45 protein-coding genes, 4 tRNA genes, 1 pseudogene and 1 riboswitch (2 of these 51 running past the window's edge) are annotated in these 53,616 nt (G+C 60.4%); of the genes and pseudogenes, 30 read left to right on the top strand and 20 right to left on the bottom strand.

Annotation, left to right across the window (positions count from 1 at the left end; translation table 11 throughout):
* Window positions 1–363, bottom strand: the beginning of a protein-coding gene (murI, locus tag I6L32_RS07710) for a glutamate racemase (RefSeq protein WP_049636935.1). Its footprint begins 426 nt before the window's first position; 363 of the gene's 789 nt are visible here — the first part of the coding sequence; its start codon is at window positions 361–363; its stop codon lies beyond the left edge, outside the window.
* A gap of 108 nt (window positions 364–471) precedes the next feature.
* Window positions 472–2,337, bottom strand: coding sequence for a TonB-dependent receptor (locus tag I6L32_RS07705; protein ID WP_049636934.1), 1,866 nt, complete (start codon window positions 2,335–2,337; stop codon window positions 472–474).
* Between the two features lie 51 nt (window positions 2,338–2,388).
* A riboswitch (cobalamin riboswitch) is annotated at window positions 2,389–2,567 on the bottom strand.
* A 207-nt stretch (window positions 2,568–2,774) separates the two neighbouring features.
* Here I6L32_RS07705 and purE point away from each other — a divergent pair.
* Both purE and I6L32_RS07695 read left to right on the top strand, forming a co-directional pair.
* Window positions 2,775–3,284, top strand: a complete 510-nt coding sequence (gene purE, locus I6L32_RS07700) for a 5-(carboxyamino)imidazole ribonucleotide mutase (RefSeq protein ID WP_029313402.1) — start codon at window positions 2,775–2,777, stop codon at window positions 3,282–3,284.
* Window positions 3,281–4,405, top strand: coding sequence for a 5-(carboxyamino)imidazole ribonucleotide synthase (locus I6L32_RS07695; protein ID WP_049636933.1), 1,125 nt, complete (start codon window positions 3,281–3,283; stop codon window positions 4,403–4,405). The genes purE and I6L32_RS07695 overlap by 4 nt, the downstream gene beginning before the upstream one ends.
* 72 nt (window positions 4,406–4,477) lie before the next feature.
* On the opposite strand, the gene I6L32_RS07690 is transcribed toward I6L32_RS07695, so the two are convergent.
* The 3 genes from I6L32_RS07690 to I6L32_RS07680 form a co-directional block, all read right to left on the bottom strand.
* Complete coding sequence (locus I6L32_RS07690; RefSeq protein WP_045522696.1) at window positions 4,478–5,671, bottom strand: MFS transporter; 1,194 nt, start codon at window positions 5,669–5,671, stop codon at window positions 4,478–4,480.
* 109 nt (window positions 5,672–5,780) lie between these two features.
* On the bottom strand, window positions 5,781–6,509 hold the full coding sequence (locus I6L32_RS07685; RefSeq protein WP_069651566.1) for a LytTR family DNA-binding domain-containing protein: 729 nt from the start codon (window positions 6,507–6,509) through the stop codon (window positions 5,781–5,783).
* Window positions 6,503–8,176, bottom strand: coding sequence for a sensor histidine kinase (locus I6L32_RS07680; RefSeq protein WP_039040684.1), 1,674 nt, complete (start codon window positions 8,174–8,176; stop codon window positions 6,503–6,505). The genes I6L32_RS07685 and I6L32_RS07680 overlap by 7 nt, the downstream gene beginning before the upstream one ends.
* A gap of 161 nt (window positions 8,177–8,337) precedes the next feature.
* On the opposite strand from I6L32_RS07680, the gene I6L32_RS07675 reads away from it, so the two are divergent.
* Complete coding sequence (locus I6L32_RS07675; RefSeq protein WP_045522692.1) at window positions 8,338–8,778, top strand: hypothetical protein; 441 nt, start codon at window positions 8,338–8,340, stop codon at window positions 8,776–8,778.
* A 31-nt stretch (window positions 8,779–8,809) separates the two neighbouring features.
* Here I6L32_RS07675 and I6L32_RS07670 read toward each other — a convergent pair whose 3' ends face one another.
* Complete coding sequence (locus I6L32_RS07670) at window positions 8,810–12,409, bottom strand: transporter substrate-binding domain-containing protein (protein WP_254203891.1); 3,600 nt, start codon at window positions 12,407–12,409, stop codon at window positions 8,810–8,812.
* Window positions 12,406–13,026 (bottom strand): response regulator transcription factor, encoded by a 621-nt coding sequence (locus I6L32_RS07665; protein ID WP_254203890.1) that lies wholly within the window; start codon window positions 13,024–13,026, stop codon window positions 12,406–12,408. The genes I6L32_RS07670 and I6L32_RS07665 overlap by 4 nt, the downstream gene beginning before the upstream one ends.
* Before the next feature lie 62 nt (window positions 13,027–13,088).
* On the opposite strand from I6L32_RS07665, the gene I6L32_RS07660 reads away from it, so the two are divergent.
* The 7 genes from I6L32_RS07660 (at window position 13,089) to I6L32_RS07630 (ending at window position 22,113) form a co-directional block, all read left to right on the top strand.
* Window positions 13,089–14,006 (top strand): IS5 family transposase, encoded by a 918-nt coding sequence (locus I6L32_RS07660; RefSeq protein ID WP_103261393.1) that lies wholly within the window; start codon window positions 13,089–13,091, stop codon window positions 14,004–14,006.
* Window positions 14,007–14,674: 668 nt separating this feature from the next.
* Window positions 14,675–15,247: a common pilus major fimbrillin subunit EcpA gene (locus tag I6L32_RS07655; RefSeq protein WP_010672341.1), complete on the top strand. Its 573-nt coding sequence runs from the start codon at window positions 14,675–14,677 to the stop codon at window positions 15,245–15,247.
* A 60-nt stretch (window positions 15,248–15,307) separates the two neighbouring features.
* Window positions 15,308–15,967, top strand: coding sequence for a fimbria/pilus periplasmic chaperone (locus tag I6L32_RS07650; RefSeq protein ID WP_045522689.1), 660 nt, complete (start codon window positions 15,308–15,310; stop codon window positions 15,965–15,967).
* A gap of 78 nt (window positions 15,968–16,045) precedes the next feature.
* Window positions 16,046–18,493, top strand: a complete 2,448-nt coding sequence (locus tag I6L32_RS07645) for a fimbrial biogenesis outer membrane usher protein (protein WP_254203889.1) — start codon at window positions 16,046–16,048, stop codon at window positions 18,491–18,493.
* Window positions 18,494–18,495: 2 nt separating this feature from the next.
* On the top strand, window positions 18,496–20,112 hold the full coding sequence (locus tag I6L32_RS07640) for a hypothetical protein (protein WP_216944894.1): 1,617 nt from the start codon (window positions 18,496–18,498) through the stop codon (window positions 20,110–20,112).
* A gap of 14 nt (window positions 20,113–20,126) precedes the next feature.
* Window positions 20,127–20,792, top strand: coding sequence for a fimbria/pilus periplasmic chaperone (locus tag I6L32_RS07635; protein ID WP_216944893.1), 666 nt, complete (start codon window positions 20,127–20,129; stop codon window positions 20,790–20,792).
* A gap of 106 nt (window positions 20,793–20,898) precedes the next feature.
* Window positions 20,899–22,113 carry a hypothetical protein gene (locus I6L32_RS07630; protein WP_216944892.1) on the top strand — a complete coding sequence of 405 codons (1,215 nt, stop codon included), beginning with the start codon at window positions 20,899–20,901 and terminating at the stop codon, window positions 22,111–22,113.
* 76 nt (window positions 22,114–22,189) lie between these two features.
* On the opposite strand, the gene leuE is transcribed toward I6L32_RS07630, so the two are convergent.
* Window positions 22,190–22,828, bottom strand: a complete 639-nt coding sequence (gene leuE, locus I6L32_RS07625; protein WP_216944891.1) for a leucine efflux protein LeuE — start codon at window positions 22,826–22,828, stop codon at window positions 22,190–22,192.
* A gap of 211 nt (window positions 22,829–23,039) precedes the next feature.
* On the opposite strand from leuE, the gene I6L32_RS07620 reads away from it, so the two are divergent.
* Entirely contained in the window at window positions 23,040–24,260 is a 1,221-nt protein-coding gene (locus tag I6L32_RS07620) for an MFS transporter (protein ID WP_216944890.1), read from the top strand.
* A gap of 216 nt (window positions 24,261–24,476) precedes the next feature.
* On the opposite strand, the gene I6L32_RS07615 is transcribed toward I6L32_RS07620, so the two are convergent.
* A complete protein-coding gene (locus I6L32_RS07615; protein WP_045522679.1) occupies window positions 24,477–25,661 on the bottom strand; it encodes an NAD(P)/FAD-dependent oxidoreductase in 1,185 nt (394 codons plus the stop codon).
* Between the two features lie 162 nt (window positions 25,662–25,823).
* Window positions 25,824–26,348, bottom strand: a complete 525-nt coding sequence (gene ftnA / locus I6L32_RS07610) for a non-heme ferritin (protein WP_216944889.1) — start codon at window positions 26,346–26,348, stop codon at window positions 25,824–25,826.
* A gap of 209 nt (window positions 26,349–26,557) precedes the next feature.
* Here ftnA and I6L32_RS07605 point away from each other — a divergent pair, with 209 nt between their 5' ends.
* A complete protein-coding gene (locus I6L32_RS07605) occupies window positions 26,558–28,342 on the top strand; it encodes a GGDEF domain-containing protein (RefSeq protein ID WP_041214204.1) in 1,785 nt (594 codons plus the stop codon).
* Window positions 28,343–28,360: 18 nt separating this feature from the next.
* Here I6L32_RS07605 and fabV read toward each other — a convergent pair whose 3' ends face one another.
* Window positions 28,361–29,548 carry an enoyl-ACP reductase FabV gene (fabV, locus tag I6L32_RS07600; protein WP_045522675.1) on the bottom strand — a complete coding sequence of 396 codons (1,188 nt, stop codon included), beginning with the start codon at window positions 29,546–29,548 and terminating at the stop codon, window positions 28,361–28,363.
* 452 nt (window positions 29,549–30,000) lie between these two features.
* On the opposite strand from fabV, the gene I6L32_RS07595 reads away from it, so the two are divergent.
* Both I6L32_RS07595 and trpS read left to right on the top strand, forming a co-directional pair.
* The gene (locus I6L32_RS07595; protein ID WP_010672329.1) at window positions 30,001–30,435 is read left to right on the top strand and encodes a universal stress protein; all 435 of its coding nucleotides are present in this window, start codon (window positions 30,001–30,003) and stop codon (window positions 30,433–30,435) included.
* Between the two features lie 191 nt (window positions 30,436–30,626).
* Window positions 30,627–31,640: a tryptophan--tRNA ligase gene (gene trpS, locus I6L32_RS07590; protein WP_104455000.1), complete on the top strand. Its 1,014-nt coding sequence runs from the start codon at window positions 30,627–30,629 to the stop codon at window positions 31,638–31,640.
* Here trpS and I6L32_RS07585 read toward each other — a convergent pair.
* The gene (locus tag I6L32_RS07585) at window positions 31,619–32,593 is read right to left on the bottom strand and encodes a LysR family transcriptional regulator (protein WP_045522672.1); all 975 of its coding nucleotides are present in this window, start codon (window positions 32,591–32,593) and stop codon (window positions 31,619–31,621) included. The genes trpS and I6L32_RS07585 overlap by 22 nt on opposite strands.
* A 91-nt stretch (window positions 32,594–32,684) precedes the next feature.
* Between I6L32_RS07585 and I6L32_RS07580 the strand changes: the two genes are divergently transcribed.
* Both I6L32_RS07580 and I6L32_RS07575 read left to right on the top strand, forming a co-directional pair.
* A complete protein-coding gene (locus tag I6L32_RS07580) occupies window positions 32,685–33,584 on the top strand; it encodes a DMT family transporter (protein ID WP_045522666.1) in 900 nt (299 codons plus the stop codon).
* On the top strand, window positions 33,569–33,730 hold the full coding sequence (locus I6L32_RS07575; protein ID WP_010672325.1) for a hypothetical protein: 162 nt from the start codon (window positions 33,569–33,571) through the stop codon (window positions 33,728–33,730). The genes I6L32_RS07580 and I6L32_RS07575 overlap by 16 nt, the downstream gene beginning before the upstream one ends.
* 105 nt (window positions 33,731–33,835) lie before the next feature.
* Here I6L32_RS07575 and I6L32_RS07570 read toward each other — a convergent pair whose 3' ends face one another.
* Entirely contained in the window at window positions 33,836–34,306 is a 471-nt protein-coding gene (locus I6L32_RS07570) for a DUF6314 family protein (protein WP_039040696.1), read from the bottom strand.
* A 42-nt stretch (window positions 34,307–34,348) separates the two neighbouring features.
* Here I6L32_RS07570 and I6L32_RS07565 point away from each other — a divergent pair, with 42 nt between their 5' ends.
* Entirely contained in the window at window positions 34,349–35,203 is an 855-nt protein-coding gene (locus I6L32_RS07565; RefSeq protein WP_041212087.1) for a DMT family transporter, read from the top strand.
* A 63-nt stretch (window positions 35,204–35,266) separates the two neighbouring features.
* Here the strand turns inward: I6L32_RS07565 and I6L32_RS07560 are convergent, their stop codons facing one another.
* The gene (locus tag I6L32_RS07560) at window positions 35,267–36,130 is read right to left on the bottom strand and encodes a sensor domain-containing diguanylate cyclase (protein ID WP_029313392.1); all 864 of its coding nucleotides are present in this window, start codon (window positions 36,128–36,130) and stop codon (window positions 35,267–35,269) included.
* Window positions 36,131–36,299: 169 nt separating this feature from the next.
* Complete coding sequence (locus I6L32_RS07555) at window positions 36,300–37,013, bottom strand: 3-deoxy-D-manno-octulosonic acid kinase (RefSeq protein WP_010672321.1); 714 nt, start codon at window positions 37,011–37,013, stop codon at window positions 36,300–36,302.
* A 138-nt stretch (window positions 37,014–37,151) separates the two neighbouring features.
* Between I6L32_RS07555 and I6L32_RS07550 the strand changes: the two genes are divergently transcribed.
* From I6L32_RS07550 to I6L32_RS07515, 8 genes and pseudogenes are all read left to right on the top strand, one after another.
* Window positions 37,152–38,252 carry a glycosyltransferase family 9 protein gene (locus tag I6L32_RS07550; RefSeq protein ID WP_216944888.1) on the top strand — a complete coding sequence of 367 codons (1,101 nt, stop codon included), beginning with the start codon at window positions 37,152–37,154 and terminating at the stop codon, window positions 38,250–38,252.
* 256 nt (window positions 38,253–38,508) lie between these two features.
* Window positions 38,509–39,135 (top strand): guanylate kinase, encoded by a 627-nt coding sequence (gene gmk / locus I6L32_RS07545; RefSeq protein ID WP_039040668.1) that lies wholly within the window; start codon window positions 38,509–38,511, stop codon window positions 39,133–39,135.
* A 79-nt stretch (window positions 39,136–39,214) separates the two neighbouring features.
* Window positions 39,215–39,490: a DNA-directed RNA polymerase subunit omega gene (gene rpoZ, locus I6L32_RS07540; protein WP_005307060.1), complete on the top strand. Its 276-nt coding sequence runs from the start codon at window positions 39,215–39,217 to the stop codon at window positions 39,488–39,490.
* 135 nt (window positions 39,491–39,625) lie between these two features.
* On the top strand, window positions 39,626–41,743 hold the full coding sequence (gene spoT / locus I6L32_RS07535) for a bifunctional GTP diphosphokinase/guanosine-3',5'-bis pyrophosphate 3'-pyrophosphohydrolase (protein WP_039040667.1): 2,118 nt from the start codon (window positions 39,626–39,628) through the stop codon (window positions 41,741–41,743).
* A 107-nt stretch (window positions 41,744–41,850) separates the two neighbouring features.
* Window positions 41,851–42,582, top strand: coding sequence for a tRNA (guanosine(18)-2'-O)-methyltransferase TrmH (gene trmH / locus I6L32_RS07530; protein ID WP_216944887.1), 732 nt, complete (start codon window positions 41,851–41,853; stop codon window positions 42,580–42,582).
* Window positions 42,582–43,257: pseudogene (locus I6L32_RS07525) on the top strand (CatB-related O-acetyltransferase). The gene trmH and the pseudogene I6L32_RS07525 overlap by 1 nt, the downstream one beginning before the upstream one ends.
* On the top strand, window positions 43,254–44,294 hold the full coding sequence (locus tag I6L32_RS07520; RefSeq protein ID WP_202016907.1) for an alpha/beta fold hydrolase: 1,041 nt from the start codon (window positions 43,254–43,256) through the stop codon (window positions 44,292–44,294). Before I6L32_RS07525 ends, I6L32_RS07520 begins: the two are co-directional and overlap by 4 nt.
* Before the next feature lie 103 nt (window positions 44,295–44,397).
* On the top strand, window positions 44,398–45,201 hold the full coding sequence (locus tag I6L32_RS07515; RefSeq protein ID WP_042016195.1) for a Cof-type HAD-IIB family hydrolase: 804 nt from the start codon (window positions 44,398–44,400) through the stop codon (window positions 45,199–45,201).
* Between the two features lie 70 nt (window positions 45,202–45,271).
* Here the strand turns inward: I6L32_RS07515 and I6L32_RS07510 are convergent, their stop codons facing one another.
* From I6L32_RS07510 to I6L32_RS07490, 5 genes are all read right to left on the bottom strand, one after another.
* Complete coding sequence (locus I6L32_RS07510) at window positions 45,272–45,790, bottom strand: RICIN domain-containing protein (protein WP_042864665.1); 519 nt, start codon at window positions 45,788–45,790, stop codon at window positions 45,272–45,274.
* Between the two features lie 171 nt (window positions 45,791–45,961).
* A tRNA-Pro gene (locus tag I6L32_RS07505) sits at window positions 45,962–46,038 on the bottom strand.
* A 59-nt stretch (window positions 46,039–46,097) separates the two neighbouring features.
* Window positions 46,098–46,183: transfer RNA gene (locus I6L32_RS07500), tRNA-Leu, on the bottom strand.
* 20 nt (window positions 46,184–46,203) lie between these two features.
* Window positions 46,204–46,279, bottom strand: a tRNA-His gene (locus I6L32_RS07495).
* Window positions 46,280–46,329: 50 nt separating this feature from the next.
* Window positions 46,330–46,406, bottom strand: a tRNA-Arg gene (locus I6L32_RS07490).
* Between the two features lie 263 nt (window positions 46,407–46,669).
* Between I6L32_RS07490 and I6L32_RS07485 the strand changes: the two genes are divergently transcribed.
* The 5 genes from I6L32_RS07485 to gorA form a co-directional block, all read left to right on the top strand.
* Window positions 46,670–47,260, top strand: a complete 591-nt coding sequence (locus I6L32_RS07485) for a TetR/AcrR family transcriptional regulator (protein ID WP_042016162.1) — start codon at window positions 46,670–46,672, stop codon at window positions 47,258–47,260.
* The gene (locus tag I6L32_RS07480; RefSeq protein WP_201902165.1) at window positions 47,257–48,363 is read left to right on the top strand and encodes an efflux RND transporter periplasmic adaptor subunit; all 1,107 of its coding nucleotides are present in this window, start codon (window positions 47,257–47,259) and stop codon (window positions 48,361–48,363) included. Before I6L32_RS07485 ends, I6L32_RS07480 begins: the two co-directional genes overlap by 4 nt.
* Before the next feature lie 15 nt (window positions 48,364–48,378).
* Window positions 48,379–51,459 carry a multidrug efflux RND transporter permease subunit gene (locus I6L32_RS07475; RefSeq protein ID WP_039040660.1) on the top strand — a complete coding sequence of 1,027 codons (3,081 nt, stop codon included), beginning with the start codon at window positions 48,379–48,381 and terminating at the stop codon, window positions 51,457–51,459.
* 120 nt (window positions 51,460–51,579) lie between these two features.
* On the top strand, window positions 51,580–53,538 hold the full coding sequence (locus tag I6L32_RS07470) for an ATP-binding protein (protein ID WP_210556329.1): 1,959 nt from the start codon (window positions 51,580–51,582) through the stop codon (window positions 53,536–53,538).
* A gap of 76 nt (window positions 53,539–53,614) precedes the next feature.
* Window positions 53,615–53,616 carry a 2-nt sliver of a glutathione-disulfide reductase gene (gorA, locus tag I6L32_RS07465; protein WP_216944886.1) on the top strand. 1,348 nt of this gene lie beyond the right edge of the window, so a 2-nt sliver of its 1,350-nt coding sequence is all that appears in the window; only part of the start codon is in view: it crosses the right edge, with 2 bases visible at window positions 53,615–53,616; its stop codon lies beyond the right edge, outside the window.

Genomic DNA, 53,616 nt, shown 5'->3' with positions numbered 1-53,616 from the left:
ACGGCTGACGGTGCCGGGCGTTGCCAGCAGACCGATGTAGCCGTTACGGGTCAGGGCGGCGGCAGGCTTGATCGCGGGGACCACGCCGACCACGGGAATGCTGAGTGCGGTACGCAGGGATGGCAGGGCAATGGTGCTGGCGGTATTGCAGGCGATCACCACCAGATCGATGGCGTGCTCGGCCACCATGTGGCTGACCAGTCCGGTACAAGCCTCGATGAGGGCAGCCTCACTCAGCTCGCCATAGGGAAAGTGGGCATTGTCGAAACTGTAGAAATAGTTGTGCTCCGGCAGAGCGCGACGGATCTCCCCATAGACAGTCAGACCGCCCATACCGGAGTCGAACACGAGAATATTGGCCACCTGAGCTCCCCCTTGAATACGAGGCCGCGATCATACTCCCGCCCGGCGCCAATAGAAAAGGCCCTGCCAATGGCAGGGCCCCTGATTTTTCAGATCCAGACAAGGGGATCAGAGTGCGTAGTCCACCGTCACATAGTAGGCACGCTCGTCAGCCGGGTAACCCACCGAGGTCTGGTATTCCTTGTCCAGCAGGTTGCTGATCTTGCCGGAGACCTTCCAGGACGGTGCAACCTGATAGCCCACCGCCAGGTTCCACACGCTGTAGCCGCCCAGCTGGGTGGTATTGGCCGCGTCACCATAACGCTCACCCTGGTAGATCCAGCTCAGGGAGCCATCGAACTGCTGCCACTGCGCCTGGCTCACCCACTTGGCACCCTTGCGGGAGATCAGCTGCAACTGCTTGTCGGTGACCTTGTCCTTGGGATCCTTGTATTCGGCGGAAACGCGATGGCTCAGCCAGCCGGTCTCGAACTCCCCTTCCAGCTCAACCCCTTCAATCCGCGCCTTGCCGACGTTTTGCGGCGTCCACATGCCCTGGCTGTCCGGTGCCCACTGGATCATCTGCTCGAAGTCGTTGCGATAACCGGTCAAGCGCCACTCCACACCAGCGGTCTGTCCGTCCAGCATCAACTCGTGGCTTTTCGACTCTTCCGGCTTCAGATCAGGATTGCCGGACCCTGGGTAGTAGAGATCGTTGAAGGAGGGGGCACGGAAACCGGTGCCGTAGCGGGTACTGAGGCGATAATCCTCAACGAAGCGCCAGCCAGCGCCGGTTTGCCAGGTGTTGTGACGTCCGAACTGCTCGTTGTCATCGCTGCGACCGCTCAGCTCGGCCTGCCAGACCTGGTTGTCAAACTGGGCCAGGGCATAGAGCCCGGTGTTGTCACGCTCATCGGCGTCACTCGGGAAGGCGACGCCAGAGGAGCGGGAACTATCGTCCAGCATGTCGCGCTGCCAGTCGGCGCCGCCCCCCAGGGTCCAGCTCTCGTCCAGTTTGACGCTGTTGACCCAGTTCAGGGTGTATTGACGGGTATAGAGTCGATCAGCGGACTGATCGCGGCCGCTGGTATCCGGGTAGTCGTAGGCATCCTGTTTGGAGAAGGCGCCGCGCAGTTCGCTCAGGTAGCGCTCGTCATGATAGCGGGAGCCGAGCTGGTAGCTCTGGTTCTCGGTCCAGGTCTCGTTGCGTTGATGAAACGCCGGGCCCCAGGCGGAAGCGGCAGAGGATCTGTCGTACTGGGCAATGTTGCGGAACCAACGGGTCGTACCGAACAGATCCCAGTTGCTGGCCAGCGCCTGCTGATAATCCACCATGGCGTTGTAACCCCGGTGGCCATGCTTGTCGCCATCGTTCACCCCGACGATGGGATGCACGTTGTAGCCGGTCTCGTCATCGAAACCACCAGCGACCTTGATCTGACCCGCATCACCCACCTGGCTGGCGCTGCTGAAGGCGGCCTGACGCTGCTTGTGGGAGCCCGCACCCAAGTTGAACTTGTGTTGATTGGTCCCCTGATCCGGGCGAGTGATGATATTGATGACCCCACCGATGGCATCGGATCCATAAATGGTGGCGCGCGCACCGCGGATATATTCGATCCGCTCCACCTGGTTGAGGGGCAGGTTGTTGAGCTCGGTCATCCCGGCGGTCAGAGAGGCGCTGCGCACCCCGTCCACCAGCACCAGGGTCTGGGAAGAGGTGCCACCACGTACCCGCAGCGAGCTGAGCTGGCCGCGGCCGCCGTTGCTGACCACTTCCACGCCGGGCAGGGTCTTGACCACGTCGGTCACGGTCTGGGCTTGCAGGCGATCGATCTCGTCACGGGTCACCACGTTGACGGGCGCCAGCACACTGGAGGCAGGCTGGGCGACACGGGTAGCGGTCACCACCATGGTGGGATTGACGGGGATGGTCAGTTGTTGGGCAAAGGCCGCCGTTGGCAACAGGGCAGCCGCCAATAATGTCTTGGACATGAGAGATCCTTAAGTTCGCGTAAGCATCTACTTCGTGGCCGGTTTCTCTCGGCCCGAAATACGAACTTTGGCAGGTCTTCGGGCTTGGGGGCTGATGGCCTACGGCGACGGCTTCCCACCTGACGGCAGTGCCCTGATGTCGCTTCGTTCCCCCTTACCGCTGCGCGCCAGCTCCGGATTCTCACCGGATTCCCTTTTAAGCATGATGCGCCAAAGCGGGGGGATTATAGGCAGAGCCGTCTTGGATGTATAGCCATCTGGATTTCTAATGTCGTTTTTACCCAAAGTCGGTGCCAAGTGGCGCAGATCCTCGCCCCCTCTCGTACCTTGAGGCTCGTTGACCGTCATTCGAGCGGGTCAAACACAAGAAATGTTGAGCCAGATCCCACGGCTTTTTGGTAACATGCGGCAAACGTTTGACATCCGAGGAAGCCGTAATGACGACCCCCCCTATGATCGGCCTGGTAATGGGCTCCGACTCTGACTGGCCCGTGATGCAGGCCGCCGCCCGCATCCTCAAGGAGCACGGCGTGCCCTATGAAGCGCGCGTCGTATCCGCCCATCGCACCCCGGATCTCCTGTTTGAATATGCCGCCAGTGCGCGCGATCGCGGTCTGCGCGCCATCATCGCCGGCGCCGGCGGCGCAGCCCACCTGCCGGGCATGCTGGCCGCCAAGACCACGATCCCGGTGCTGGGCGTGCCCATCCCCACCCGCCAGCTCAAGGGGATGGATTCCCTGCTCTCCATCGTGCAGATGCCCAAGGGCGTGCCGGTCGCCACCTTCGCCATCGGCGAGGCGGGTGCCGCCAATGCCGGTCTGTTCGCCGTGTCCCTGCTGTCTGTCGCCCAAGATGGCGACGCTCCCCGTTATCACCAGCAGCTCGACGGCTTCCGCGCCAAGGAGCGCGACCGGGTGCTGGCGCTCACCCTGGAGGAGCCGGCATGATACTGCCCCCCGCCACTTTGGGTATGCTCGGTGGCGGCCAGCTCGGCCGCTACTTCGTGATGTCTGCCCACCGTCTCGGCTACAAGGTGATCGTGCTGGACCCGGACCCCATCAGCATCGCCGGTGCAGCCGCCGACGAGCAGATCGTTGCCGCCTATGACGATACCGATGCCCTGCGCGATCTGGCCAGCCGCTGCGACGCCATCACCTGCGAGTTCGAAAACGTGCCCGCCGCCTCCCTGGCCCTGCTGGAGCAGTACAAGCCGGTGCGCCCGGCCGCGAGCGCAGTACGTGTCTGTCAGGATCGCCGGGAAGAGAAAGCCTTCCTGACCCGCGCCGGCGTACCGGTCGCCCCGAACCTGACCCTGCTGCCCGGCGAGCCGCTGCCCGCCCTGCCCAGCGACCTCTTCCCCGCCATCCTCAAGACCGCCCGCGAGGGCTACGATGGCAAGGGGCAGTGGACTATCCACAATGCGGGCGAATTGCCAGCGGCCCTGGCCGCCAGCGGTGTCCCTTGCGTGCTGGAAAAACGCCTGCCACTGGAGGGGGAGTTTGCCCTCACCCTGGCCCGCAGTCCGAGCGGTGCCATCAGTGCCCTGCCTCTGGTGCAGAACTGGCACAGCGGCGGCATCCTGGATCAGACCCGCTCCCCGGCCAATGTGCCCGCCCTGGAGCGCGAAGCCCAGCGCATCGCCGAGCACATCATCGCCGCCCTCGACTATGTGGGTGTGCTGACGGTGGAGTTCTTCTTGGTCGGCGGTGAACTGCTGGTCAACGAGATGGCCCCCCGGCCCCACAATTCGGGTCACCCCAGCATCGACAACGCCGGTTGCAGCCAGTTCGAGTTACAGGTGCGCGCCCTGTGCGATCTGCCGTTGCCGGCACAGGCTGAGGTTCAGCCCGCCATCCTGCTCAACCTGCTCGGGGATCTGTGGCAAGACGGCACGCCGGACTGGGCCGGCGCCCTGGCCCTGCCCGGGGTGCACCTTCACCTCTATGGCAAGGGCGAAGCCCGCCCCGGCCGCAAGATGGGCCACGTCACCGTCACTGGCCGCGACTGGGCGGCGGTCGAGGCCACCGCGCACCAGCTGCGCGCCCTGCTGGGTCTGCCTCCGCGCTGAGTCCACCCCTTGACATGCAAAGACCCGGGCCAAGGCCCGGGTCTTTTTTTATGACTTGAGAATCGAGAGGGGTCAGGCCCTGTCGACAGCCGCAACGGGAGCTGGCAGGCGGATGGTGAGGGAGAGCACCAGGGCCACCACCAGCAACACCAGAATGAGGTTGAAGGTCGCCATGAAGCCGCCGAACAGGGAGGCCACGATGGAGCCGATGATGCTGCCCAGACCAAAGCCCAGATAGATGACGCCGTAGTTCTTGGTCAGGTTGTTGAGGCCGAAGAAGTCGCTCACCAGCGAGGGGTAGACGGTGATGGTGCCGCCGAAGCTGAACGCCACACAGGCCACCGCCACGAAGAAGAGGTTGGCATTGAGCGGCACGAACAGCAGCAGCGCCATGCCCGCCAGGGTAATCAACTGGGCGATGGTGATGACCCGGATACGGGACATCTTGTCGGAGAGGATGCCCAGCACCAGCCGGCCACCCAGGTTGGCCATAGCGATGATGGCGACGGCGTTGGCGGCGACCACGGCCGGCAGGCCCACCATCTTCTCGCCGATGTCCTTGGCCACGCCGATGACGTAGAGCCCGCTCATGCAGGCGGTGAGGAACATCAGCGCCAGCATCCAGTATTGGGGCTTGCGCATCGCCTCGGCCAGGGTGAAGTCGCGGCTCTCGCTCTGCTGCACGGCGGCGGCCTGCTGGGGTGCATCCTTCATCAGCATGCCACCCACCAGCACCATGGACATGGCGATCAGCCCCCACAGCTGGAAGGTGGTCTCAAGGCCATTGCTGGAGAGCAGCAGCAGGTTGATGTACTTGAAACCCAGGCTGCCGAGGCCATAAGCACCGATGGAGCAGGCGGAGATGAGCCCCTTGCGCTCCGGGAACCACTTCACGCAGTTGGAGAGGGTCATCAGGTAACCGGTACCATCGGCAAAACCGACCAGGATGCCGGCGCAGAGGTAGAGCATCGCCAGGTTGCTGGCATGAGCGGTGAGGAAGAAGCCGATGCCGAGCAGCACGCCGGCGCCCAGGGTGACGTTGCGCACCCCGAACCGCTCCTGCAGCTTGCCCGCCAGGGAGGAGGCCACCGCCAGGGAGAGGCTGAGCAGGCCAAAGGCGAAGGCGACCTGGCTCACCGGTTCGTCCAGCTTGTCGGAAAGCTGGGCGTTGAACAGGCTCCAGGTGTACACGGATCCCAGCGCGAACTGGGTGATGATGGTCCCCAACAGGGTGAGGTAGCGGGTGCGATTCAGATCGATGGTCATGATGCGTCTCGAGGAATGGCCTTAAGGAAACTGGGGCCACTATAGGCAAGACGCCACTCCCGCCGACCGATTAAGGCATGAAATGCAGATCGGCGGGAATGAATGACAATCAGAGCCGCATCAGCTGACGGAATGCCTTGATGTTGCTGCGGCTGACCGGCACCTCGAACGGCAGGTCATGGAGCCGGATGAGATAGGTGCTGTTGAACCAGGGCACTATCTCGCGGATCTTGTTGATGTTGACGCAGTAGGAGCGGTGGCAACGAAAGAACCCCTCGGCAGGCAACCGACTGACGAACTCGCTGAGGGTCATGGTCATCACGTAGCGATCGGTACGGGTGTAGACATGGGTCAGCTTCTCGTCGGCTTCCGCGTAGTAGATCTGCTCGCAGGGGGTGACGATGATGCGCTCCCCCTTCACCAGATTGACGGTGCGGTTCTGTGGCAACCCGGACTCCGCACCCTGGGGCTGGGACTTGCCCGCCAGTTCGAGCTTCTGCAGCAGATTGATGAGACGCGGCTCGTTGTAGGGCTTGAGGATGTAGTCGAATGCCTCCAGCTCGAACGCCTCCACCGCAAACTCCTTGTAGGCGGTGACGAAGACGATGTGGGGCGGATGGCTGGACTTGTGCAGGTTCTTGGCCAGCAGCAGGCCGTCGATGGCGGGGATCTGTATATCCAGAAACACCACGTCCACCTCGTGATCCTGCAGATACTTGAACGCCTCCAGCCCGTCCTCGAAGCTCGCCACTATCTCGATGTTGCTGTGCTGCCCCACCAGAAAGGCCAGCTCCTCGCGGGCAAGGTATTCGTCTTCCACTATGATGGCTTTCAGCATGGCATTGCCTCCTGATCAGGCAGATAGAAACAGACTTCGGTCCCCGGCTCCAGCCGCTTGAGGTGCAGGCCGTCGCCATAGAGCAGCTTGACACGCTGATGCACGTTCATCAGACCGATGCTGCGGCTTTCCACCCGACCGGCGGCGACCCCGTCGATCACCGCCTGGCTGATGCCGTAGCCGGTGTCGCGCACCGCGACCCGGATGCCGCCCGCCAGCTGCTTCACCTCGATGGTGACCCGACCCGGCGCACTGCGGGGCTGGATGCCGTGCAGGATGGCGTTTTCCACCAACGGCTGCAACAGCAGGCTCGGCACCTGGATATGCACGTCGTCCACCTCAAACACCACCTCCAGCTTGTCGCCGAAGCGGGCCTGCTCGATGGCCACGTAGTCGCGCACCTGCTGCAGCTCCTCCTGGATGTCGATGAGGGTGTCCCCCTTGTTGAGGTTGTAGCGCAGGTAATCCGCGAGGTTCGCGATCAGCTGGCGTGCCTGCTGGGGACGGATGCGGATCAGCGACGAGATGGCATTGAGGGCGTTGAACAGGAAGTGGGGGTTGATCTTGCTCTGCAGCGCGGTGAACTCCGCCTTGCGGGTCATCTCCTTGAGCTGCTCGATGCGCGACACCTCCATCTGGGTGGAGATGAGCTGGGAGAGACCCACCGCCATCTCCTTGAGGGAGCTGGTGATGCTGTGGGTGCGGCGATAGTAGATCTTGAGGGTGCCGCTGACGGCGCCGTTTTCCCGCAGCGGAATAATGATGACCGAGTGAAAATCGGAGAGGTGATACTGGCGCAGATCGTTGTTGATGATGATCTGGTCCAGCAGCACCGCTCTGTGGGTCATGTCGCTGATGGCGTGGTGCTCGTCCAGCTCGTAGTAATCCTTGCCCACCCCCACATAGGCCAGCACGTCGCGGGTATCGGTGATGGCCACCGCATCGGCGCTGATCTCGCTGCGAATGATGCCGCACACCTGGCTCAGGGAGTGGCGATCGATGTTCTGGAAAAACGGCAACGTCTTGTTGGCGATGTCGAGCGCCAGCTTGGCCTGCTTGGCGGCAATCAGCTCCTTCTCGTCGTCCAGATCCTGCACCAGCTTGATAATGAGCCCGATACAGAGCGCACCGGCGATCATCGGGTAGGCAATATGACTGACTATCTCCACACCTACCGCATGGGGCTCGGTCAGTTGCCAGATAAGCAGCATGGTCAGCCCCTCGCAGGCCATGCCCGCCAGGATGCCATAGAGCCAGAGCCGCGACTTGCGACAGCGCAGGTGCAGCCAGGTGGCGAGCAGGCCGGCGATGATGCTGGCGATGAGACAGGGAATGGAGGTGTGGCCATCCATGTCGATGAGATAGCGGTGCAGCCCCGAGATGACCCCGGCCGGAATGCCGACCCAGGGGCCGAACAGGATGCCGCCCGAGATGATGGCGATGATCCGCACATTGATGAGGGCCCCCTCCACCGGAATGCCGGTGTAGGTGCTGAACACCGCGAACAGACAGAAGATGGCCGCCACCAGCACCAGCTCGGCAGGGGTGTGGTCACGCTTCTGGAACAATCGCTGAAACGGCCGGGTGCGGGTGAGAAGAAAGAGCGTCATCAGCATCAGCGCCGCCCGCTCAAACACCGCCAACAACATCATCTGATTTTCGAGCATGGCTCTCCTCCGTCAATGGCATGGCGCCAGGGGGCGGATCATACCCCTTATCTGCCGCCGACTCATGGGCGAATCCGGGGAGAGCGGTTCAGCTTTCGGGGAAAGCGCCGATAAGAGGAGGCCCTCGCCAAGGAGGGCCCAGTCCGACAAAGGAGATAACTATGTTTCAAAAAAGCATGGTGCTGGCAGTGATGATCGGTTGCAGCAGTGCCGCCGTTCACGCCAATACGCAGGTGAGCCAGCTGAACTGGCAGGCCACCGCCAGCAAAGAGACCAACATGGAAGTAGCGCTTACCCACCCAGGCCTCCAGGCCATCAATTCGGATCCGGCACAGGCTCCCGTCCAGATCCTGGCAGCAGACCTGAGCCACCCGGATTTCAACACCACCTATCGTTTGCAAGCCCGCGCACTCTACGGCTCCCTGCCACAGCAGGATGATCTCCGGATCACGCTGGCGCTCAACGGACAACCCCTCGAAGCAAGCCGCGCCCTCCCCCTGGCGCAGGCGACCCGCTATTACCTCAGCTATCAGGCCCCGTCAGCCAGACCGGACCAGGTGGGCGAAGCCGCCTATGAGTTGATGGTGTACTGGCTGGGCTGACCACAGGAGCCGAAGGCATGTTCCCATGCCTTCATTCCTCCCCTTCCATCACCTGCAGTTGGGTCGCCGCCAGCCGAACGACCTCGTACTCTTGCTGCAAACGGACCAGCGCCTCGGGCAGCCTGGCCTGATCGAGCTCCCAGGATTCTATTTCGCTGCAGGTCGCCACCAGTTTCAGAGTGCCCATGATCCTGGCGCCCCCTTTCAGGCGATGTATGCGGTCGATGAACTGGCCGACATGCCCCTCCTCCGCGGCCCGTTGCAATCCCGCGATATCGTCGTCACTGGCCCGCACGAACTCGGCCAGCAGAGGCACCATCAGGGTCGACTGGTGTGCGGTCAGCGGCCCCAGATACCGCCGGATCTCCTCCATGCAGACGACCATGTCACTCTGCTCTTCCCGCTGCATGTGCCGACGCAGGCAGTGATCGAGCGCCTCCAGTCCAACGGGCTTGAACAGACAGTCATCCATCCCTGCCGCCTGCCCTTCATTGATCTGCTCCTGCCGCGCATCGGCCGTCAGCCCGAGGATCACGGTGCGTCGCCAGCCGTGCAGCCGCTCCAGCTCCCGGCATTGGCGAACCAGCTCGAAGCCGTTCATGCCGGGCATGTTGAAGTCGGTCATGATGACATCCACCCTGGCTCCGATCAGCAGCCGCAGCGCCTCTTCTCCCGACTCGACGGCCGTGGCGTCATGACCCAGATAAGCCAGTTGCTGGCTGACCAGCAACCGGTTGGCTGGATGATCGTCCACGACCATGATCTTCAGTCGCCGCACCGGCTCCACCGCCGGCTCCTGTGCAGGCGTGGCGGGCATCGCCACGGCATCGGCCACCGGCAGCTTGATCTCGATACTGACCCGGGTCCCCTGCCCGGGCGCACTCTCCAGTTGCAGGGAGCCGCCCATCGTCTCGCACAGGGAGCGGGAGATCATCAGACCCAGCCCAGTACCCGACTGCTGGATTTTCTCGGGTTGGCTGGCCTGGCTGAAGGGCTCGAACAGCCTGGCCTGCTCGGCCTGATCAATGCCGATTCCGGTATCCAGAATGGTGAGCTGCACGGTACACCAGCCATCGCTGACCCGGGAGGCCAGCGTCACCGTGACCGACCCACGCTCGGTGTACTTGATGGCGTTGCTGATCAGGTTGGAGACGATCTGCTTGTAACAAAGACCATCGATCTGCACCCAGGAAGGATTGCCCGTGACGAGATCCAGCCGCAGATTTTTCTGCCTCGCCAGCGCGGTAAAGACGGTAACGACCGATGCTGTCAGGGTCACGATGTCATGGGGTTCGGGGGCAAGTTCGAACCGGCCAGACTCGATCTTGGAAATATCCAGGATGTCGCCGATGAGGCTCAGCAGATCGCTGGCCGAGCCATGGGCAATGGCGAGGGAGGCCTGATCCTCCTCGTGCAGCCGACCCCGCTTGAGCGCCAGTTCCAGCAAGCCGATGATGGCATTCATGGGGGTACGGATCTCGTGGCTCATGGTCGCGAGGAAGGTGCTCTTGGCACGGTTTGCCTCCTGGGCCTCCTGGCTGGCCACCGCCAGCTCATCGAGCAGGCGTACCCGTTCGCTGACGTCGATCCAGCCTCCCACGCCCCCCTGCACATTGCCGTCCAGATCGTAGTAAGGCTGAACCCAGTGATAGACGTCGACCCCGCCCGTCGGCAGGACCAGACGGTGATCCCCCTCCTGGGCACGGCGGCTGTCACAGGAAAGCACCAGATCCCCGTGCAGGGGAGCAAGAAAAGGCCAGCGCGTTCGCGCGTCGTCCAGGCCCGTGCCGAGCAGGCTGACCTTGGACTCGCCAAGGAAGCTGGCATAGCTGCTGTTGCACAGTACCAGGATCCCGTTCAAATCCCGCGCATAGATGGGGTGAGGTGTCCCGTCCACCAGATCGGCGATGAACTTGAGCTGGGTGCTCAGCGCCCCCTCCACCAGTCGCCGCTCGCGGATCTGCTTGCGCAGGGACAGCCCCCACAGGCCAACCCAGAGGGTCAGCAGCAGGATCAAGGCGATAAAGACCCCGAACTCCTGAATCAACTCCTGCCAGGAGACACTCTCCTGTTTGACATTGACCCGCCAGCGGTTGGAGAGCCCTTCCAGCTCATCCGGCGGAATGATGGCAATCACCTTGTCCAGAATGTCCCGCAGTACGGGATGCGCGGGGGTGACCGCCAACGCGGCACCGATGGGGATGGAATCGAACAGCTCCCCCGTAATGATCAGGCTGTCGGGGAATTTGCTGTTCACGTAGTACTTGGCCACCCGCAGCGGCAGTATGGTCACATCGCACACATCCATCGCCACACAGCGCATGGCATCTTCAATCGTATCGAACTGCCGCGACGTCAGCTTGCCGTATTCCGCCTCGATGGCCTGGGTCGAGATAAAGCCTCTGACCATGGCCACGGTGCCGGTCTTGAGCAGCGATCCAGGGGGGACCTCCCGGTGGCGCAGCCCCACCACATAGGAGAGGGGATCGAGGACAAAGGCCCGGCTGAACAGATAGCGGTTCCTGCGCTCGGCAGAAGGGCTCAACACCCCCGCATCCACCTGGCCGCTATCCAGCAACTGGGTCATCTGCTCCGGCGTCTTGGCAGGCACCACCTCGAGCTCCACCCCCAGCTTGGCTCGCATGACCTGCAGCAGATCGGCGACCACGCCGTGCATGGTACCGGTGACGTCATAGAAACTGAGGGGCGGGATGCCGCTGTTCACCGCAATCCGGATCTTCTCCCGTTTGCTCAGCCATTCCCATTGCTCGCGGCTCAGGTCGATTCTGCTGGCACCGATGGAGAGGCCCCCCCCATTCCAGCGCTTGGCCACTTCCGCCCGCTTGCCCTCGAGGATCTCCCCCAGCGCGATATCCATGATCCTCTTGAGTCGCCGCTCCTTGGGATTGAGGGCAAAGGCAAAACCGGCGGTATCGATATAGAGCGGCTTCAATAATTGAATGCTGCTCTGATAGAACTTGTTGACGATGAAATTGCCGGAGATCATGTCCACCATGACGGCATCAACCTGACCATATGCCACCGCGGACAATGCACTATAGCGGGACGGGTATATTTTAATTTTGTAGTCCGACAGATAGCGCATGATGTCCATGAACGGCAAATAATACTCCGGCACGGCTATTGTTCTTATTTCTCGCTCTTTGACCTGAATGTTTTTATAGATGGCTGGGTCGTCAGCAATATATTTGTCAGTCAGCAGAAGATGCTGTTCCCGCTCATAGGAATTGGAGGTACTCAGCAGATCGATCTCCCCCCGCTGGAGCGCTTCAATGGCAGCCGCCCTGGAGGGATATCCCTTCACCAGGATCTCGATGTGCAGCAGATGGGTCAACATGCCGACGATGTCGGCCGTCACCCCTTCATAAGCATTCGCCCTCAGGGTGATGTCCATAGGCGGGTTGTCAGGTCTGGGCACCCCCAGGATCAGCCGCTCGCGCTCCTGCAACCAGCGCCACTCCTCCCCATGCAGCGGCAAGGGGCTGGCATCGAGGTATTCCCCGCCATCCCGCGAATAGACTTGCAGCAGGGGCTCTTCCGGTTCCTGGGCCGCCAGCGGCCACACCCAGACCAGCGCCAGCAGAAGCAACAGCAATTTCGCCCTGTTCACAGCAGTTTCTGCCGTCTGGCCAGACTGATCAGATCAACGATGTTGGTGATGTTGAGTTTCTTCATCAACCGGGTCTTGTAGGTACTGACGGTTTTCTCGCTCAACAGCATGCTTTGGGCAATCTGCTTGTTGGCATGACCCTGACAAATCTGCAGCAGCACGCTCATCTCGCGGGAAGAGAGGGTCGACAGCAGATCTTCCCGATCGACCGTATGGGCATGCCTGGCGCCGGCGATGACGTCACGGGGGTAATAGAGTTGCCGCTTCTCTATTTTTGCGATCGCATCCTTCAGCAAATACAAATCATCCAGCTTGGACAAGAACCCCTCGGCACCAGCTTGCAGGCACCGCACCATAATATGGTGGGTGGACTGTGCAGACAGCACCAGAATCTTGGCGCCAATATCCAGCATCTTGATTCTCTTTATCACTTCGATGCCATCAAGCTGAGGTATTCCAATATCAAGAATGACAATATCTGGATGGGTGTTCCTGGCCATGGCGATAGCATCAACACCATTATCAACCTCGCCTAACACATGATGTTCTTCCTGTTTCAACAACATGTTCACGGCCATTCTTATTGCTGGATGATCATCAACGGCCTTGTTGCTCAAATCGGGGAACTATCTGTCATCTCGGTGATCTGATCCTGTAGCGCAGTCTCCGAGAGCATCAGATGGGCAAGTCCAAGCACAAGATCAGCAACTGGCAGCAGTACAACCAAGCCTTGGTGCAACGCGGTTCGTTGACCATCTGGATGGACGAACAAGCCATTAAGCAGTGGCATTGCCTGGTCCACCATGGCCGCCGAGGGAGAGGTTTCCACTACAGTGACACCGCCATTGAGACGGCCCTGATGCTAAAAGGCTTGTTCAAGTTGCCGCTGCGGGCGCTAGAAGGCTTCATTAACTCGTTGTTCCAACTGATGGCGGTGCCTTTGCAGTCGCCGGACTATAGCTGTATCAGCAAGCGCGCCAAGACCGTCGACATCAAGTACCGCCTCCCCAGCCAAGGCCCGGTGGCTCACTTGGTCATTGATGCCACCGGCCTCAAGGTCTATGGCGAAGGCGAATGGAAAATTCGCAAACACGGCAAGGAGAAGCGACGAGTGTGGCGCAAGCTCCACTTGGCGGTGGATGCCACAACCCATGCGGTCATCGCTGCCGAAGTCAGCCTGGAGACGGTGGCGGATAACGAGGTGTTACCGACGTTGCTCAACCCCTTACGACGCAAGATAAAACAGGTCAGCGCCGATGGTGCGTATGACACCAAGGCCTGTCATGCGCTACTGAAGAAGAAGGGGGCGAAAGCCACCATACCGCCGAGAAAAAATGCGGCACCGTGGGAGGAAGGCCATCCCCGCAACGAGGCGGTGACGGCGCTCAAGGCCGGTGAACTGAAGCAATGGAAGAAAGACTCCGGCTATCACCAGCGCTCGATAGCCGAGACCGCCATGTACCGGTTCAAGCAACTCATCGGGCCAACGCTGAGCCTGCGGAACTACAACGCCCAGGTGGGCGAAATCCTGGCTGGCGTGAAGGTGATGAACAAGCTGATAGGGCTTGGTATGCCTGTTCGCCAGCCAGTGAATTGAGTGGTATCAACGGGTTGGGGAACGGCCATCCAGCGACGGATTTGATCAACAACGCCATCATCAACTATCAATACCTTCGCCATATATAGATCCGTTATTCAGCCCTGTCCGACGAGCATATTAACTACAAATCAAGCAACGACACCATACAGCTTGATCTTGTTTTCAATATGTTAAATAAATATAAAAATGGCATTCTCAAGTTAATCACCATTATAGCTTCATTTATTTTTTATATATTTATCAATATATTGCATTTTATTTGCCTCGTATGGAGCCTGGTGGTGGCCGGGTCCCCTCCCTCGTTGATGTCCCCTCCTTCCCGGTTTTCCCTGTGCTCTTCCTCCCGCAATAAAAGACCTAAAAAACATATAAATCAAATACATGAGACACAACAACCCACTGAAAGGAAAGGGAAATCAATTATTTTATAAAGTTTGCGCCCCATCATCCTTTGAGATTTTTCCTACGCACCATTCGGTCGATCAAAACAGATCCGATCGTTATCTTAGTCGACGAAAAAACAAGCTGGTCCGAGGAGAAACATATTCCAGGTCCGGCTGCCACGACTGGTCGAATCGTCGCCAACGTGGCAAGGCATGCCCCTGACGGGCAATGAACCAACCGGGTGGTCAATACCATCCAGAAGATATGTAGGAAATATCGTAATGAAGAAGACTCTGATTGCTCTGTCCGTGGCTACCCTGGGCTTTGCCGCCACCGCTCAAGCCGCCGTAGAAGCGTCTGCCGTCGCGACCTGGCAGGCCACTGCCAAGAAAGACACCACTTCCGAGCTGGTGGTCACCCCGCTCTCCAGCCTCTCCTTCCAATATGCCGAAGGGATCAAGGGGTTCAACACCGTCAACGGCCTGTTCGATGTCGCCATCAAGGGTGATGCCAGCGCGACCGACTTCACCCTGAAGGCGAAGAAGCTGAACGGCACCCTGAATCACCTGGGTGGCGACTCCACCGTCGATGTGGGCGTGCTGTGGGGCGGCGCACCGGTCAGCACAACCGCCTACACCACCCTGATCGACACCGCTGCCGGCATCACGGGGGGGAATCTTTCTCCTCTTGCCAACGGCTTCAAGAACGATGCCGAACGCGTCACAGCGCAGGGTTCCTTCACTTTCAACATTGAAAGTGCCACTGCCAGCGGCACCCCCACCACCTTTGACGCCCTGCCGGACGGCCTGTGGAGCGGTGAAGTCAACGTCGAGTTCGTAGCGAACTGGAGCTAACTCATCCACCGCTTACCATTGAGGGCCCTGCGGGGCCCTTTGTTCTCTTAGGGGCACATCATGAACCTGAAAATTGCAGCGATATGGCTGCTGCTCATTCCCGGTATCAGCCAGGCGATCAATGTCGGCGCCGTCACCACCTTCATTGATGCAGGCAGCCAGGAGGTCGCCAAACAGATTGAAAATGGCAGTGACCAGGCCAGATTGGTCACGATCAGCGTGACACGCATCACCTCACCGGAAGAGGGAGGGCAGGAGATCCCCATGGAAGTCAGCGGCGAGCTGATGTTGTCACCCAGTCGGCTGATGCTGCCCGCCAATGCCAAAAACAACGTCAGGTTCTTTTACAAGGGTCCGCAGGATGACAAGGAGCGTTACTACCGCATCCGCTGGCTGGACACGGCGCTCTCCGTCGACGATCAGCGCAACGAACGCCGTCAGGCTGTTGCCACCACGTCAGCACAGATAGGCACCATTCTGGTGGTAACACCACGCCAGCACCGGTTCGCCTATGACCTGAAGGACGACACGCTCACCAACCAGGGCAATGCCTCCTATCGCACGGTAGCGTATGGCCCCTGCCTGAAAGGCGAGGAGCTGTGCAAGGAAACCTACTACGACCTGCCGGGCAAGCAACGCCGGTTCAAGCAGGTCAATATGCGTGATCCAAAGAGCCACCTGGGACTCTGGCTGGGTCAGGAATTCGTCGTCATCAAGTAACCCCCTATCACGGTGCCGCCCCACCCTCTTGCAGGGTGACGGCTCTCGATCTCCACACCCGGAACCATGGTGCTCGATATGTTGAAAAAAGCCTGGCTGTTGCCGCTCTCCTGGCTGATTGCGATGTCAGCCTCGGCCAGCACTGCTGCCCCTCTCAAAATTGCCAACGTCATCATTCCTGCCAGTTTTGCCAAGGCGCTGGAAGAGGGGCTGGCGGTACCGGTACGCCTGCGATACACGGATGAGGACAACAGGATCGACACCCTGACCGACGACACCATCGGCAATGCCACCCTGCTGCTGCAAGACGGCAAGCTGCACTTGTTGCACCTTGATTTCAGTGCCGGCCAGCAGCAAGGCGTGCTGAACGATGCCCTTACCACTCTGCTCTCCAGCAAGCAAAGACGCACCTTTTCTGCCGATGGCGCCTTGCAGATCGATGCCGATGCCAGCATGCAGCTGGACCTCGTCGCCATGCTGCTCACCATCCGGGTGTCACGGGATGCCTTTGGCCAGGCGAGGCAATCTGACAACCGTGTCGCACTGACCCCGACGGTGGACACCCTGACGGGCGTACAGCGCTACAACCTGGGTTACTCCTTCATCAATACCCCCCAGAGCGGGCACCAGGACTCCAATTTCCTGCAGCTGGAGAGTACCGTAGGGCTGGGCGCGCACCATGTCGCCGTGGATGCATCCCTTTACAACCTGGGTGAGCCGGAGCAGAGCGGCGACATCTACCGCGCCATGTACGAACGGGATCTCGATGATCGCCGCATCGCAGCAGGCATGGTCTCGACATGGGACCTGCAGACCCTGGGGGTGGTGACGGGCCTGACCACGGGTCGCCTCTACGGCGCATCCTATGGCAACCAGGCGCAATCTCGAAAACAGACCACCAACGAATCGACCACTCCGGTGCAAGTCTTCATGCCCGCCAACGGCGAGGCCAGGGTCTATCGGGATGAACGCCTGATAGGCCTGCAAAACCTGGCGATCGGCAACCAGCACATCGACACCTCCGCGTTCCCCAACGGGGTCTACAACGTCACGGTCGAAGTCTATGTCGACGGCCGCCTGACCAGCACGACCACCCAGCGAGTCACCAAGCTGGGCGGCAATCAGGGCTTTACCCGGGAGTGGGGATGGCAATGGTGGGGAGGCATGATGGAGAACAGCCAGCACAGCGGCGATTCCCCCCTGCTCGGTCTGTCGCTGGCACGCTCGCTGGATACCCTTGATCTGGCGACGACCACCTATGCTTTCAGGGATGCGGCCGTCGGCGAGGCACGCGCAAGCTGGCAGGTCACGGATCGCCTCGGCACCCAGTTACAAAGCATGCTGTCCACCGATCACTCCTGGCGGCTGGCGTCCAGCCTTTCCTTGCAAGCCCATGACAATGCCTCCCTGTGGGTCAGCCAGGAAAAACTGTATGCAGGCGATGCCCTGGGAGTGAGTGCAACCGAGCTCTACTCTGCCGGCATCACGATCAATCTGGGTGGCTGGGCCAGCGGCATGGGCCAGCTGACCTTCAACACCACGCACGACCGTCAGATGAACAGCGATCGCAGTTATGCGGATTACTACCAGCACCTCTATGCGGGCCGATACGGCAACCTCTCCATGCGCGCCAGCCTGCAGAGCGACAGTGGCACACTCAATGGATTCAGCAACAAGAGCATCACCCTGGACTACTCCATCCCGTTCGACAATCTGTTCAGCTTCGGCATGAGCAGCAACGAGCAGGGCCAGACCACGGCCAACCTCAACTATCAGAAGCGCATGGAGGGAGCCATCAATCTGGCCGCGCTGAATGCCTCCCGCATGATGCACGGCAGCGACACACACAATATGGCGCTTTCCGGCACCCTGGGGTTCGAGAACAGGGTCATCGGCGGCACCATGACGCTGGGTCGCGGTCATGGCGGCGACGTGAATGGCAACCTGATTGCACGGGGTGCCCTGATAACCACGGAGAACGACGTGATCGCATCCAGCCGGAGCACCTCTGGTTCAGGCCTCATCATCAATACCGGCATCCACCGGGAAGGACAGATGCTCGCCAAGGTGAATGGACAGGACTACCCCCTGCAAGGGGAACAGACCTTCCTGGCGCTCTCGCCTTATCAGGAATACGAGGTGGAACTGCTCAACAGCAAGACGGGCAAGGACAGCTATGACATCAACACCGGCAAGCAGCGCTACACCCTGTTCCCCGGCAACGTCGCCACTCTGGATGCCGCCAGCAGCATCAAGGAGATGGTCACCGTGTTTGGCGTACTCAGGGCAGAAGATGGCTCGCTGCTTGCTAACGCCCGCATTGACAACCACATCGGCACCACGGTGACCAACGAGGTCGGCGAGTTCACCCTGGACGTGGACAAGGCCAACCCCATGCTGACTTTCCGCCGGGGAAGCGACTTCTGTGAAGCCGACCTGGATCTTGCACAACACACGGGCGCGGCCTGGGTCGGCATCGTGACCTGCCAAGGACTGCCCACCTACGCCATGGTGAGAGAGTATTGAACATGAACATCACACACAGATTGCTGCTGGTCATTGCACTTGGCGCCGGCTGGGCACAGCAAGGCAGTGCGGCTGTCACAAAATATAATCTGGCTGATGCCGATCTTCGTCATTTGCTGTTTATTGAAAATCAGGAGGACAACAATTTATTCATTACCCCAACCGATTATCTGGACCCTCGCCTGTCGGGTGGCAATGCCTGGACGTCCGACTCCAGACAGGTCAGCCTGGCATATGCAGACAATGGCTATAACTACACAGTCACCAACGACAATATCGACATGTGGGAAAACGGCCCGATTCGGTATCCTTATATCAATCAGCGTTGCATAAAGAGCTGGTCTGGATGTGACCCGCAAACGGCAGAAGCGGTCAACAAGCCGAGCGTCGTCAATGAAACAGGTTTCTTTGGATTAACGAAGGCGGCAACTGGATATGCTCATGCAAAATTGAGCGCCAGCTTCTTTGATTACCTGCGTACAATGCCGGTTGGGGCCATCCTGAACAGGGAAATGAACCTCTGCAGGACCACCAGAGCCTATGATGCAGCCTCGGGTGAGCGTTGCATAGATCAAAGCAGCGGCACCTGGTATGTGAGAAAGGTACAGCACAAGAAAGCGGGTCATCTGCGCTTTATACAGACCAATGCCATCAGTGAAGTGATCGTGGACAGCAATGGAGCCCCCTATGTATTACCCGGCTCACAAGGCTGCGAGAATTATCGGCTGGGTACCCGTGATGGTATTCTCTGCCGTTTTCTTGACTACGATTTCAGTCAGGATGGTAGCCAGTCATTTTCCGATCCCTATGTATACACAAACATAAAAAATGCGGCCCTGAACAGCGCCATTGCCAGTGCAGATGTGCAAATGAGCGCAAATCTCACCAATTGGGCAAGCAAGGGTGCTGACTACAAGATCGGCTATCTCAATGGGCAATCGTCTATTTATCTGTTTCTCTCCAGTAATTTTTTCAAACAGGTGGTCAGACTCGGGCTTCAGGATCAACTGACAAGAAGTTTGATTAACTTCAACATGCGAAATGTCAAAGCACCAGAAAGTGGGTTTTATGAATTCAGTGGCACCACTGAAATCGTGATAAAGCCGCGGGACTTCAGCGTATCCATCTTGTCTTCGGAGGGCGTCAGCAATCCTTACAGGGAGGGGCAGGTCGGGAATGATATTCTGAGCTTCTCATACAATATCTCTGATAGCGGCCCCATCAGTGCCGATATGCTGGAAATTTCTATTTCACAGGACAGAGGGTCGCCCTATCGGGGATATTGCACTTTCTATCCGGCAGGCTCCTCAGCTCCTGAACAGGCCGTCCCCATCCCTACCAGGCTGGTATTCGATTCGGTGGCTCATGGCGCGGGTTCACGGCACGCCATTCGCTGCGATCGCACACCGGTGGATATTCGTACCCTCGGAATACAGGACAATCAACCACCGCAGGAGTGGAATGATCCCGTCAACGGCCAGGGCATCACCCGGTTTTACAAACTGGCGCTGGAATTCGACCTGACCGATCCCATGGTGCAGCGCACCATGGGCGACGAGATGTGGGAAGGCGAGGTGGAACAAAGCGGCACCATCACCATCAAGGGGACCTGGCGCTGACCATGGAGTACAACATGCATCGTCTACTTTGGCCCTTGCTGGGCGGCTTGCTGGCCTCACAGGCCGCCGCCCTCGACATCGGCGCCATGACTCTTGCCATGGCGCCAGAGCAGGAGTTCATTACCAGAACCCTGACCAACAACAGTGCTTCACCCAAGCTGTACGACATACAGATGGAAAAAATCAGCGATCCCACGGCCAGAGGCAGAACACTGCCCACCGTCCCCGGTGAGCTGCTGTTTGCCCCCAGGCGCTTCACCCTGCACGCCAGACATGCCCAGAACGTCAAGTTCTACTACAAGGGGCCCGCCGATGACCATGAGCGTTACTACCGCATCACCTTCACCGAGTCACCGGCAGCCCAGGTGGATGAAGGCAGCCAGACGCAGCACCGGGGAACCGTCGAGGTGAAACTGGCCCTGCAGTCCATCCTGGTGGTGCGTCCGCGTCAGTCACGTTTTGCATACCAGCTGGACCCGGCACAGAGCACCATCACCAATACCGGCAACACCTATTTCGAGTTCATGATCAAAAAAGGCTGTGAACAACCAGATCACGAGGCAGAAAGTAAATATTTATTACCGGGAGAAAGCTATCAAAACTCAAAAATAGGTAAGACAGGAAACCAGCACATGATTATATATCAGCAACGATTCATTCCTTTAGGTAAAGAATGCTGAAAATAAATAACACATCACTTAACTGGGCGATAAATCGTTACACTTTAATTATTGCAATATCACAAGCATTTGCAACATAAATTATTCTCGATATAGGAGTTATGGAATGAAGTACATATCTTTAAAAATTAAGTTGTTTTTAGTGAACATGCTGTTCATATCATCTTCTCATGCAGATATTTCAGAGCCAAAAATCATAGCGGAAAATGTATATAGAGTTTTCCCAGGAGATCATGTCACACCAGCCTATTTTATAAGGGAGGGTGATGATAATATATTTAAAATTGAGCATGACAGCATCATAAATACAGGTGTAATTGGCAAAGATGTTGTCAAGATATTATCCTCTTCTACGGGTGACTTTGCAGCCCTGACCTCCATCGGCAATGTCCTTCTCAATAAAGGGGATCAGAATACCTCAATGATCATCCCAGGTATTATAGATTTACAAGCGATGCAAAGTGGTTTCGTTGCTCTTCGTAGCAATGGAACAGTTGTCACCTGGAATGAGCAAACACCTCCTTTCCAATGTCAGACCAACTTAAATAATATAAAAAGAGTTATCACGCACCCCAATAGTTATGGCGTTGTTGCATTGCATGGAGATGGGTCAGTATCAGCATGGAGCTATGATATTTGTAGTGGCTTTTCTACTAACAATACTGAAGTTATTGATGTTGCTGTAGGAATATACGGATTCACAATTCTAGACAAAGAGGGTAATGCATACAAATACCCTTATGATACACAACACCTGATATCCCAGGAAAAAAATGTTTCCCATATTATCAGTGGTAATAACTATGGTTTATCTGTCAGTAAGGACCATATCACTTGTAGTGATGCATCAGCTCTTATTAATACGAAGGGTAGTTTGACTGTGGCAACAGCTTTGGGCACGGGGATGATGATGCTACAAATGTCAGATGGTTCAGTATCTCAAGCTCACTGTTACAATAGCAATCTCAATGAACAATCTCAGACAACGCTGAAATCATTGGCCAACATTAAGTCTGTAATTAGCAATTACAGTGGCTTTGCAGCCATTGACACCGTCGGTGATGTGTTCACCTGGGGTGGTTATAGCGATGAATATAATAATGAACAGCTCGAGACGTATCGACACGATATCGTATCAGTAATCCCTATGCTCAATTCATTCGCCGCACTCAAAATTGATGGTTCTGTAATTGCTTGGGGTGACCAGATGAGTATTGAAAATGGCTCCCAGAGTAAACTCAGAAATATTACAGGGATATATCCTTCCGCTGGGCAGTTTTTAGCATTGTCTAAGAGTGGCACCCTTTATATGTTTGATTGACAGAACAGCCGGGGACGCCCGGCTCTCTCCATCTATTAACAGCAATCATGTTCACGAAATAGGCTTATTGATTGGGTCAGGAGGAGAGCGTCGCCAGCCTGGCCGCAAACCCCATGAAGAAGAGGCCGATAAGGCCGTTGCCGAGACGGGCCGCCGTCTGGCGCTGACGGAAAAAGCGGGCCATCAGGGTACCGCCGAAGATCAGCAGGGTCAGGTAGACGAAGCTCATCGCTTCCAGCATGCCAGCCAGCACCAGGTAGGAGATCCAGGTGTGGGCATAGCTGAAGTCGATGAACTGCACGAAGAAAGAGACGTAGAACAGGATCGCCTTGGGATTGGTGAGGCTCAGGGTGAGGGCCTTGGTAAAATAGCACTCACCGGGATCCATCTCGGACGCCGGTCCCGCCTTTTTGGCGATGAAGTTCGCGTGCAGGATCTTCACCCCCAGATAAAGCAGGTAGATGGCGCCCAGATAGCGCACCAGAGTAAACAGCAATGGGGTAGTGCGAATGAGGGACGCGATCCCCAGATAGGCGCAGAAAATGAGGATGGCATCGCCGACGAAGACGCCGAGGGCGGCGCGATAACCCGGGCCTATGCCGCGCACGGCACCGGTTCGCAGCACGTAGAGGGAGTTTGGGCCCGGGGCAATGATGATGAAGAAGAGACCGACCAGATAGGTCCAGACGTTGATGACACCCAGGCTTTCGAACATGTTCCCTCCATGGCAGGTGATGGGCCGGATAACGGCGGCAGGCCTTCTATACTAATCCGCCCCGCGCCAAGCACAAGATCTGACCTGCCATCCACACGCCGTCAGCATGAACGGCCTGCGCGCCACGCGAACGCAATCCGGGCGTTCGCCCACTTTGGTTATGTCCAGATGCGCCGGGATAGGGCATGGTAGAGGGAGTGATACCCCAGCCATGGACAAGACCTTGAGTACCGACACCCCGATCACCGCCCCGCCCGCGGTGGACAACCCGACTACCACCGCTTATCCGGTGATCGCCGCCATCAGCTTCTCGCACCTGTTGAACGACATGATGCAGTCGGTACTGCTGGCCATCTATCCCCTCCTGAAGCTGGGGCTCGATCTGTCGTTCACCCAGATAGGTCTCATCACCCTCACCTACCAGTTCACGGCCTCGCTGCTGCAACCCCTGATCGGCCTCTATACCGACCGCAGACCCATGCCCTACTCCCTGCCTCTGGGCATGGGCTTCACGCTGGTGGGGCTGCTCTACCTGTCGCAGGCAGGCAGCTTTGGCGCCGTGCTGTTGTCGGCCATGCTGATCGGCATGGGCTCCTCCGTCTTCCACCCGGAATCCTCCCGGGTCGCCCGCATGGCGGCCGGCAACCAGCCCGGTCTGGCCCAGTCTCTGTTCCAGATCGGCGGCAATCTGGGATCGGCCATCGGCCCCCTGCTCGCGGCGCTCATCATAGTGCCGAAGGGACAGGGCAGTGCGGCCTGGTTCTCGTTGTTCGCACTCATCGGGGTCATCGTGCTCAGCTTCGTCGGCCGCTGGTCCAGCCACCATGCCGCCAGCTCCCATCGGCGGATGAGGGCCCATGCCGGCACCGGCCTGAGCCGCCGCCAGATTGGCTGGTCACTGGCCATCCTCGGTCTGCTGATGTTCTCCAAGTTCTTCTACATGGCCAGCCTGAGCAGCTATTACACCTTCTACCTGATGGACAAGTTCCACCTGTCGCTGGAGAGCGCCCAGCTCTATCTGTTCGCCTTCCTGTTTGCCGTCGCGGCGGGGACAGTGCTCGGCGGGCCGCTCGGCGATCGCATCGGTCGCAAGCGGGTGATCTGGATCTCCATCCTCGGCGTCGCTCCCTTCACCCTGCTGCTGCCCCACGTCGACCTGTTCTGGACCTCGGTGCTGTCGATCGTCATCGGCCTCATCCTGGCGTCGGCCTTCTCCGCCATCCTGGTCTACGCCCAGGATCTGGTACCCGGCAAGGTCGGCACCATTTCCGGCCTCTTCTTCGGCTTCGCCTTCGGCATGGGAGGGATAGGGGCCGCCCTGCTGGGCAAATTGGCCGATGCCACCAGCATCGAAACCGTCTATCAGGTCTGCGCCTATCTGCCCCTTATCGGCCTGCTGACCGCCTTCCTGCCCAATATCAGGAGAGGCTAGAGGCCAAGCGGCCGCCAGCGTCGACGGACGAGTCGACCGACCATAAAAAACGCGGCCTGAGCAGGCCGCGTCTGGTTCCATCACTCGGGCCGCCTGACACGGCCCGATCCGCTCGGACTCATCCGCCGAGCCTCTTTGTCAGGACCCCAGCCCGACGACCGGGCCCACTGGAAGTTGTCACCCGAGAGGCCGCTGACGGGGCCGCCGCGGCATCCCTCAGCAGTACTGGCCTGCCACCCAGCCCGACGACCAGGCCCACTGGAAGTTGTAACCACCGAGCCAGCCGGTCACGTCCACTACTTCGCCGATGAAGTAGAGGCCGGGCACGGTGCGCGCCTCCATGGTCTTGGAGGAGAGCGCGTTGGTATCCACTCCCCCCAGGGTCACTTCGGCGGTGCGATACCCTTCGGTGCCGTTGGGCAGGATCTGCCAATCCCCCAGCAGGGTGGCCACCGCCTCCAGCTCCCGTTCGTTGTACTGGCGCATCGGCTTGCTCACCAGCCATCCCAGCTCCACCAGCTTGTCGACGAAACGCTTGGGCAGCTCGCGCCCCAGCACGGTTTTCAGCTCCTGGGCAGGATGGGCCTGGGCCCAGGTCTTGAGGGTCTCTGGAATGTCGAGATCCGGCAGCAGGTTGATGTGGATCTTCTCCCCCGCCAGCCAGAAAGAGGAGATCTGCAGGATGGCGGGGCCGGAGAGGCCGCGATGGGTGAACAGCATGGCCTCCTTGAAGCGGGTGCCGTCCTCGGCGGTCACTGCCACCGGCAGGCTGACCCCCGCCAGATCGGCGAAGGCCTCCTTGTCGGCCTGATGCAGGGTAAAGGGCACCAGCCCGGCGCGAGTCGGCAACACGGTGAGGCCGAACTGCTCCGCCAGCTTGAAGCCGTAAGGAGTAGCACCGAGTTTCGGCATGGAGAGGCCGCCGGTGGCGACCACCAGCGACGAGCAGGCGATTTCCCCCTTGCTGGTGTCGAGCACGAAGCCTTCATCTGTCTTGCTGACGGTGAGGATCTCGGTCTGGAACTGCAGGGTCACGCCAGCCCAGTCGCACTCGGTCAGCAGGATGTCGACGATATCCTTGGCGCTGTCGTCGCAGAAGAGCTGGCCCAGGGTCTTCTCGTGGTAGTTCAGGCCGTGCCTGTCCACCAGATCGATGAAATCCTGCTGGGTATAGCGCGCCAGCGCCGATTTGCAGAAGTGGGGGTTGGCCGAAAGGAAGGCATGGGGACCCGCCTGATGATTGGTGAAGTTGCAGCGACCGCCGCCGCTGATGAGGATCTTGCGGCCCGGCTTCTTGGCGTTGTCGAGCACCAGCACGGAGCGACCCCGGTAGCCAGCCTGGGCCGCACACATCAATCCGGCCGCCCCGGCACCGATCACCACCACATCCACCTGTTTCATCGTCACTCACCCATCAAAAGAAAAACGGCCCCTTTACCTTAAAGGACCGTGATTGTACCCGGCAGACACCAGCACAGCGGTACAAGGACACCTGCAAATAGAAAACGGCCCCTTTACAAGGGGCCGTCATTGTACTGACTGAACACTAAGTGTCCACGACTATCAGGTGTTGCCGTCCATGATGCTGGCCGGGGCGCCCTTGGCCAGCTCGGCCAGCTCCTTGTCGATGAAATAGAGGCCCTTGCCATCCTCGCCCACCAGGCTCAGACGGTCGACGATGCTCTTGAACAGCTTCTCCTCTTCGTGCTGCTCGGCCACGTACCACTGCAGGAAGTTGAAGGTGGAGTAATCCTGGGTGGTGAAGGCGACGTGGGCCAGACCGTTGATGCACTTGGTGATGTGATACTCGTGCTCCAGGGTGGTGCGGAAGATGTCACCCAGGGACTTGAATTCATGGGGAGGCGCTTCGATGGCCCCCAGCACCGGCATGGCGCCGGTCTCGCTCACGTAGGTGAACAGGCGCTCCATGTGCTGGCGCTCCTCGACCGCATGCTGACGCAGGAAGGTGGCGGCCCCCTCGAAGCCCTTGTCCTCGCACCAGGCGCTCATCTGCAGGTAGAGGTTGGAGGAATAGAATTCAAGATTAATCTGCTCGTTCAACTTCTCGATCATGGCTTTGGCCAACATGATGATTCTCCACTGTGATTTGCCCACGATTGTCGCCACTGTTGCATCCTGACGCAACCAGAGACAACCGACGCACCCCGCAGTTGCGACGACTTTTCACCTCATCCTCTCCCCCATACGGTTATAGAGAAGCAAAGAAACATGGTGTAGATGACATCAGCCATTATGATGGCGCCATTGGTCGGGGAAAGGATTCAATGAGATTCATAATGGCACTGGCGCTGCTCTGGATGACCCAGTTGCAGGCAGCTCCCTCCTTGCTGAAAGAGGCTGAATTGCAGGCGGCGCGCGATCCCGTCGGCTATCTGCAGCGCCTCGACGCCAGTCCCCAGCAGGATATGGAACTGTTCTACGCCAGGTCCCTGGCCCAGGCAGCCCTAGGCCGCTATCCCCAGGCACAGCGCGACAATGCCCGCGCCCGCGGTCTGGCCAATGCCCAGCAGGAGACCCTTCGCCTGCTCGACTTCCGGTTGCAGCAGATTGCCCTGACCCTGGATGCCGATACGCCGGATCAGGCGCTCGAGCTGCTCACCCAGCTCTGGCCGGCGGTCCGGCATCACCCCAGGCAGGTCTCGGAGTGGCATGCCCTCAACGGGCTCGCCCTCTACCGTACCCAGCAGATGAAAGAGGCGATCCTCGAGCTCAAGACCGCCTATCACCTCAAGCAGAAAGAGCCGGGTTCCATCCTCTCCACCTTGCAGTGCGGCCGTCTGCTGATGACCCTCGGCAACCTCTATGCGGACCTCAATCTCTACCGTGAGGCCGAGACCTATTATCAGGATGCCCTCGGCCAGATGGTGCAGCTCAACGAACCCAACAGCCAGGCCATCATCCGGGCCAACATGGCCAGGCTCTACATCGACATGGGCCAGCCTGCCAGAGCCAGCCAGTTGCTCGATACCCTGCTGGCCACGCCGAGCCTGTCACCCCACTATCGTGCCATCGTCCTCGGCTACCAGGCCATGGTGTTCAACGCACGGGCGGACTGGCACGCCGCCTGGCGCAGCCTGGAGGAGGCACAAGCCATCTATGACAGGCTGGATAGCCCGCAGGCAGCCTCCCGTCTGACCGAGATCCGGGCAAGAACCCTGCTGGGTCGTGGCGAGAAGCAGCTGGCCCTGCAACTGCTGATGGAGCACACCGCCCCTCTCTCCATGGATGGTCGGGCGATGCAGGCCAGGTTACTGGCCGATCTGGGCCGCTACCCCGAGGCCTACGGGGCCATGACCCGCTACATGCAGTACTACAAGCAGCACTTCAACCAGACCCTGAGCCAGCACGCGGCCGCCTTCCAGGTCGAGATGGATCTGGCTCGCAGCGAGGCCAGCAATCGCGCGTTGCAGCAGGAGAACGAGAGCAAGCGCCAGCAACTGCTCTACCAGCAGAGTGCCCGCTACTACCAATTGCTGCTGCTGGTGCTGCTGGCCGTCGCCCTGATCCTGCTCGGGCTCACCACCCGCAGGCTCCACCGCAGCTCGCGCCACCTCTACAAGCTCGCCACCTTCGATCAGCTGACCGGGCTGCCCAACCGTCGCGCCCTGCTGGAGAGACTGGGTCAACAGTGGCTGCACGAAACGCCCCTGACCCTGCTCATCATCGACATCGATCACTTCAAGCAGATCAACGACAAGCATGGTCACCAGGCGGGGGATCAGGCTATCCGGCAGTTGGCCAGGGAACTCAAGAGCTGGGCGCCGGACCAGCAATTGATCGGGCGCTGGGGCGGGGAAGAATTTCTGGTGGCCATGACCCAGGACGGGGCCACCTGCTGGCGGCTGGCGGAGCAGCTGAGAAGCCGGATCGCCTACCTGGCCGCCCCCCACATGACCATCAGCATCGGAGTGGCGGAACGCTCGACGCAGGATGACAGCCTGAGCCAGCTCATCCATCGGGCCGACATGGCCATGTATCAGGCGAAGCGCCAGGGGCGCAACCAGACCGTGCTGGCCCAGTCTCCCCACCTTTCCCCTGAACTGGCCTGCAACGTCGCCTGATGCCCCCTCGTGCGGGTGTCAGGGCGTCAGCTCAGTGAGTGACGCCACGTTCACCGGCGCACCGTAATCCACCCCCGGCAGCTCGAAGCCGTTGAGCTGCATGAATTCCTGGCGCAACCCGGCAAAATCCCCCAGGGTGCGGAAGTTCTCCGGCGTCACCTTGGGCCAGAGTGCCGAGACGGCGGCCTGCACCGCTGGCTCAAGCTCGTGGTCATCCATCCGGATCAGCCGGTTGCCATCGGCGACGACTCCTCTGGGCCCGTACATCTTGTCGGCAAACAGCCGCTGCATCTGCTCGATGCAGCCCTCGTGGACACCACGCTCCTTCATCACCCCCATCAACAGGCCCAGATAGACAGGCAGCACCGGAATAAACACGCTCGCCTTGGTCACCAGCGCCTTGCAGACCGACACCCAGGCATGACCGCCAATCCCGGCAAGTTGCAGGTTGATGGTCTCGGCGGTGGCGTGCAGGTGCTCCTTGGCATAGCCGATGGTGCCGTCCCGATAGAGAGGATAGGTGGACTCGGGGCCGATATAGGAGTAGGCAACGGTCCGGGCGCCGGGGGCCAGGCAATCCGCCTGCTGCAATGCCTGCATCCAGCGCTGCCAGTCCTCGCCCCCCATCACGGTGACGGTGTCGCGGATCTCCTCAGGGGTGGCTGGCACCAGCGACTGCTGCACCAGCGCATCGTGCTCCAGATCCAGCCCCCAGCCTTGCAGCGGCTGGCCTGTGGTCTTGAGCACCGAGCGTACCTGTGTGCCATCCGGCATCACCCTGACTCCGCTCGCCAGTGAATAGACCACCAGATCCACCTGCCCGAGCTGCTGGCGGATGACGTCGATGGCCTGCTGGCGCATGGTGTCGGAGAAGGCATCTCCGATCAGGTTGACGGCGATGCGACCGGCTTGCTCCGCCGCCTGACGAAACCAGATGTTGTTGTACCAGCCTGCACTGCCGAGCCCCTTGTCGGAGGGACCCCGCTCGAACGAGACGCCCAGGGTATCTGCCCCGGCGCCGAAGGTGAGCGCGATCCGGGACGCCAGCCCGAAACCGGACGATGCCCCCAGCACCAGCACCCGTTTCGGCCCGTTGAACGGCCCCGCCGCCCGCACCTGTTCGATCTGTTGCAGCACGGCGGCGCGACAACCCATGGGGTGGCAATTGCGGGCAACACAACCCTGGATCTGGGGATGAATGATCATGAAGGACTCTCCGGTGCATCGGTGGGACATGAGAAACGGCCATGACAGCGTCACCCGGTTGCAGGTGAGGGGCCCTAGCCGTTTTGCCAAGGGAACTGGCTACAGCATAACCAAGGGGGGCGGGATTACCTTGATGTCGGACGGGATATGGACTGGAAGAGGGCAGAAAAACAAAAGGGAGCGCGAGGCTCCCCAAAGCGGTATTCAGATGCTTTTTGTTGTTTTGTGTTCATTGCGAAGCACGGGCACATCCTATTCCCCCACCTTCCCGAGGGCAATAGCACGCCTGTGACCGGTGTCAAACTCCTGTTCAAAATATGCACTCCCCGGCCACCTGCACCTCTACGCCTTCCGGTTCGGGGTCAGGCAAATCCTGAAACTGTGGCGACGATGCCGTTTTAGTTTCAGCAGACATTGGTATAGTGGACCCAGGATCAGTGAGGAGAACTCCCATGAATGGAACCTATTACAAACACGTACTGGCCGCGATCGACCTGTCGGAAGATAACCGCAAGGTGATCGAGAAGGCGGTCGACCGGGCCCGCTCCAACGGCGCCAAGCTGTCGGTGATCCATGTGGATGTGGACCTCAAGGATCTCTACACCGAGATGATCGACATCGACATCGACAACGTGCAGGACCAGGTGATCGCCGAAGCGAAGGAGAAGCTGGAAGCCTTCCTCGCCTCGGTGGACTACCCCATCGAGAAGAAATTGGTGATCTGCGGCGATCTGAGCGAGCGGGTCAACCAGGCGGTCAAGGACTACCAGATCGACCTGCTGGTGTGCGGCCATCGCCAGAGCTTCTGGAGCCTGCTCACCTCGAGCGCACGCCAGCTGATGAATACCGTGCCCTGCGACATGCTGGTCGTGCCCTTGCAGAAGTGATCGAACAGGCGTAGTGTGATTTGCCATGAATATGACCTCATTCAATCACAACTACTGGTGGTGCTGCTTCTAAACAGGCGGCACTGCTTTTCTATGTAAAATTTCCCAAAGAAAACACCGTGACCGCCGAGAGGCGGTCATTGTTTTCATCCCTTTGTCGCCTCCCGGCTCACCCAACTGGAGAGAGTGACATGCACAACCCCGTGATCCTGACCGGCGACCGCCCCACCGGCAAACTGCACATTGGCCACTACGTCGGCTCCCTGCGCCAGCGCGTGGCCGCCCAGCACCATTACCGCCAGTTCGTCATGATCGCCGATCTGCAGGCGCTGACCGACAACGGCCACAACCCGGCCAAGGTGACCGATCACGTGCTGGAGGTGATGGCCGACTACCTGGCCGCCGGCCTCGACCCGGCCAAGACCACCTTCTGCCTGCAGAGCGCCCTGCCCGCCCTCGCCGAACTCACGACCTACTACCTCAACCTGGTCAGCGTCGCCCGGCTGGAGCGCAACCCCACCGTCAAGGCCGAAATCCAGCAAAAAGGGTTCGAGCGCAGCCTGCCCGCCGGCTTCCTCGTCTATCCGGTCAGCCAGGCCGCCGACATCACCGCCTTTCGTGCCACTCACGTGCCGGTGGGCGAGGATCAGCTGCCCATGCTGGAGCAGACCAACGAGATAGTGCGCCGCTTCAACACCCTGGTTGGCAAAGAGGTGCTGACCGAGTGCCAGCCCATCCTGAGCGACACCGGCCGCCTGCCCGGCATCGACGGCAAGGCCAAGATGTCCAAGTCCCTCGGCAACACCATCGAACTCGGCATGTCGAGCGACGAGATCAAGCAGGCGGTGTTCGCCATGTATACCGACCCCAATCACCTCAAGGTGAGCGATCCGGGTCAGGTGGAAGGCAATACGGTGTTCGCCTATCTGGATGCCTTCCACCCCGACAAGGCCCTGGTGGCCGAGATGAAGGCCCACTACCAGCGCGGCGGTCTGGGGGACATGCGCTGCAAGCAGGTACTCAACGACTGCCTGCAGACCCTGCTTGCTCCGATGCGGGAGCGGCGCGAGGCGGCCATCGCCGACAAGCGCCAGCTGCTGCGCCTGTTGCAGCAGGGTACCGAGCAGGCCCGGGCCCTCACCGACGAGGTGCTGGCCGAGGTGAAGGGGGCGATGGGGCTGGACTACTTCTCCGGATTGGCGTGATCTGCCCCCTGCGGCGCGGGATGGCCGAGCGCATCCGCGCCGTAGCGCTCCTTCGCCAGCCGGTGCAACAACCCCTTGAACCAGCCGATCGCCTCGTCATGGGCACTGAGCGGGTGGCCCGCCATCAGGTAGACGATGGGGATGGCGGGTTCCAGCTGGTGCAGGCGCAACGGATAGTGGCGACAGAAGTGGCGCCCGATCATCTCGGGCACCACCACCAGGTAGCGGCCGGTCGCCATCAGCGGCGGTACCGCCATAAAGCTCGGCAGCCTGACCCCCAGCTCCCGCTCCACCCCGAAACGGGCCAGCCAGAGATCCACCATGGCCTGGCTGTGGCCCCAGCTGGAGGTGTGGATATGGGGGCGGCTGACCAGTTCTCCCGGCCCCAGCATGTCGGGCAGGGCGCTGCCGAGGGGCGACAAACAGACCAGCGGATTGCTGAACCACTCCTCGCGCCACAACCGGGGCGAGAGGTGGTTGGCACCGGCAAACCCGATCACCAGATCCAGTTCCCCCTTCTCCAGCTCCCGCTCGTAGTCGCTGTCCGCCAGCTCGCACACTTCCAGTCGGCAGTGGGGAGCCTGCTGCACCATCCACTCCACTAGCACCGGCACCAGGCCGTGCTCCACCGAGCCCGGGGTGGCGATGCGAAAGATCCGCCGGGCACTTGCCGGGTCGAATCCCTTGGCCTGACGCAGCCCCTGCTCCAGCATGGCCAGCGCCTGGCGCACCGGGCTCGCCAGCGCCTTGGCTCGTTCGGTCGGCATCATCTCACGCCGACTCATCACGAACAGGGGATCATCCAGCGCCTGGCGCAAGCGCCCCAGCGCATGGCTGACGGTGGACTGGGAGAGGTGCAGCCGTTCGGCGGCACGGGTGACGTTGCGCTCCTGCATCAGCATGTCGAACACGGTGAGCAGGTTGAGGTCGAGGCGGGAAAGGGGCAGTTCCATCGATATTGGCCATAGTTGAATGACGACAATTCATTTTTGGCATAGTAGCAGATTGCATAGAATGCGCAGGCGAATTACATTGGAGATTCAAATGCGTAGCTATCTGTTGTTGCTGGCGATCGGCCTGTTGTGGGGCTCCCAGTTCATTTTCATGCACCAGGCCGTGGCTGAACTGCCCCCCATCATGGTGGCCGCCGGACGCGCCCTGTGCGGCAGCCTGACCCTGGGTCTGCTCTGCCTGTTCATGCGCCTCAAGAGTGAACACACGCCCTGGCGAACCTATATGCTGATCGCCCTGCTCGACGCCACCATCCCCTTCATCATGGTGGCCTGGGGACAACAGTATGTGGACAGCGCCATCGCGGCCGTGGTCATGGGTTGTATCCCCTTTGTGACCATTCTGGCGGCTCCCTTGTTTATTTCTGGTGAAAGAATCACCAAGGGCGGCCTGGTCTCCGTGATCATCGGCTTCATCGGCGTGCTGGTACTGTTCTGGCCCAAGCTGACCAGCGGCATGAATGCCGGCCTGCTCGGTGCCATGGCCATCCTGTTCGGTGCCAGCTGCTTCGCCATCGGCCTGCTGATGATCAAGCGCTTCGCCAAGGACCATCCTGTGGTCGTGGCCCGCAACATCCTGATCTCCTCGGCCATCCAGCTGCTGCTGGCCGCGCCCTTCGTGGCGGACCTGAGCACCCTCACCCTGCCGAGCCAGCAGGCCATGGGCGCCGTCGCCATGCTGGGGATCTTCTGTACCGGCCTGGTCTACTTCCTCTACATGGCGCTGATCCAGAAGGCGGGCCCGACCTTCGCCTCCTTCAGCAACTACCTGGTGCCGCTGTTCGGCGTCATGCTGGGAGCCCTGTTCCTCGGCGAGCAGATCCAGTCCACCACGGGCGTGGCGCTGGCCCTGATCCTGGGTTCGGTCGCCCTCAACCAGTGGGCACAGCAGCGCCGCCAACAGCGGGAGGCTGCCCTATGTCAGGCATCCTGACCACCCTCTGCGGCGGTCTGGTACTGATAGCCGGCTGGCAGTATCGCCACCGGCTGGCCGGGGTGCTGGGTCTGCTGATGGTGCTGCTGCCCTGGTTCTTCGACAGCAAGCTGCAAGCCATGCTGAACTATGCACTGAATGCCTGAAGACCCTCTCTGCGTGTGTGACGAGAGTGTATCTCTCCTGTTTTTGGGACCGTTTTAACAAAACCTCCGATTTGTCCCCTCTACCGGCGCCCTGCGCCGGTTTTTTTATCTCTGCGCCTCTGGTCCGTAGCGATAACTCAACCGCTCGTTCTTGCGCGGCCCCGTTATCTGCCAGGCGAGCAGGAAACCCTCGCCGGTTTCGGTCAGCTCGGCGCTGTAGTGATCCTGCCCGCACAGGTGAGGCTCGGCCGTGACCCAGTGCCCGTCCCCCCGGGGCAACAGCTCGAACAGCATCACCGGCTGCTCGTAGCGCAGGTGGGAGAGCATGATCCCCCGTGCGGTGCGCTGCCACCAGAAGCGGTTGTGCATGGTCAGCTCCCGGCCATGGGGCGTGGTGTAGCGACCCGTCTCGGCATACAGCCACCCCCCATGGTGATCGGTCACCACCACGGCACCCTCCCCGCGACCGCACCAGTCGGTGGCGGATCCGACCCCGTTGCTCGCCTCGAAGGCAAATGCTCCGATCTGTGACAACCCTTCCCATAAACGCTGGATCGCGCCTTCCAACTCGGCCATCATAGCGCCCTCCAAATTGACAACTGACGACAATTCAATCACATGAACTACTTGATAGGGGTTACCCTGCTCTGGTCCTTCTCCTTCAGCCTGATCGGGGTCTACCTTGCCGGTCAGGTGGATGCCTACTTCTCGGTACTGACCCGCATCGTGCTCGCCAGCCTGGTGTTTCTGCCCTTCCTGCGCCGTCGCTGGCTGCGCCCCGATCTGGTGGCCAAGCTGATGGCCCTCGGTGCCATCCAGCTCGGCATCATGTATCTGTTCTACTACCACTCCTTCCTGCTCTTGACGGTACCGGAAGTGCTGGTGTTCACCATCTTCACCCCCATCTATGTCACCCTGATCCACGACCTGCTGGAAGGGCGCTTCAAGCCTGTCTATCTGTGGGGGGCCCTGCTGGCGGTGCTGGGGGCGGCCGTCATCCGTTTCGACGGCCTGACCGAAAGCTATGTACTGGGATTCCTGGTGGTGCAGGGCGCCAACGTCTGCTTCGCCCTGGGCCAGGTAGGCTACAAGGTGCTGCTGGCCCGGGAGGCTGAGCAGCCGCCCCAGCTGGCGGTGTTCGGCTGCTTCTATCTGGGCGCCCTGGTGATCGCCCTGCCCGCCTGGTGGCTGCTGGGCAAACCTCAATATCCCGCCAGCCCCCTGCAATGGGGCATCCTCTTCTGGCTGGGGGTCGGGGCATCCGGGCTCGGCTACTTCCTGTGGAACAAGGGGGCGACCCTGGTCAGCAGCGGCGTGCTGGCCATCATGAACAACGCCCTGATCCCGGCAGGTCTGCTGGTCAATCTGGTGCTCTGGGGAAAGGATACCGACCTGCTCAGGCTCGGTCTGGGCGCCCTGCTGATGCTCGCTTCTCTCTGGGTCTGCCAGCGTCAGCAGGTCAGTGAGCGCTGACTGAAAATCATTGACGCTGATGGGTCCATCGGCGTCAATCGGTTCGCGGACAGTGACTGGCCGTCAGCCGACCACGGCGTTGTGTTCCCGCTTCGCCTGACCGTGGCAGGAGGCCAACCGGGCCAGCAGGTGATCGAGCTGCTCGGCACTCTGGCTCTGCACCAGGCCGATGCTCACGGTCACCGGACGCTGGGGCAGCAGGCTGGCGTCGGCGATCTCGAGCCGCAGCCGCTCGGCAATCTCCAGGCCGCTCAACCGATCGGTCTGGGAGAGCATCAGAATGAAGCCGTCTTCGTCCCAACGGGCGAAGGGATCTTCCCGACGCAGCTCGCGGCGCACGATGCGGGCCAGCTTGGCCAGCATGGCGTCGCAGGCCGCCTCCCCGAACAACTGCAGGATCTTGCTGCGGTGATCCACGCTGAACTGCAGCAGACAGAAACTGCCGCTCTCGCTGGCCAGCCGTTCATCCAGCAACAGCTCGAAGTGGCTGCGGCTCTCGAGGCCGGTGAGGGGATCCGTGTCGTGGCGATCCTCCAGGGGCGCCATGGCGGCATCCAGATGGCGAACCACCCCCAGCAGTTGACCCCCTTCGTCGCGACGGACCCGCTCCTCCAGCCGGATGTAATGGCCCTGATGGTGCAGGATGCGGTACTCGAGTCGAAGCCCGTTGCTGCGCCCTTGCTGGCAGGCCTCCAGGGCCTCTGCCAGACGGGGAGCATCATCCGGATGTACCCGATCCAGCCAGCCGAGATCCCCCAGCTCGCCCCCCTCCAGACCCAGCAGTTGCAGACAGGAAGGGTCCCGCCTCAGACCCTGCCCGGCCGACCAGGTCCAGATCCCGGCCTCCAACATCGCCATGGCCTGTGCCATCAGCGTCACCTCAAGGGGAGTGGTGACCTCAACCCCGGCAGTCTCATACCTTTCCATCACGCGCCTCGAAACCGGATCTGAATATCTGTCCAAGCAATCACACTCAATAAGTAACATTGGTGCTGGCGCCGAGCAACCGCGCCAGCATCGCTGGCCTCGCACCTCTCGCCTCTGGTGGTCCGCCATCAGGGCTTGCCAGCCTCCAGCTACGAAGTGAAGCTCGACGTCACGCCACCTTGCCCTGATAGCCTGCCATCAGGGCCTGCCAGTTTTCCGGCACGAAGTGGAAGCTGGTGTGCAGTTGCGACTCCTTGTTGAAGGAGCGCAGCAACCGCTCCAGGTTGGCCTGCTGCCAGTTGCCGGGGGAGCGGATGGCTCCTTTGTCGAAGTCGATCACCCACACCTTGCCCTCCTTGTCGAGCAGCAGGTTGTGGCTGTTGAGATCCGCATGATAGACCCCTGCATCGTGCAACTGGCGCACCGTTTTGCCTATCTTGTGCCACACCTCACCGGCGATCGGCCCCTGCTTGAGCAGGGCCACCAGATCCTTGGCGCCGCGAATGCGTTCGATCAGGATGTCGGCCCGATAGAAGGGCCCCTGCTTGACCATGCGGGCCGCAAAGGGGCGCGGCACCGGCAGCCCCTGTTCACTCAGGGTCGCCAGCAGACGATATTCAGCCATGGCCCGGCTGCTCTCCACCCCTTCAAACCAGAACCGGTCACGCACCAGCTTGCCCACCATGCCGCCACGGTAGTAGTGACGCAGCACCAAGTGACGGGATTCATCCTTCACGAACCAGGTCACCCCGCGGCCGATGGAAGAACCTACCACCTGGCGATGGGTCTGCCACCAGACAGGATCGAACAAGGCAGGGGAGGGATCGCGGAAGACTCCGTCGGCATACCAGCAGACCTGGTTGTGGGTGGTGTGTGTCAGCATGATGAGAATTCCGGTCGATAGTGGGTGCAGGGCATCCTTTCAGAAAGCCGTGCCGGTCGGGCAACCGGCGCAATTTTACAATCCACAGGGGAGTTTGCATAATGCCATCCATCCATTTTGCCATCGTTGCGCCACATCATGCCGCTGTTCCAAACGCCGCCCTCCTCCATCTGCATCCTGCGGCTCTCCGCCATCGGAGATTGCTGCCACGCGCTGGCGCTGGTGCGCGTCATCCAGCGGGAGTGGCCCCAGACCCGCATCACCTGGATCACTGGCAAGATTGAGGCGACCCTGTTCGCCGATCTGCCGGGGGTCGAGGTCATTCCCTTCGACAAGAGCAAGGGGTGGCGCGGCTATCGCGATCTCTGGCAGACCCTCAAGGGGCGCAGGTTTGATGCCCTGCTCCACCTGCAGGCCGCCATGCGCGCCAGCATCGCCACCCTCGGCATCAAGGCCAAGGTCAAACTCGGGTTTGATCGGGAGCGCGCCAGCGACGGTCAGTGGCTGTTCACCAACCATCGAGTTCCCTCACCCGCCTCCCCCCACGTGCTGGACGGCTTTCTCGCCTTCGCCAAAGAGCTCGGGATAAAGGATCTGACCCCGGACTGGCAACTGCCCATCAGCGCCGAGCACCAGGCCTGGGCGAAGGAGAAAATTGGCGGCAAGCCGACCCTGCTCATCTGCGCCGCTGCCAGCAAGGCATTCAAGAATTGGACTGCCGCCGGCTATGCCGCGCTGGCGGATCACGCCACAGACAAGGGCTTTCAGGTCTATCTGTGCGGCGGACCAGCCAGGCTGGAGCGGGATCTCGCCGCCGAGATCCAGCGCCTCAGCCAGAGCAAGCCGGCAGATTTGGTGGGGCAGACCAGCCTCAAGCAATTGCTGGCGCTGATTGGCGAGGCGAGCCTGGTGCTGGCCCCGGATACCGGCCCTGCCCACATGGCCACCCTGGTGGGAACACCCGTGATCGGCCTCTACGCCCACCACAACCCGGAGCGTACCGGCCCCTATCTGTGCCGGGATTATCTGGTCAGCGTCTATCAGGAACTGATTGAGCAGGAGACCGGCAAGCCGCTGGCCGAGCTCGGCTGGCGCACCCGCCTCAAGGATCCGGACGCCATGGCCACGATAAGCCGCGAGCGGGTCATCGCCGCCTTCGAGCGCCTCTGTACCGACAAGCATCTTCTACCGACCCAGGGCAACTCGGAAATTCCGAGCCCTGGCGCAGGGATAATCTGATGGCCCGGCCCCGGCTCCGTGGGCAGAATGGCCCTCTATGCGGGTAACGCCCGCACAGCAAGCTACGGATATTTTGATCGGCTGGAATATGATTCCGGCCGTTTTTTTATCCGCCCCCATCTGCTAACATTCGCCGCCTTTACATCCTCCTGACTCTGATTCCTCCGCGCATTGCGAGCAACCGTCTCCCTTATCGGGCACAAGACGGCGGCCTCTGCTACAACCAAAGCGCGGATCATCGCTTAAAGGTACAGACATGGCGCAACAAGGCACTCTCTATATCATCTCTTCCCCGAGCGGGGCCGGTAAGTCCAGCCTGCTCAATGCCTTGCTGACCCAGCACAACGCCGCCGGCAAGATGCAGCTATCGGTCTCCCACACCACCCGCGCCACCCGTCCCGGTGAAGAGCACGGGGTGCACTACCACTTCGTCAAGGTGGAAGAGTTCAAGGCGCTGATAGAGCGCGGTGACTTTCTGGAGTGGGCAGAAGTCTTCGGCAACTACTATGGCACTTCCCGCGCTGCCATCGAGGCCTGCCTGGCGCAGGGCATCGACGTCTTCCTCGACATCGACTGGCAAGGCGCCCGCCAGATCCGCGAACAGATGCCGACCAAGTCCATCTTCATCCTGCCTCCCAGCCGCGAGGAGCTGGAGCGCCGCCTGATCGGCCGCGGCCAGGACAGCGCCGAGGTGATCAAGGGCCGGATGGAGAAAGCCATTGCCGAAATGGTGCACTATGACGAGTATGACTATGTCATCATCAATGAAGACTTTGAGCTGGCACTGTTCCAGCTCAGGGCCGTCATCGAGTGCCAGCGCCTGGAAATGCGTCAGCAACAGCAGGCCCAGCAAAACTTGCTGAAACAGCTACTGGCAGAGTAAGCCAAAAACAAGTAAACTTTTGCGTCATTTTTAAACACCGCTTTTTCAATCACAGAAAGCCCAAACACTGGAGTCCCGCATGGCCCGCGTTACTGTAGAAGATGCTGTAAAACAGGTAGGTAACCGTTTTGACCTGGTGCTGGTCGCCGCGCGCCGCGCTCGTCAAATCGCGGTACAAGGCAAGGATCCCCTGGTCGACGAAGAGAACGACAAGCCGACCGTGATCGCCCTGCGCGAGATCGAACTGGGTCTGGTCAACAACCAGGTGATGGATACTCAGGACCGCTACGAGCAGCAAGAGCAGGAAGCCGCCGAGCTGGCTGCCGTTGCTGCCATCGCAGAAGGTCGCGGCTAAGTCAGTCGCCTCCCATAGTCGGCGCCCGCCCGGGTGCCGGCTGTTCTCCCCATTTACAACCGCTCGAAAACCTCGCAAACTCGAGGGCATACCCTCAATTTCACGGATTGCCGTTTAACCGCTGCGGGGACTGTCTTGTATTTATTTGAAAATCTTAAAGAAATAGCCAGTTCCTACCTGCCACCCGAGCAGGTTGAGAAGCTCAGGCAAGCCTATGTGGTAGCCCGTGATGCTCACCAGGGACAGATGCGTTCCAGTGGTGAACCCTACATCACTCATCCCGTTGCCGTGGCCCGCATCCTGGGCGACATGCGCCTCGATCATGAGACTCTGATGGCTGCCGTGCTGCACGACGTCATCGAAGATACCCCTGTCACCAAGGACGATCTTGCCGAGCAGTTTGGCAACGCCGTCGCCGAGCTGGTCTCCGGTGTCTCCAAGCTCGACAAGCTGAAGTTCCGCGATCGCAAGGAAGCCCAGGTCGAGAACTTCCGCAAGATGATGATGGCCATGACCCAGGACATCCGGGTCATCCTGATCAAGCTGGCCGACCGCACCCACAACATGCGCACCTTGGGATCTTTGCGGCCGGACAAGCGCCGCCGCATCGCCCGGGAAACCCTCGAGATTTTCGCCCCCATCGCCAACCGCCTCGGTATTCACACCATGAAGAACGAGCTGGAAGAGCTCGGCTTCGAGGCGCTCTACCCCATGCGCTCCCGGGTACTGCGGGAATCGGTACGCCGCGCCCGTGGCAACCGGCGTGAGATCATCGACTCCATCCAGAGCGAGATTGAGGGGCGTCTGCGGGAAGCCGGCATCGATGCCCAGGTAAGCGGACGCGAGAAGAACCTGTTCTCCATCTACAACAAGATGGAGAAGAAAGAACTGCAATTCCACGAAGTGATGGATATCTATGCTTTCAGAGTGAGAGTGAAAGACATAGACACCTGCTACCGGGTGCTTGGGCAGATGCACAGCCTCTACAAGCCGCGCCCCGGTCGCTTCAAGGACTACATCGCCATCCCCAAGACCAACGGCTACCAGTCCCTGCACACCTCCCTGGTGGGGCCCCACGGGGTACCGGTGGAGGTGCAGATCCGCACCGAGTTCATGGACCAGATGGCCGACAAGGGCGTCGCCGCCCACTGGGCCTACAAGCAGGATGGGGACAGCTCGGGCACCACGGCCCAGATCCGCGCCCAGCGCTGGATGCAGAGCCTGCTGGAGCTGCAACAGAGCGCCGGCAGCTCCTTCGAGTTCATCGAGGGGGTCAAGACCGACCTCTTCCCCGACGAGATCTACGTCTTCACACCGGAGGGCCGCATCATGGAGCTGCCCGCCGGCGCCACCCCGGTGGACTTCGCCTACACGGTGCACACCGACATCGGTCACGCCTGCGTCGGTTCCCGGGTCGACCGCCACCCCTATCCGCTCAGCAGCCCGCTGCACTCCGGTCAGACGGTGGAGATCATCACGGCCCCCGGCGCCCGCCCGAACGCGGCCTGGCTCAACTTCGTGGTGACCACCAAGGCGCGCTCCAAGATCCGCCAGTTCCTCAAGAACCTGCGCACCGAGGAGTCGGTGGTGCTGGGCCGTCGCCTGCTGAACCACGCGCTCGGCGCCAAGAACATCGAAGACATCCCTGAAGCCCGCGTCAAGCAGGTGCTGGCCGACACCAAACACGAGAACCTGCAGGGGCTGCTGGCCGACGTGGGCCTTGGCAACGCCATGAGCGTCATGGTGGCCCGCCGCATGCTCGGGGATGAGCTGCCGCCGGAAGAGCAACCCAAATCCACCAGCAAAAAGATGCCGATCAAGGGGGCCGACGGCATGCTGGTCACCTTCGCCAACTGCTGCCGCCCCATCCCGGGGGATGCCATCATCGCCCACATCAGCCCGGGCAAAGGACTGGTGATCCACCAGGAGTCCTGCCGCAACATCAAGGGCTATAGCCGCGAACCGGACAAATACCTGCCGGTGCAATGGGAGGTGGACAAGGAACAGGAGCAGGAATTCCGCACCGGCATCAGCATCGAGATCGTCAACCACCAGGGCGCCCTGGCGGAGCTGGCCAACGTGATTGCCGCAACCGGCGCCAACATCCACGCCATCAGCACCGAGGAGAAAGATGGCCGGGTCTATGTGGTCACCCTGCTCATCACCACCAAGAGCCGGATCCACCTCGCCAACATCATGCGCAAGATCCGGGTCATGCCCAACGTGCTCAGAGTGAGCCGACAGAAAAACTGAACACAGGCGGCGCAAGCCGCCTGCTGCTTTTCAAGAGATACCCAGGGCCCCATGCCGCAGGCCACCAGCCTTGTTGCATGCACCGGCCTCATGACATAGAAACCGACATGACTCCTGAACGCTTCAAACGCATTTCCGACATGCTGGCCCAGCGCCAGCTCGACCTGACCGTCTGCATGGAAGAGGTTCATAAACCTCACAACCTGGCCGCCATCGTGCGCACCGCCGATGCCATCGGCATCCACCGGGTGCACGCGGTCTGGCCCAAGAGCTGGATCCACAAGCGCAAGGGCACCGCCCGCGGCAGCCAGAACTGGGTGGACGTGAAGCTGCACCCGGACATCGGCAGTGCCGTGACCGAACTCAAGGCTTCCGGCATGCAGATCCTGGCGACCCACCTCTCCGACAGCTCCGTGGACTTTCGCGCCATCGACTACACCAGACCCACCGCCATCCTGGTGGGCCAGGAGAAGCACGGCATCGGCGAAGAGGCGCTGGCCCTGGCCGATCACCATATCGTCATCCCCATGGTGGGCATGGTGCAGTCCCTCAACGTCTCGGTGGCCGCCGCCGCCATCCTCTACGAGGCCCAGCGCCAGCGCGAACTGGCCGGCTGTTATCAGCGCGGCTGCCCACTCACACCCGAAGAACAGAACACCATCTTGTTCGAGGGGGGCTATCCCGTCTATGCCCAGCTCTGCAAGGAGAAAGAGATGCCCTACCCCCAGCTCGGCCCGACCGGCGAGATCCTGGCGGACGAACGCTGGTGGCAGCAGATGCAGCTGACGCGCAAAGGATGGGCCGCACAACAGGAAGAAGATGAATGGCAGGATCAGTGATGGAAAATCCGTTCGGCAGCTGGCTGGAATCCCAGGTCATACGGGATCATCTGACCAACCCCAATATCGAGGCCGGGGAGTACAGCTATTACTCCGGTTACTACCACGGCAAGCCGTTCGAGGATCATTGCGTGCGCTACCTGCTCGGCGATGGCTCGACGCGGGAGTCCTGGGACAGTGGCCAGTGGGGAAAGGAAGTTGACCGCCTGATCATCGGCAAGTTCTGCTCCATCGCCTCCGGCGCCACCTTCATGCTGGCGGGCAACCAGGGTCACCGGATGGACTGGGCTTCCACCTTCCCCTTCGATGCTGCCCGCTTCGGTGACGGCGTGCAGGACGGTTTTCTGCGCAAGGGAGACACCCGGATCGGCAACGATGTCTGGATCGGCTCGGAAGCCATGATCATGCCCGGCATCACCATCGGCGATGGCGCCGTCATCGCCACCCGGGCCGTGGTCACCCGGGATGTGGCCCCCTACACCATAGTGGGCGGCAACCCGGCCAGGCCGATCCGCCCCCGTTTTGACGAGGAGCAGGTCGCCATGCTGCAAGCCATGCAGTGGTGGGACTGGCCGCTGCCCCGCCTGCAAGCCGCCATGCCCCTGCTCTGCTCTGCTCTGCTCGAATGATATCACTGCGCTCTACCACCACTGGCGCGAGGAGCTTGCCCGATGAAACCTGCCTCCCTTTCCCTGCTGGCCCTGACCCTGTTTTCTGCCGGAGCCCTTGCCGTGAGCAATCCTTACCAGCTGACCACTGAAGCCGACGTTCCCGCCCTCTATCAGCAGACCCTGCCCGACTTCTGGCGCCAGCATGCCGTCGAGGGGGAGTTCAAGGGCAAGGACGGGGTCACCCTCCGCTATGCCGCCCTGCGCCAGCCCAAGATCGATCGCGCCATCCTCATCGTCAACGGCCGGGTCGAGAGCTACCTCAAGTATCAGGAGCTGGCCTGGGATCTCTGGCGCCAGGGTTACAGCCTCTACCTCATCGATCATCGCGGCCAGGGAATGTCAGACCGCATGCTGGCCGACAAAGAGAAGGGATATGTCGACCAGTTCGACGACTATGTCGCCGATCTCAAACAGTTTCATGACGAAGTGATCGCCCAGGACCAACCCGCCAAGCTGTTCCTGCTGGCCCACTCCATGGGGGGGGCCATCTCGGCCCGCTATCTGGAACGCTGGCCGAACGACATCCAGGCGGCGGTGCTCTCCTCCCCCATGATGGGCATCAACCTCGGCGGCCTGCCCAAGTGGCTGGCCAAGGGGTTGGCGGCCACCATCGGCACGGTCGGCGGCTGGGTGGGCGAGCCCCCCTACGGCCCGGGTCAGGGACCCTATGAGGATCACGGCTTTGCCGACAACGAGCTGACCCACAGCACGGCGCGTTATCAGGCCTTCCGCCAGATCTACGAACAGCATCCCCAGGTCAGGCTGGGGGGCGCCACCGCCCACTGGATCCATCAGGCCATCACAGGGTCGGACGCGGCCGTAGCCGACGCCGGCGCTATCAAGACGCCGCTGCTGCTGCTGCAGGCCGGTGAGGACAGCGTGGTGGACAACGCCGCCCAGGAGGCCTTCTGCGCCAATGCCAAGTGTGATGGGGGCAAGCCGCTGCGCATCGACGGGGCCTGGCACGAGCTCTTCATCGAGGCGGATCCCCAACGCCAGGCCGCGCTCAATGCAACCCTGGCCTTCTTCGCGCGCTACTGACGCGACCAGAAGGGGCTGGTTATTTTTTGGATCCCTAAATAAATGGGGTGACGGCAGACGCTGGGGTACACTCCCCCGGCGTTCAATTGAAGTCGAGGTAATGATGTTCAAGGTAGTTGTGTCCGATCTCGATGGTACCCTGCTCAACGGGCAGCACCAGATCTCCTCCCGCACCCGGGATACCCTGCACCGTCTGGTCGATCAGGGCGTCAAGTTCGTGGTCGCCACCGGCCGTCACCATGTGGATGTGCGCAGCATCCGCGATGCGCTGGGGCTGGATATCTACCTCATTACCTCCAACGGCGCCGTGGTACACGACAAGCAGGATCAACTGGTCTACAACCAGGCGCTGCCGAGCACGGTGGCGGCCGAGCTGATCGCCATGGAACGCGACCCGTCCATCCACATCAACGTCTACTACGGCGACGAGTGGCTGGTGGAAGAGGAGCTGCCCTGGTTGCTGCAGTTCCATCACGACTCCGGCTTCAGCTACCGCCTGGCGGATCTGGCCAACCACCCGAAGGACAGGGTCAACAAGGTGTTCTACATCGGCGACCACGACAAGCTGCTGAAGATAGAGGCGCACCTCAACCAGCAATATGGTGATCGGATCAACGTCACCTTCTCCCTGCCTGACTGCCTCGAGGTGATGCACGCCGGCGTGCACAAGGGCAATGCCGTGCGCGCCGTGCTGGAGCAGCACGGGCTGGAGATGTCCCAGGCCGTGGCCTTCGGCGATGGCATGAACGACTTCGAGATGCTGAGCATGGTGGGCCGTGGCGTGGTCATGGGCAACGCCCACGATCGCCTCAAGCAGGCCCTGCCAGAGCATGAACAGACCCTCACTTCCGATGAAGATGGCGTTGCCGTCTATCTGGAGAAACTGTTCGCCTCCCAGACCCGCTGATAAGGCATCCCCATCGCGGATCGAAAAAGGGTGGCCCATGTGGCCACCCTTTTTGTTTCTCGCTCTCTTGTCACCACGCCAGTGCCGGGTGCATCAGACGGTTCAACAGCGTGCCGGATGGCGTCCACTCAAAGCTCTGGTTGGCGCCGCCATAGCATTCGGCGAGGCGCAGGGGGACGGCCGGCTTGTGACGGCGACCCGCCACATCCAGGCACAGCGACACCTGCCGATTGAACAGACGATCCCCCTGCCACTGCCATTGATGGCTCTCCTCCCGGCACGCCTCCATCCCCAGACCATCTTCCCCTCTGGCGACCAGGCAATCCCCGGCCAGTTGCAGGGCGCCGACATCCCAGCTGAATGACTGGTTCGGTTGCTGATCGCAGGGCTGAGTCAGCAGACGGCCCTGCTCGCTCAGGGTCACGCAGAAGCCACCACTGGTCACCAAGGTGGCCTCGAGTTCGGCCTTTGGCTTGGGGGCGGCGCCCATCAGAAGATCTTCCGGTTTTGGCTGCAGGGCGCAGCCACCCAGCAGCAGTGCGGCCATGGCCAGCACGGAGAGTTGAAGAGAAGTGATATGGTGATGCATAGGCCTTGTATCTGGTCCGTGCCCGAGCGTCCCCTGTCTCGCGGCTCCGGGCCCCAGCATAGCGAACTCGTGGCGAACAGGCGCCTGAAGAAGTGTAAAAAGACGTGACAGGAAAAAGCGGAACAGAAACGCCAAAAAGCAAAAACCCCGCCTGAGCGGGGTTTTCAAATGTGGTCGGTGATAAAGGATTCGAACCTTTGACCCTCTGGTCCCAAACCAGATGCGCTACCGGGCTGCGCTAATCACCGAGGGGGTATTCCAAAAACACAAAGATGACCATCTGGTCATCCTCGTCATACAGCAAGTATGGTGCGAAGAGAGGGACTCGAACCCTCACACCCGGGGGGCACTAACACCTGAAGCTAGCGCGTCTACCAATTCCGCCACCTTCGCGTACCTGACAAGCTGTAAAATGGGGTGGCTGATGGGGCTCGAACCCACGACAACCGGAATCACAATCCGGGACTCTACCAACTGAGCTACAGCCACCACAGCTGTTTTCGTTCTTCAACACGCCCGTTTAACCGGCGCACTTTTGATGGTGCGCCCGACAGGATTCGAACCTGTGACCTCTGCCTCCGGAGGGCAGCGCTCTATCCAGCTGAGCTACGGGCGCTACGCTGTCGAACGGGGCGCATTATTGATGATGATGCCGACCTTGTCTACTCTTTTTTTGACACAAAGAATCAAGTGCCTGTTTTTCAATCACTTCCGACCCTTTTCAACTATTTTTGTTTTGTTCAGGCTGGATCCAGCAATTCCCCACTACTTTTTGAATCCCTCACCCCATAGGGTCAAAGATGATGGGCAATGCTTGACTTGCCTTTGCGCCCACCTAGAATGAATGAACGTTCATTCAGTCGTTGACCTCTGATAACCATGGATAAGAAAGAACGCATTTTCGAAGCAGCTCACGAGATCCTCGGCGAGCAGGGCTTCTACGGCCTTTCCATTGCCGTGGTCGCCAAGAAAGCCAAGGTGGCGGCAGGTACCATCTATCGCTATTTCAGCGACAAGGATGACCTGATCCGCCAGCTCTATCAGCACACTATCCTCAAGTTTCATCCCCTGGTCATGGAAGGTGTGCAGATAGAAGAGGTGTCCTATGAGCAGTATCGACGCCTCTGGCTCAACATCGATGCCATCTTCACCAGCTACCCCAATGCACTCAAGTGCAAATTGCAGTACGAAAGTTCTCCATTGGGGGCTGAATTGGAGCGGGATCCGGTCATAATGGCGACGTGGGCGCCACTTGAGCGCTTCTTTGAGCAAGGACGCCAACAGGGACTCTTCATCGATCTCCCCATTCTGGTGTTGCAAGCATTGAGTCTGGATTGCGTGGCCAACCTGGCACAGCAGCGCCGGGTTCACGATTTCGAATTGACGCAGGAACAGCTGGAGACGGTCATCCGGGCCAGCTGGAATGCCATTTTAAACCCTAATGTTTCCATCACAGGAGCCTGTTCATGAAAAAGTGGATGGCCATCATGTTGCTGATAGCACTCGCCCTGTTTGGCAGTGTCATCGGCTTCAATATGTTCAAGCAGAAGAAGATTGCAGAGTTCATGGCCAATCGGCCCGAGCCCGAGTTCCCGGTCACCGCCATGGTCACCAAGGCGCAGGACTGGGTCCCCACCATTGAAGCCATCGGCTTCATCGAGCCGAACCAGGGGGTCACCCTCTCCAGCGAGCTGTCAGGCACCATCGACAGCATCCGGTTCGAATCGGGGGCACATGTCAAAGCGGATCAACTGCTGCTGAGCCTGGACTCCAGTGTGGAAAAAGCCAATCTGAATTCTTCCCAGGCCAGGCTGCCGGCAGCCAGGGCCAAGTTCGAGCGCTACAAGAACCTCTATCAGAAGAACTCCATCTCCCGGGACCAGCTGGATGATGCCGAGGCAAGCTACCGCTCCCTGGAGGCGGACATCGAAAGTCTGAAGGCCACCATCGCCCGTCGTGAGGTGCGTGCCCCCTTCAGCGGTGCCGTGGGCCTGCGCAACGTCTTCCTCGGCCAGTATCTGGAACCGGGTACCCAGATTGTGCGCCTCGAAGACACCAGCGTGATGCGCCTGCGCTTCACCGTGCCCCAGACCGACATCTCCAAAATTACCCTGGGACAAACCATCAAGATCAACGTGGATGCCTATCCCCAGACCCAGTTTGACGGCCAGATCACGGCCATCGAGCCCGCGGTCAACTATCAGAGCGGCCTGATCCAGGTGCAGGCAGACATCCCGAACAACGACGGCCAGCTCCGTTCCGGCATGTTCGCCCGCGCCAGCATCATACTGCCCACGGTGAAGGACCAGATCGTGATCCCGCAGTCCGCCATCTCCTTCACCCTCTATGGCGAGAACGTCTACGTCATTCACGAGGCTGACGGCGTGAAACGCGCCAAGCAGGTGGTGGTCAAGGCAGGTGAGCGTCGCGGCAACGATGTCCATGTGCTGTCCGGCATCAAGGCTGGCGATCAAATCGTGCTGTCGGGTCAGGTTCGCCTGAGCAACGATACCAAGGTGCACGTGGTCGAGAACGATGCCCTTGCCGTTCCGGCACAAACCCCGATGCTGTAAGCGCGGAGAGCTGCGATGCGATTTACTGACATATTCATAAAACGGCCTGTGCTGGCGATCTCGCTCAGCTTCCTGATAGCCCTGCTGGGCTTCCAGGCCATCTTCAAGATGCAGGTGCGTGAATACCCCGAGGTGATCAACACCGTCATCACGGTCAACACCAGCTACTATGGCGCCAGTGCGGACCTGATCCAGGGCTTCATCACCCAGCCCCTGGAGCAGGCGGTCGCCCAGGCCGACAACATCGACTTCATGACCTCCTCGAGCCAGCTGGGCAGTTCCACGGTGACGGCGTACATGAAGCTCAACACCGATCCGAACGCCGCACTGTCCGACATCCTGGCCAAGGTCAACTCGGTGCGTTCCCAGTTGCCCAAAGAGGCGGAAGACCCTTCGGTCACCTCCTCCACCGGCTCCACCACGGCGGTGCTCTACATGGGCTTCACCAGCCCGGAGCTCAACTCCAGCCAGATCACCGACTACCTGGAGCGGGTCATCAAGCCCCAGCTGTTTACCGTGGGCGGGGTCTCCAAGGTGGATCTGTATGGCGGGGTCGAATTCGCCCTGCGGGTGTGGCTGGATCCGGCCAAGATGGCCGCCTTTGACCTGACCTCAAGCGACGTGATGACGGTGCTCAACAGCAACAACTATCAGTCCGCGACTGGCCAGGCCACCGGCTATTTCACCCTGTTCAACGGCAACGCCGAGACCCAGGTCGGCAACATCGAAGAGCTCAAGCGTCTGGTGGTCGCCACCCGCGACAGCAAGGTGATCCGTCTCTCCGACATCGCCAAGGTCTCCCTGGAGAAGAGCCACGACATCTATCGCGCCAGCGCCAACGGCCGCGAGGCCGTGGTTCTGGCCATCAACGCAGCCCCGACAGCCAACCCCATCAACATCGCCCACGATGTGCTGGAGCTGCTGCCGAGCCTGAAGCGCAACATGCCGAGCACCATGCAGGTGAACGTCCTGTATGACTCCACCATCGCCATCAACGAATCCATCCACGAGGTCATCAAGACCATACTGGAGGCGGCCGCCATCGTACTGGTGGTGATCACCCTGTTCCTCGGTTCGTTCCGGGCGGTCATCATCCCCATCATCACTATTCCCCTGAGCCTCATCGGCGTGGTGATGATGATGGACATGTTCGGCTTCTCCATAAACCTCATGACCCTGCTGGCGATGGTGCTGGCCATCGGTCTGGTGGTGGATGACGCCATCGTGGTGCTGGAGAACGTCGACCGTCACATCAAGGAAGGGGAAGAGCCGTTCCGGGCCGCCATCATAGGTACCCGGGAGATCGCCGTGCCCGTCATCGCCATGACGGTCACCCTGGCGGCGGTGTATGCGCCCATCGCCCTGATGGGGGGCATCACCGGCTCCCTGTTCAAGGAGTTCGCGCTGACCCTGGCGGGCGCCGTGTTCGTCTCGGGCATCATCGCCCTGACCCTGTCGCCCATGATGTGCGCCAAGATGCTCAGGGCCAACGAGGAGCCCGGCAAGTTCGAACGTACCGTACACGACCTGCTGGACCGGATGACGGCCCGCTACGACGCCATGCTCCATGCGGTGATGCAAAAGCGCATCGTGGTCATCCTGTTTGCCGTCATCGTGTTCGCCAGCCTGCCGCTGCTGTTCAAGTTCATTCCGAGCGAGCTGGCCCCGTCCGAGGACAAAGGCGTCATGGCGGTGCTGGGGACGGCGCCTTCCAACGCCAACCTGGACTACATCGAAAATACCATGGCGGACGTGAACAAAGTCCTGGACGACCAGCCGGAGATCGCTTACTCCCAGGTCTTCTCGGGGGTGTTCAACTCCAATCAGGCGTTCGGTATCGCCTCCATGGTGCCCTGGAGCCAGCGTGAAGCGAGCCAGAAAGAGGTGCTGGATCGGGTCGCCGGTCTGGTGAAGGACATCCCCGGGATGGCCATCACCACCTTCCAGTTCCCGGAACTGCCGGGGGCGTCGAGCGGTTTGCCCATCCAGTTCGTCATCACCACCCCGAACAGCTTCGAGAGCCTGTTCCTGATCGCGGGTGAGATGCTGGCGGCAACCCAGGCCAACGGCCAGTTCGTTTATTCGGATCTCGATCTGAACTACGACTCGGCCACCATGAAGATCAGCATCGACAAGGACAAGGCGGGTGCCTACGGCATCACCATGCAAGACATCGGCATCACCATGGGCACCATGATGGCGGACGGTTACGTCAACCGTATCGACCTGGATGGCCGCTCCTACGAGGTGATCCCGCAGGTGGAGCGCAAGTTCCGTCTCAACCCCGAGTCCATCAAGGGCTACTACGTGCGTGCCGCCGACGGCAAGTCGATCCCGCTGGGCAGCCTGATCAAGATTGAAGTGAAGGGAGAGCCCCGTGCCCTGCCCCACTTCAACCAGCTGAACTCCGCCACCATCGGCGCCGTGCCGGCACCGGGCGTGGCCATGGGGGATGCGATCAACTGGTTCAAGGCGACCGCGGAAGAGAAGCTGCCCCAAGGCTATCGTTACGACTTCATGGGTGAAGCCCGCCAGTTCGTGACCGAAGGGAATGCGCTCTACGCCACCTTCGCCCTGGCCCTGGCCATCATCTTCCTGGTGCTGGCGATCCAGTTCGAATCCGTGCGTGACCCGCTGGTCATCATGGTGTCGGTGCCGCTGGCCATCAGTGGCGCGCTGATCGCCCTGGCGTGGGGCATGGCCACCATGAACATCTACTCCCAGGTCGGTCTCATCACCCTCGTCGGTCTGATTACCAAGCACGGTATTCTGATCTGCGAGGTGGCGAAGGAGGAGCAGCTGCTCCATGGTCTGAACCGGATGCAAGCCGTGATGCAGGCTGCCAAGGTCCGTCTGCGCCCCATCCTGATGACCACGGCGGCGATGATCGCAGGCCTTATCCCGCTGCTCTATGCCTCGGGTGCGGGGGCGGCACAGCGCTTCAGCATCGGCATCGTCATCGTGGCGGGTCTGGCCATCGGCACCCTGTTCACCCTGTTCGTGCTGCCGGTCATCTACACCTTCCTGGCATCCGAGCACAAGCCGCTACCGGAATTCGACGAATCCATCCCGGCAAAAGCCAAGGGCGGTCACTGATCCCAGCCCACACAAACAAGGCCCCGAAAGGGGCCTTGTTTTTATCCATTGGATGACACACGACATAAGTCCATGAAGCAGTTAAACTAAACCGCACTCAATCCAGACCGCAAGGACGCCATGTCAGGAATCTTCTCCAAGGCCGTCGGCCTTAACGGACTCTCTTATCGTCTGCTTTCCTACATTCTGATCTGCAGTACGGTGCTGGCACTGCTCATCACCGTGCTTCAGCTCGCCTGGGACTACAACAAGGATGTGACCGTCATCGAGGCCAGCATCGGCCAGATCGAGGCCTCCTTCCTGCAACCCATCTCGGCCAGTCTCTGGAATCTGGATGAAGAGCAGGTGAAGGTGCAGATCGAGGGCATCATGAACCTGCCCAACATGCAGTTCGTCATGGTCAAGGAGATGCTGGGCAATTCGGAAGTGCCCCTGCTCACCCAGGGGGTGGAGCAGCCCCAATACGACATCTCCCGCGAGTTCACCCTGAGCTATCAGGGGGAAGTGGTCGGCAAGCTGTTCGTCGCCGCCTCCCTGGAGCAGGTCTACCAGCGCCTCATCGAGAAATCCGTGCTGATCCTGGTCAGCCAGACCATCAAGACCCTGGTCGTCTCGTTCTGCATCCTGGTCATCATCTACTATCTGGTGATCCGTCATATCAACCGCATCGTCAGCTATGCCCAGAAACTGAGCCTGGATCGCCTCGCGGTAGAGCTGACCCTGGAAGGTCGCCCCCTGCCCCGCAAGTCCCCTGACGAATTCGATACCCTGGCCGCCACCCTCAACCAGATGCGCACCCGGCTGAACGACGAGTTCACGGCCCGCCATCAGGCCGCCGATCAGCTCCAGCAGGAGCGGGACTTCTCCGCCACCCTGATCAACTCCGCCAACATGGTCATCTGCTGCATGGAGCCTGATCTCAACATCGCCAGCATCAACCCGGCGGCCATCCTGCTCACCGGCTATCACCACCAGGAGCTGTTGCAGCACAACTGGCTGGATCTCTTCGTCAGCAAGGAGCAGCGTAACGAGCTGGCCGCCACCCTGGCCGATCAGGGCGCTCTGGAGGACAGGGAGATCACCATGCACGACCATCAGGGCAACGAGCTGGTACTGCAGTGGACCTTCGCTCCCTTCTACGAGGGGCCCAACCTCAAGTACCTGATCGGCTTTGGCTATGACATCACCCCCCTCAAGAAGGTGGAGCGGGAGATCACCCTGTTCAACGAGCAGCTGGAAGGTAAGGTGGCGGAACGCACCCGCAGCCTGAGCGATGCCAACGACCAGCTGGGCAAGGCCTATGACGATCTCAAGCAGGCCCAGCAGACCCTGGTGGAGTCGGAGAAAATGGCCTCGCTCGGTTCCCTAGTTGCCGGCGTGGCCCACGAGATCAACACCCCCATCGGCATCAGCGTCACCGCCTCCTCCTACCTGCAGGAGCGGGTGGCCGACTTCAAGCAGCATATCGAGGCCAAGCAGCTCTCCCGCACCTACCTCAACGAATTCACCCAGAATCTCGACGAGTCGATGCAACTGCTGCAAGGCAACCTGCGCCGCGCTTCCGAGCTCATCGCCAGCTTCAAGCAGGTAGCGGTCGATCAGTCCTCCGAGGCCCGCTACAACTTCAGCCTCGCCGACAACCTGCATCAGGTGGTGGTCTCCCTCGGCTACAAGCTCAAGAAGGCCCAGTGCGAGGTGGACATCCAGTGCGATCCCAAGCTGAGCATCTACTCCTTCCCGGGCAGCTTCACCCAGATCTATTCCAACCTGATCCTCAACTCCATCCATCACGGTTTCGATGGCTGGGACAGGCCCAGAAAGATCACCATCCAGGTGGCGCAGCAGGGAGACGAGCTGGTCATCGACTACAGTGACAACGGCCGCGGCATCCCCCCGGAGATACTGCCGCGCATCTTCGATCCCTTCGTCACCTCCAAGCGGGGCCAGGGTGGCAGCGGGCTCGGCACCCATATCATCTACAACCTGGTGGTCCAGCTGCTGCGCGGCCGTATCCACTGCGCCAGCGAACCGGGCCAGGGCGCCCAGTTCCACATTCGCCTGCCCATCCAGCAGAACTGAGCACCGGCTCTTGTGGGCCGGCCGCTTTGTCCCCATCATGCTGTGACTGCATTCTTAACGAGCGGAGAACCTCGCAAT

The organism is Aeromonas sp. FDAARGOS 1402 (genome assembly GCF_019046925.1).
GTDB classification, from domain to species: domain Bacteria; phylum Pseudomonadota; class Gammaproteobacteria; order Enterobacterales; family Aeromonadaceae; genus Aeromonas; species Aeromonas caviae.
This window is presented reverse-complemented; position numbering and strand designations above follow the sequence as displayed.

Coding starts and splice junctions, on each gene's coding strand:
- trpS (WP_104455000.1), top strand. CDS start 30,627: ATGCACAACCCCGTGATCCTGACCGGCGACCGCCCCACCGGCAAACTG.
- I6L32_RS07705 (WP_049636934.1), bottom strand. CDS start 2,337: ATGTCCAAGACATTATTGGCGGCTGCCCTGTTGCCAACGGCGGCCTTT.
- I6L32_RS07645 (WP_254203889.1), top strand. CDS start 16,046: ATGTTGAAAAAAGCCTGGCTGTTGCCGCTCTCCTGGCTGATTGCGATG.
- I6L32_RS07520 (WP_202016907.1), top strand. CDS start 43,254: ATGAAACCTGCCTCCCTTTCCCTGCTGGCCCTGACCCTGTTTTCTGCC.
- I6L32_RS07640 (WP_216944894.1), top strand. CDS start 18,496: ATGAACATCACACACAGATTGCTGCTGGTCATTGCACTTGGCGCCGGC.
- I6L32_RS07675 (WP_045522692.1), top strand. CDS start 8,338: ATGTTTCAAAAAAGCATGGTGCTGGCAGTGATGATCGGTTGCAGCAGT.
- I6L32_RS07615 (WP_045522679.1), bottom strand. CDS start 25,661: ATGAAACAGGTGGATGTGGTGGTGATCGGTGCCGGGGCGGCCGGATTG.
- I6L32_RS07560 (WP_029313392.1), bottom strand. CDS start 36,130: ATGGAAAGGTATGAGACTGCCGGGGTTGAGGTCACCACTCCCCTTGAG.
- I6L32_RS07480 (WP_201902165.1), top strand. CDS start 47,257: ATGAAAAAGTGGATGGCCATCATGTTGCTGATAGCACTCGCCCTGTTT.
- I6L32_RS07635 (WP_216944893.1), top strand. CDS start 20,127: ATGCATCGTCTACTTTGGCCCTTGCTGGGCGGCTTGCTGGCCTCACAG.
- I6L32_RS07660 (WP_103261393.1), top strand. CDS start 13,089: ATGGGCAAGTCCAAGCACAAGATCAGCAACTGGCAGCAGTACAACCAA.
- I6L32_RS07595 (WP_010672329.1), top strand. CDS start 30,001: ATGAATGGAACCTATTACAAACACGTACTGGCCGCGATCGACCTGTCG.
- leuE (WP_216944891.1), bottom strand. CDS start 22,828: ATGTTCGAAAGCCTGGGTGTCATCAACGTCTGGACCTATCTGGTCGGT.
- I6L32_RS07470 (WP_210556329.1), top strand. CDS start 51,580: ATGTCAGGAATCTTCTCCAAGGCCGTCGGCCTTAACGGACTCTCTTAT.
- I6L32_RS07555 (WP_010672321.1), bottom strand. CDS start 37,013: ATGCTGACACACACCACCCACAACCAGGTCTGCTGGTATGCCGACGGA.
- I6L32_RS07575 (WP_010672325.1), top strand. CDS start 33,569: ATGTCAGGCATCCTGACCACCCTCTGCGGCGGTCTGGTACTGATAGCC.
- I6L32_RS07510 (WP_042864665.1), bottom strand. CDS start 45,790: ATGCATCACCATATCACTTCTCTTCAACTCTCCGTGCTGGCCATGGCC.
- I6L32_RS07475 (WP_039040660.1), top strand. CDS start 48,379: ATGCGATTTACTGACATATTCATAAAACGGCCTGTGCTGGCGATCTCG.
- I6L32_RS07620 (WP_216944890.1), top strand. CDS start 23,040: ATGGACAAGACCTTGAGTACCGACACCCCGATCACCGCCCCGCCCGCG.
- I6L32_RS07680 (WP_039040684.1), bottom strand. CDS start 8,176: ATGCTCGAAAATCAGATGATGTTGTTGGCGGTGTTTGAGCGGGCGGCG.
- trmH (WP_216944887.1), top strand. CDS start 41,851: ATGACTCCTGAACGCTTCAAACGCATTTCCGACATGCTGGCCCAGCGC.
- ftnA (WP_216944889.1), bottom strand. CDS start 26,348: ATGTTGGCCAAAGCCATGATCGAGAAGTTGAACGAGCAGATTAATCTT.
- I6L32_RS07605 (WP_041214204.1), top strand. CDS start 26,558: ATGGCACTGGCGCTGCTCTGGATGACCCAGTTGCAGGCAGCTCCCTCC.
- gmk (WP_039040668.1), top strand. CDS start 38,509: ATGGCGCAACAAGGCACTCTCTATATCATCTCTTCCCCGAGCGGGGCC.
- I6L32_RS07690 (WP_045522696.1), bottom strand. CDS start 5,671: ATGACCATCGATCTGAATCGCACCCGCTACCTCACCCTGTTGGGGACC.
- I6L32_RS07695 (WP_049636933.1), top strand. CDS start 3,281: ATGATACTGCCCCCCGCCACTTTGGGTATGCTCGGTGGCGGCCAGCTC.
- I6L32_RS07550 (WP_216944888.1), top strand. CDS start 37,152: ATGCCGCTGTTCCAAACGCCGCCCTCCTCCATCTGCATCCTGCGGCTC.
- I6L32_RS07580 (WP_045522666.1), top strand. CDS start 32,685: ATGCGTAGCTATCTGTTGTTGCTGGCGATCGGCCTGTTGTGGGGCTCC.
- rpoZ (WP_005307060.1), top strand. CDS start 39,215: ATGGCCCGCGTTACTGTAGAAGATGCTGTAAAACAGGTAGGTAACCGT.
- I6L32_RS07650 (WP_045522689.1), top strand. CDS start 15,308: ATGAACCTGAAAATTGCAGCGATATGGCTGCTGCTCATTCCCGGTATC.
- I6L32_RS07685 (WP_069651566.1), bottom strand. CDS start 6,509: ATGCTGAAAGCCATCATAGTGGAAGACGAATACCTTGCCCGCGAGGAG.
- purE (WP_029313402.1), top strand. CDS start 2,775: ATGACGACCCCCCCTATGATCGGCCTGGTAATGGGCTCCGACTCTGAC.
- I6L32_RS07570 (WP_039040696.1), bottom strand. CDS start 34,306: ATGGCCGAGTTGGAAGGCGCGATCCAGCGTTTATGGGAAGGGTTGTCA.
- I6L32_RS07630 (WP_216944892.1), top strand. CDS start 20,899: ATGAAGTACATATCTTTAAAAATTAAGTTGTTTTTAGTGAACATGCTG.
- I6L32_RS07515 (WP_042016195.1), top strand. CDS start 44,398: ATGTTCAAGGTAGTTGTGTCCGATCTCGATGGTACCCTGCTCAACGGG.
- I6L32_RS07485 (WP_042016162.1), top strand. CDS start 46,670: ATGGATAAGAAAGAACGCATTTTCGAAGCAGCTCACGAGATCCTCGGC.
- I6L32_RS07565 (WP_041212087.1), top strand. CDS start 34,349: ATGAACTACTTGATAGGGGTTACCCTGCTCTGGTCCTTCTCCTTCAGC.
- I6L32_RS07585 (WP_045522672.1), bottom strand. CDS start 32,593: ATGGAACTGCCCCTTTCCCGCCTCGACCTCAACCTGCTCACCGTGTTC.
- I6L32_RS07655 (WP_010672341.1), top strand. CDS start 14,675: ATGAAGAAGACTCTGATTGCTCTGTCCGTGGCTACCCTGGGCTTTGCC.
- fabV (WP_045522675.1), bottom strand. CDS start 29,548: ATGATCATTCATCCCCAGATCCAGGGTTGTGTTGCCCGCAATTGCCAC.